This window comes from Candidatus Nomurabacteria bacterium (assembly GCA_023898425.1).
GTDB lineage: Bacteria > Patescibacteriota > Patescibacteriia > 2-12-FULL-60-25 > 2-12-FULL-60-25 > HK-STAS-PATE-2.
Genome location: CP060222.1, coordinates 860,203 through 917,080, shown reverse-complemented (window position 1 = coordinate 917,080; position 56,878 = coordinate 860,203). Strand labels below are relative to the sequence as shown.

The following is a 56,878-nucleotide window of genomic DNA, read 5'->3' as shown; positions in this document are numbered from 1 at the left end:
CAAGGAACAACGATGTTGGTTATTACCGCCAAACGTCGTCGTGGTTCAGAGACGGTAGAGGTAAGGCGTGTGATGTATGAGCGTGCATTAACAGCGACAAGTACACAGCAATAAAAAGAGAGAAAAACGAAAACCCCCAGAGTACACCATACGGTATACACTGGGGGTCAGTTTTTTTGCTCAACGATTAGCAGTTGCTAATCGGAGCGGTGAGGTCACTCGGCGCTGGGAAGCTGAACGTTTTCCAGGTCTTCGAGCCCCTTCTTCTGCCTAGGCGTCGAAGCCTTCTTGGGCTTCTTCGTCGTGGCGGGAGGAGTGGAGGGCGTCTTGCCTTCTTCGCTGTTCTCGAGCATCCGCTTCTGCTTCGCCGTCAGCGGAGCGTCGCTCCGCTTCTCGTTGGCGACCGGCGGAGCGATGTCACCATCGCTCTCCTCGGTCGAGGAGGCATCGGAGGTCTCGTCCTCGTTGCCATCACTGGCGCTGAGGTCGTCGCTCACGTCGTCTGAGCTATCCTCGGGCGACTCGTCTTCGTCGTCGATCACGACGCCCTCGAGGTCCTGAGCCATGGTGTGAGTCAGCTTCGTGCTCTTCACCTTCTCGCGGATCTCGTCCATCTTGAGCTTCGGGTCGGTCGACACCTTCGTGTCTTGGACCTCCACGGGACCGAAGTAGGCCATCTTGGGGTCTACCTCGCCACCGAAGAACATCGGCGCGACGCTGTCGCCGGCGATGTCCACGATCTGCATGAGCAGATCGAGGTTGGCGCCGACGACCAGGAGGATGTAGCTCTTCAGAACCTGATCCTTGCTCGTGATGACGGCCGTGTCACGACGCTCTTCGAACTCAGGCCTGAAGCCCATGATGAGCGCGTCGCGCTCACCACCGTTCTCGAAGGTGCCGTGCGTGTTGACGCGTTGCATGAACGTACCAACGCGGTTTGGTCGCGACGAGACCTGGCCATTGCTGGCCGTGACGCGATCGAAGTTGTGAGCGTCCACCCACACACGGCGGACCGGACGATCCTTGCGACCGGGCTTCGTCAGGTCGTTCATGTTCATCACGAACATGGGGGGCGTGAAGAGCTCGCCCTGGTTGTCGACCATGGTGAGCAACTTCGTGCTGCGCTGGTTGAGGACCTGCCCCTTCATGAACCCCGCAAGAACGGGGTCGAGGCCGTTGCTTTCGATGAGCTCATCGCTCATGTCGAACATCTCTTCCTTCGCCAGCAACAAGCAGGCGAAGATCTGGAGCTGTAGCCGCCGCAAAAGGCGGTTGTTGCGAAGTTCGTACTGAGCTCCGCAGTGGTGGTCCAGGGGAGCGACGATGTCATTCGTCTCCTCCTGACTCACCTCACGACCGGCTGCCGCCGAAAGGATATTGGGATTCCTGGTGATGCTGAAGTTGAGGGACATTTTTTTCTCTTTCTTTTTCTTCCGCTTTGCGGATTTTAAGGAACGTTTTTTCCTCTAAACCCGAGGAGGGTTGCTTCGATATTCCACGAAGCGATATGGAGGTGATGGGACGGGGGAGAGAATTGCTCAGCCGCAGCCGAGGAATAGCCTGTCTTCCCCAACAAGTTGTTGAGGTGCCTCCTCCATATCGCTTAGTGTAATAGGGGGTCTCGGAGGTGTACTAAAGCAGTTCGCAATAGTACACCTCCGAGTAGATTCATCTAGTTGCTCGGCCCAGGGGGCCGAGACGAACGACGCAGCCGAATGGCCATGTCGTACTCGCCGCTCTCTTCGAGCTTTTCAGCGAGACGTGCTGTGTCGATCTTGACCGTTTCTTCGGTCAGATCTTCACAGGTGCGATTGTATGCCACGGTGAACGCGGCGCTAACGTAGCTCATGAGGCCTCCTGTTGCTGCTCTTGATTTCGTATTTCTCGAGCGAATTGTTTTTGAGTCTCCGTACCTCTTCTCGGTAGAGATGAGTGTGGAGCGTGAGATCTTGTTCACTCAGGCATCGAGGATCACATTCCGGTTCAGGAGTGATCCGTTTTTTACCTGAAGTTTACGGAGTTGTTTTGAGACTCGCTCATACTCGTGATCAGCGTTGATCCTGAGTCGTACGAGTTCGGTTACCTCCTCAGTGTCACTAAGCGCCCGCGTTCGACTGCCCTCCAAAGAAATCAGTATCTTTGTCCGTTCTTCAACGGATGCTGACAGATAGCGCGCGGCGAGACCGAGAATCCGATTGCGTAATTTACGTTCATCTTCCGCCTGCTCTTCATCAGCCGCCGGTCGGAGCAACTCCATGAGTTGCTCAGCACCACCCGCGATCGAACGAGGATGATACTCTTTCTTTCCTGCGAGTGCGAGCGCAATACCTCGGATTTTGGAAGAGAGGATCTCTTCCAGTGAGTCTACGCCTAGCACGTCGCACAACTCATGCGTTGGGATCAACCACGTTTCATCGAGCAGAATTTTCGGCTCGTTAATGTGATTGAGAGCATGGCGACGCACCTTGTCGATGCGGTCGATCATGCTTTGGATGATCAGCTGTTGACCAATCATCACACTGAATTCCTCCATGAGAACGATGGCTATTGCGATGGCAATGCTCATGACGACCTTAACTTTCTCAGACCTTACGCCTGTTTTGTTTTCGGGCAAAAATACCCGCGACGCCACCAACCTCCTTGTTGGTAGCTGCGTAGATATTTTTCCCTTCTTCATCCACGAATGAATCATGGACGGATTGAGGGAGCGAAATCAGAGTGACTGTCTTTCGCCTCTACTCAGATTGCTCATCAGTTTGAGCTCACGATCTGGGCAAATTCTTCATGAGTAAGAAGAATCTGCAAGCCACGCCGCTCTGTGCCCGTGAGCTTGTTGCCCTGTGCCTGAACGTAGGCAAGGATGCAGCTGTGCACGTCATCGCTCTTCGTGGCGATGCGACGCAGTTTATTTGCGAGATCCCTCGACTGAGGAAACCCGCTCTCCACGAGACCACCCAGACGGCCAGCGTCATGGATGAGTTCTCGCCCGCGTTTGATATTTGAGTTTATTGTTTCCACGGCTTAACCTTTCTGGGATATCTCCCGTTCTTGCTTACGACGACATGTCATAAACAAGAGGAGGAGTCCGAGAGAGCACGAGAATTCGTGATGTCGGATCCAGTGAGGTGTGCGAGGTCGTGTCGCTAGTTGCGACGACGCCCGCCCAAGGGAGTGAGGATCACTCCCTTGAACGAGCGCTCGATGCCACGCACGCTTTTGCGCGCGGCCTCGACCGCCTCCGGAGTCGTGCGACAGATCGCGCACGCCTCCGTGAAGAGGGGGTGCCGGGCACCCTCGTTCATGTATGAGGCGAGCACGTGGCGCGCCTCGGACCGGGAAATGGAATTTTCCATAATCTCCGGAGCGTGTTTTAAGGTGCGTGATTGCACGTACCGCTCTCGCTTTTTGTACCGAGCAATGTCGGTCAAAAAAGTGAGAGCAGGATTTATCTCCATGTCTTGGTCACAACATTCGTTCTGATCAAGATTGGGAGTCCGACAGAGCACGAGTATTCGTGATGTCGGATCCAGGTTGCTCTACGAAATGTTGTCCATTTCGTCGAGCGCGAGCATCGTCGCGCTGAGCGCTTCGCTCAGGTCATCGAGGTTCAACCGCTTGTCACGCGGGCTGCCAGCGATGCCAGCGTGACCGCCAGCTTCGGGCCCCCACAGCTTCTGCACGATGTCGCGCGCGTTCGTGCCCTTGGGCGCATCCGCGAACGAGATCGTGATCGAGCCGTTGAGGGTGTTGAAGGCGATGACGGCCTTGGCCACCTTTCCGTCGGGGGCGACGTAGAGGTGGTTGGTGAAGCTCGGCGAAACTCGGACGAGGAGATCCTCGTAGTACTCGACGAAGCTCTCGGCGTTGAGCTTGTCGCCCTTCGCCTTGAACTCGTCGCCCGCGACGAGCATCTGCTCATCGTCGGCGAGGATCCTCTCGAGCGCTTCGATGCCCTCGATGACCTTGTCGGTCACGTCGGACACCGAGCCGTCGCGGTTGGCGAACACTCGGTTCTTTTCGCTCCACGCCCAGAAGGCGTTGAGGCGGCGGATGTCCTCGTCGGACGCGCCGCTCACACCGAGCTTGTGCGGACCATTAAGGTCCACGAACTCGGAGAGAATCCAGAAGCTCTCGGCCTCCGGCTTGCGACCGATGACGGCCGCACACCCACCGAGGGTGTCGAGGTCGAAGTGGGACAAACCCACCACCTCGACGCCTTCCGCGCACCCGTTGGGGTACGCGCACGGCGCGCGGTTACCCGCATTGACGCCGTGATGCGCCATGGTGAGCACCGAGCCAGCGACGGTGATGTCGCCGAACTCAGCCTCCACCGTGGCGCTCGCCTTGCCTTCGATGGCAGTGGCGAGGTTGGTGTGGTTAGACGCGAGCACGAAATTGATTTTGGTCATAGTTTCCTTTGAACGGGTGTGAATGTACGAATTTGTACTTGGGGTTCCCGCTCTCGCTTTTTGTACCGAGCGATGTCGGTCAAAAAAGTGAGAGCAGGATTGTAACTCCATGTCTTGGTCACAACATTCGTTCTGATCAAGATTGGGAGTCCGACAGAGCACGAGTATTCGTGATGTCGGATTCAGACTCTCAGTTCATCGCTGTCCCGTTAGAGACATAGATGAACCCTGTTTCATCCACTTGGTACCTCACGTATCCCGTGAAGGGCCCGTTGAGGAAGGTGCACCTCTCGCGGTGGCAGATGCGACCGTTCTTGATCGCCGCGATCTCCTCCTCGTTGGTGTTCGGCACATCGATGAAGTGCATCGCGCCGACGACGGTGAAGAAGAAGGCACAGATCGAAAGGGTGATCTTCTTGGACATCTTTTGCCTTTGGAGCGGACTGTAAGGTGCAAAATCGCACGTCCCGCTCTCATTTCTTTCTCGATCAACTCTTGGCTGGCACGAACGCATTCGTGGAGCAAAAGGATCAGAGATAGAAATGAAAGCAGGATGATGGTGAACGAGAGAAAGACGGTTGAAGAAGAGGCGGGCGAATACCCGAGGGCATTGCCTGCGTGTGGTGGGCTACATGTTAGAGTTGGCAGTCGAAACCACCGAGTCTAATTTTGCCTACCGCTCACAGACGCACCATGTTCGGTTGCCTGTGAGGTTCTTCTCCACCCGTCTTTCTCTGTTGCGATGATCGTTTTAGAGGCGGCGACTCATCGGATAAAGATCCAACGAGAAGTGGCTCAAATCCGCCGAAGCGGTTGAATCCGTAACAGATTGCAGATGAGAGATCCCAGTCGAAACCGGATTCTCACATCGTTCATCTGCTTGCCTCCTCCAAAACGATCAAGACAACAAAAAATGACGTTGATAACGTCACAAGTGAATTGAGCAAAACAATAATCGCTACACCTAGCCCTAATGGCCGGTAAGTTCGTTCATTGCTGTCCAAGCTCTCCACTGTGACTAGCTCTTTAAATGTAAGGCTGTTTCATCCTCGACGTATTACTATACCATGTACCGTATAAACTGTCAAGTTAATGCTTTTCTTTTATAACATTAGCGATTATTTATTATATTTGGCTAATATTAGCGTTATATGTCTAATATATGGGTTGAAAGTGCATCCATACGTCACTGTATTACGATATAAGTATAGCATATTTTTGACAAAAAATCAAGTATATAGGGTTTATTTTTACCATAAAACCCCCTCCACAAAGGTAGAAGGGGCAGGGGTAGGGGGCATCGAGGGAGAAAGTATGCAGAAATTACAAGACCCCGTCCCAAACCATGAAGATCACAGTTTGGGACAGGGTCAGTTTCTCACCAGGAAACGGAGTCGGCTCCGCGACGAAAGTCGCGAAGGCTACGCTTCGGAGTCAGCTCTTCAGCCTCGTCCTCATTCGTGCTCCGCCGTACCCGCCGCCCGCCATTGCGGAGCGTTTTCTCCCTCTTCGCCGCCAAGCGCATGTCTGCGGTAGGCGTGAAGACTTTGAGGGGCGGGACGTCGTCTTCCTCGACACCACGGCAACGCGCGCAGTAGCACGAGTTGGGCTCCATGGCCTCGAGATCCCAACGGAGTTCCGTGAGAAGACGCTTCTCTTCGGGGAGTTCCTCCCACTGCACCCAACAGTCTTCATCATTCTCGTCCATCTCAGACGTGAACGATAGAAGAGTGTAGAGCAGTTTCAAGGGTGGATTGGCACCCTTTTCTGCGAAGAGCTTCTTCGTGATGTCGGTCACGAGTGCGAGCTCGCCCAACATCCGAAGCTTGGGATCGTCCGTGAGTTGATCACGGAGCAAAAGGTTCTTGTATTGAGCCAGGCGCGAAACCTGACCGACCATTTCGCCATCGGCGACGTGGGTAAACACGGTGAGAATATAGCCTATTATCGACATTCTGTCAAGATGATTGTTTACACAACACAAATAGCCCCGCCTCTAAGCCACAGAATGTGGTTAGAGGCGGGGCTTGTAGTAGTGTCAGGCGCTGAAGGCCTGTTCGAGCTGACGTTCGCGCCAGATCTCGCGTTCACGCATCCGCTCCTTATTGCGGAGACGGGGCTTGTAGCCGGAGCGATGACCGTAGTTGCGGCACGACTGGACGTCAAGCTTCTTGCCCGTGCCAGGCACAAAGTTGAAGCAATTGGTGCCACAGCCTTCGCGTGCGCGCCACATCTTCGGATCCAGAGTGGGATCGAGAAGTTCGAGCTGTTCTGCCCATGCTTCGACCTCGAACTCCCAGTCCTTGCGCTCCTCCTCGAGCTTGTCGATGTAGGAGGCGGTCTCCTTGGGGTAGTCTTCGAACTCGTCGAAGGCATCCCTGAAGGTATCTTCGAAATGATCATCGTACTCATGATGATCGTCGAAATCATCGAAGTCGAAGTCCTCGAATAGACTGGGGTTATACCCCGCGTCATCGAGGGGCTCATCCATCGACATGTCGTTCCAGGACTTCTCGTTGCTCGACATTAGACTCCAATCTGGCGACATTCGCCTAAAATGTACCGGTACAAGATAGCTTATTTATAATAATTTGTCAATATTTTAATTGTCATAAACACAGTGTCTAAAAAACGCAAAATCCCCCAACTCAGCAGTGAGTGGGGGATTCAGCAGTGTTGAAAAGTGCTAGGCCATTTGGCTGATGAGCGTCATGCGCTCGTCTTCGCGCTCTTTGCGAGCCGCGCTGTAGCGCTGGCCCTTCTTGCCGTAGCGGCTTTCTTCGACGAAGGACCGCTCAACCCGGGTGTGCTTGTGCTTGCCCGGGATGAAGTAGTGCGCGCTCTTGTACCCGCAGCGACCCGGCTTGCGCGGAAGCATCAGCTTGGCGCGCCACATCTGCGGGGCGTGAGTGGGGTCGAACACGTCGAGGTCGCGTTCTGCCTTTTTCATCTTCATGATGAAGACCGTGGCCTTCTGCTTGCGCAGTTGGCGTTTCAGGGGCTTGATCCAGGTCTTCCATGTCTGGAGTTGGATGTAGATGGTATCCAGTTCCAGCGCGAGACCAAGGTAGCCTCTCTGGTTCGAGAGGATCCGATTGCCCTCGTTGATCAGATCTTTGATCTCACGAGTGATGCGCTCGAGCGCCTTGAGGATGGACTCTTCGTCCATGTATCCAGCCTCGAGCTGATCTTCCAAGCGGATCATTTTCCGCTGAAGTTCGGCCGAATCTCCGTTGAACGCGTTGCGTTCGTTTTCACGGGTCTCCCAGATATCCAGTCGACGGAAGGTGGCGTGATGCCGGATGGTCTGCTTGGGGATCTTCTCGGTCGGGGGCTTGTGCTTCCACACACCGTTCTTCATGATCAATTCCTCCACGGGACCTTCTTTCTGGCAATTCGCCGAAAATGAGAAATGTGCCTGCATAATATATACTAAAACAGTATTATTGTCAACATACGTGTTGTCACTATTCATCCTATAACACGACTCGATCGTTAATAAAGGGTCCTGTAATGACTCTGTGGATAATCGCTTTTATTTCTATAGTGAAAAAGCACAATTTTGACTTTCTACAGCCAAAATTGACAAAAAGGTTCGTTATAACCATTCGCTTGACTTGACGGTTCTTTCTTGTTAATATCCGCACGAAACCACGCGGCTTGACAGGTGTCTGCGCAGACTCCTGTCACGGCTTTCGTGAAAGATTGATCCCCTTTCACTGCAATGCTATACACCAACTTTTAATCGAGAATCCTCCCAACCTTTCCCCGTTGGGAGGCGTTTTGATATTTTGGCTGCTTTCCGGTGTGATTTCACCTAAATCAGAAGATACGGTTTGCTCTATTTTACAGTGACGTCCGTCAGCACTGGCGGCTTTGTCTTTTTTCGACGGCCCCACTGTAGTAAGCAAATTCGTTAAATTTTTCATCGCCCCATGTCACAAGCGATGTCGTTTAAGCGACAAGAGCCAAAGGACCGCGATCGCCGTTATTTTACGGCGGCACGCGATGCCATGGCCTTGCCAGATTTGATTGAGGTGCAAAAAACCTCCTATCGTTGGTTCCTTGAAGAAGGTATCCGCGACTTATTTAAAGAAATCTCACCGATAAAAGATTTTATCGGTCGTGATCTCGAATTGTCCTTCGTTGATTATTATTTCGACGAACCAAAGTTTGACGAGAAAACATCTAAGGAGAAACACGTTAACTACGAGGCTCCTATCCGTGTAAAACTTCGTCTTACAAATAAGCGTTCTAATTTTGAAAAGGAATCCGAGGTATACCTTGGAGATCTTCCTCTCATGACCGATCGCGGTACCTTTATCGTGAACGGTATCGAACGTGTGGTGATCACACAGCTTGTGCGCTCCGCCGGTGTCTTTTTCACCGCTGAGACCATGCATAGCCGTCGTTACTATGGTGCAAAAATTATCCCTTCACGTGGTGCTTGGCTCGAATTTGAGACCGATGCAAACAATGTGCTTTGGGTAAAAATCGATCGTAAACGTAAAGTTGCAGCAACAGCGCTTTTGCGTGCTTTTGGTTTGGGTTCAGATGAGCAGATCCGCGAGGCTCTTCAAGATGTTGATATCCATCCATTAAACAAATACGTTGATTCTACCTTGGCAAAAGACGTTTCTTCTAGCGAAGAAGAAGGGTATATCGAAGTCTACAAACGTATCAGACCTGGTGATCTCGCAACGGCAGAAAATGCAAAACAACTCATTCACTCGATGTTCTTTAACTTCGATCGTTATGATTTGTCTGCAGTAGGTCGTTACAAATTCAACAAGCGCTTTAATGCCAATGCTGAGCATGACTTTGTTGCAAAAGAAGAAAACCGCATTCTTTCAAAAGAAGACGTAATTGCTTTGTTGCGCGAATTGATTCAGCTCAATGTCTCACAAGACGAAGCCGATGATATTGATCACTTGGGTAATCGTCGTGTGCGTGCGGTAGGTGAGCTTGTTCAAAGTCGTTTCCGCATTGGTCTTGCTCGTATGGAGCGTATCGTCAAAGATCGTATGTCCACCATGGACATGAACGATATCAACCCAGCAAAGTTGATTAATGCACGTCCGGTGATTGGTGCGATTCGCGAATTCTTCATGAGTTCACAGCTTTCGCAATTCATGGAGCAAACAAATCCACTTGCGGAACTTGAGCATAAGCGTCGTTTGTCCGCGATGGGTCCTGGTGGTCTTACGCGTGAACGTGCGGGCTTTGATGTTCGTGATGTGCATCGCACTCACTATGGCCGTATTTGTCCGATCGCTTCACCTGAAGGTCCAAACATCGGTCTCGTAGGTCACATGGCGAGTTATTCGCGTATCAACGAATATGGCTTTATCGAAGCGCCATACCGTCTTGTAAAAAACTGGGCAAAAAATGACGGTAAAGATGCTATCGGCGAAGTATTGCGCGTTGACATTAATGACGGCGAAGGCAAAAAAGTGGCAAAAGCAGGGGAAGAAGTCGACAAGAAACTTGCAGAAAAACTCACAAAAGTTTCGATTGATAAATTGCCAGTGGTGCCTACCGTAACAAGTGAAATTATTTACTTGAACGCGTTCACAGAAGAACGCGGTACAACAGCACCTGCAACAACAGCTATCGATAAGAATGGTAAGTTTATGCACGAACGTACGCCTGCGCGTAAAAACGGCGAGCCTACGATTGTTGATGTTCACGAGATTGATTATGTTGATGTTTCATCCAAGCATATTCTTTCAGTTGGTACGTCACTCATTCCGTTTGTTGAACATGATGATGGTCACCGCGCTCTCATGGGTACAAACATGCAACGTCAGGCGGTTCCTTGTATCAAGCCTGATGCTCCAATTGTTGGTACGGGTGTCGAACGACGTGTGGCTATTGATGCAGGTCATGCCATCATCGCTCCTGTCGATGGTTTGATTGTTGGTGTCTCGGGTAACTTGGTTGAATTGCAGGGTGAGGACGGCGCTATTCGTCGTTATGAACTCGCAAAGTTCCAACGCTCTAACCACTCCACGTGTTTAAACTTCCGTCCGACGGTAAACAAAGGACAAAAGATTTATGCTGGTGAAGTTCTCGCTGATGGTACATCCGTACAACATGGTGAGCTCGCTCTTGGTCAAAATCTTCTCGTGACGTTCTTGTCATGGGATGGTTATAACTATGAAGATGCTATTATTTTGTCTGAGCGTCTTGTTCATGAAGATCGTTTTACCTCGATCCACATTGAGCATCACACCTTAGACGTACGTGATACAAAGCTTGGCGAAGAAGTTGTGACGTCTGATATTCCAAACGTTTCAGAAGAAAAATTCCGCCACTTAGACGAGCACGGTATTGTGCGCGTCGGTGCAGAAGTAAAATCCGGTGATATTCTTGTTGGTAAAATCACGCCAAAGGGTGAGACGGATCTATCTGCAGAAGAAAAACTTCTTCGTGCTATTTTTGGTGAGAAGGCACGCGATGTTCGCGATTCTTCTATGTATCTTGAGCACGGCGAAAAAGGCAAAGTGGTTGATGTAAAAGTCTTCTCACGCGATAACGGTGACAAATTGCAGCCAGGTGTTTTACGACAAATCGTTGTCTCGGTTGCAGATCTTCGTAAGATTCAAGTTGGTGATAAGCTCGCAGGTCGTCACGGTAACAAGGGTGTTATCTCTCGTATCGTTAAGGTCGAAGATATGCCTTTCCTTGAGGACGGTACTCCTGTCGACATTATTCTTTCGCCGCTTGGTGTTGTTTCTCGTATGAACTTGGGTCAGGTGCTCGAAACGCATCTTGGTCTAGCAGCAAATGCTCTCGGATATATGGTGGCAACGCCAGTGTTTGACGGTGTTCCAGAAGAAACGATTCGTGAAGAGCTTGTTCGCGCCGGCTTCCCAGAAGACGGTCAAATCCCTCTTTATGATGGTCGTACCGGTGAAAAATATGATCATGATCCAACGGTTGGTATGGTCTATATGTTGAAACTCAACCATATGGTTGAAGACAAGATTCACCAACGTTCTATCGGTCCATACTCATTGATTACGCAACAACCTCTTGGTGGTAAGGCGCAATTTGGTGGTCAGCGCTTTGGTGAAATGGAAGTGTGGGCGCTCGAAGCCTACGGTGCTGCACATACGCTTCAAGAAATTTTGACGATTAAATCTGATGATGTGCCTGGACGTTCAAAAGCCTACGAAGCAATTATCAAAGGTGAGCCAATTAAAAAGGTGAATGTGCCAGAATCCTTTAACGTTCTCGTTCGTGAGTTGAAGGGCTTAGGTCTTGATGTCGAATTGCTTAAAAACGGTGAACGTCTCGAAGACAGCTCGCCAAAACCAGAGCACTTCCGCACACGTCCAACGCCAGCAGCAAATGAAGAAGAAAATTGGGATGCTGCGCCTCCAGCTGAATTCTAACTCACCCTAATCGACCAAAAAAACGTATGGCCTATTTCCACACGGAACATATCAAGTCCACGGACTTTGATTCTATCCGCTTGCGCGTCGCCTCTCCTGAGGTGATTCGCGGCTGGTCTTATGGTGAAGTCACCAAACCGGAGACCATTAACTACCGCACACAAAAACCAGAAAAGAGCGGTCTCTTTGCTGAAGAAATTTTCGGTCCGTCAAAAGACTGGGAGTGTTATTGTGGTAAGTATAAGAAGATTCGTTACAAAGGCATTATTTGTGACAAATGTGGCGTTGAAGTCACGCACTCACTCGTTCGTCGCGAACGTATGGGTCACATTGAGCTTGCAGCGCCTGTTACACATATTTGGTTCTTGCGTTCTGTGCCATCCAAAATCGGTATGGTGCTCGACATGTCCATTCAATCACTCGAAAAAGTGATTTACTTCACTGTATTCATTATCACGGCTGTTGACGAAACTCTTCGTGAGCAAACAGTAGAAATGGTACGCGCCGAGTATAAAGGCAAACGCAAAGGCATCGAATCAGAAGGCGAACGTAATCGCGAACGTCTTCAAAAGCAAGCAACCGAGCAAAGCTGGGATGCTGGAAAATTGAACAAAGAGATGGACAAAGCGCAAGAAGAACAAACGCGCCGTCTCGAAGAACTTGATGCGGACTTTGATATCGCCGATAAAGAGCTCAAAGATCTTAAACCTCTTAAGATTCTTACAGAAACCGAATATCACGAACTTTCGCTAAAGTACGGTCATGTTTTTGAAGCAAAAATCGGTTCAGAAGCTGTTAATGCGCTTTTGAGCTCCATTGATCTTCAGGCAACTGTTGCTAATCTCAGCGAAGCACTTAAAGATGCATCAGAAGCAAAACACGATAAACTTACGCGTCGTTTGAAGCTTTTGAAATCACTCGTACAAAATCAAATTGATCCATCCTGGATGGTCTTAAAGGTCTTACCAGTGATCCCACCAGACCTACGTCCGATGGTGGCTCTCGACGGTGGACGCTTTGCGACCTCAGATCTCAATGATCTTTATCGTCGTGTTATTAATCGCAATAACCGTCTTAAGCGTTTACTCGAATTGAATGCTCCAGAAGTTATCGTGCGTAACGAAAAACGCATGTTACAAGAGTCTGTAGATTCACTCATTGATAATAGTGCACGTTCTGCAAAAGCGGTTACAGCCCCAACAGGTAAAAAGCGTCAGCTTAAATCCCTAGCAGATATTTTGAAGGGTAAGCAAGGTCGCTTCCGTCAAAACTTGCTCGGTAAGCGTATCGATTACTCTGGTCGTTCAGTTATCGTCGTTGGTCCGAATCTCGAATTGCACCAATGTGGTCTTCCTAAGACCATGGCACTCGAGCTCTTCAAGCCATTTATCATTTCTGAATTGATTAATCGTGAACTCGTTCACAATATTCGTTCAGCAAACCGCTACATCGAAGCCGATCACGCAGAAGTTTGGGATATTCTCGAAAAAATTGCCGAAGATGCTGTTGTGCTCTTGAACCGTGCACCAACGCTTCATCGTCTTGGTATTCAAGGCTTCCAGCCAAAGCTTATCGAAGGTAAAGCGATTCAAATCCATCCGATGGTATGTCCTGCCTTTAACGCCGATTTCGATGGTGATCAAATGGCTGTTCATATTCCACTTACCGAAGAAGCGCGTTGGGAGGCAAAGAATCTCATGCTTTCGACCAAGAACCTTCTTAAACCTGCTACCGGTCAGCCTGTAGCAAAACCTGATAAGGATATCGCTTGGGGTACGTACTACATGACAACATCTCTTCCTCCGGTAGACGGAAAGATGAAGATGTTTGGCTCAGTAGAAGAAGCAAAATATCTCTTCAATACCGGTAAACTTTATATTCGCGAAACCATTAAGGTACGCGTAAGACAAGGTGAGCCAATCATCGAAACAAATATCGGTCGCGTTCTCTTAAACGAACTCTTTCCAAAAGAAATTGGTTTTAGAAACGAAGTTATCGGTACAAAGCAATTGAGTGAAATTGTGCATCGCACCATTGAACTTCGTGGCTTCGAGCGTACTGCGCGTTTCTTGGACGAAGTGAAATCGATGGGTTTCTTGTACATCACGAAATCTGGTTTCTCGTACGGTATGGGTGAACTCCCTGCTTTACCAAAGCAAGAAATCTTACAACGCGGTGATGACAAAGTCGAAGAAATCGAAGATCAGTACAAAGAAGGTCTTCTTACGAGAAAAGAACGCTATAACCAAATCATTCGTATTTGGTCAGATGTAAAAGATCAGTTGCAGCGCATGTCAAAAGACTCGCTTGATAAAGAAGGAGCTGTGTTTGCCATGATGGACTCCGGTGCTCGTGGTTCAGCTTCTCAGCTTACCAACGTGGTAGGTATGAAAGGTCTTGTTTCAAACCCAGCTGGTGACATTATCGAGCTTCCTATTCGTTCATCGTTCCGCGAAGGTCTAGATGTGCTTGAGTACTTTATTTCGTCTCACGGTACACGTAAGGGTCTTACGGATACGGCTCTTCGTACGGCAAACGCTGGTTACCTTACCCGTCGTCTCGTTGATGTGGCGCAAGATGTCATTATTAACGCAGAAGAATGTGGTGATACCGAAGGTGTTATTATTACACACGAAGAATGTGAAGAAATCGGTGAGCCAATGCTTACGCGTTTGCTTGGTCGTATCTTGCTTAAGGATCTCAAAGACGCAGACAAAAAAGTCCTCCTCAAAAAAGGCACACTTATTGTCGAGGATCACGTCAAAGAGTTACAAGGCAAAGAAATTCTTGAAGCAAACGTGCGTTCAGTGATGACGTGTAAGCTTAAACGCGGTCTTTGTCAGAACTGTTACGGTTACGATCTTGCTTATAACCAAATGGTAAAACTTGGCACAGCTGTTGGTATCGTTGCTGCTCAATCCATTGGTGAGCCTGGTACTCAGCTTACAATGCGTACGTTCCACTCTGGTGGTGTCGCTGCTGCTGATATTACGCAAGGTCTTCCACGTGTTGAAGAATTGTTCGAAGCACGTATCCCTAAGCGCAAAGCGATCTTGGCTGAAGTCGCAGGTAAGGTACGTATTGTTGAAGGCGAAAAACGCGAGTTACGCACCGCAAAGGGCGATCGCCTCGTTGATAACGCTTCTGCTACACGTACACTTGTTATCGACCATATGGCCGAGACAGAACAGGTTCACGCCTTCCTTAAGCGCGACACGGTAAAAGTAGAAGATGGACAAAGCGTAAAAGAAGGAGCCGTACTTATCGTCAAAGCTGACGGCGAAGAAATCACAGCTCCAAACAAGGGTGTGGTGTCGATCGTTAAAAATAAATTACGTTTTGTTTACCAAGCGATTAATGCTTGGGAGGCAGAAATCCCTTCTGGATACACGCTATACGTAAAAGATGGGCAAGAAGTTGCTATGGGTGATGTGCTTACCGAAGGTCAATTTGATCTTCAAGAGCTCTTTAGACTTCGTAACCAAGATGCGGTCATGCGTTACCTTCTTAAAGAGGTTCTCGCGATCTATGCATCACAAGGTCAGAAACTAAATGCAAAGCATATTGAAGTGATCATCCGTCAAATGTTCTTGCGTGTGCTTGTTAAAGACGCTGGTGACACCGAGCTCCTACCAGGGCAAATTGTTGATCGCTATCGTGTTGAAACCGAGAACAAACGTCTTCTCGAACTTGGCAAAGGCACAACAGCAACGTTCCGCCCATTGTTTATGGGTATTACCAAGGTGGCACTTTCTACCGAGTCCTTCTTGTCAGCTGCATCCTTTATGGAAACAGCTCGCGTGCTGATCGACGCAGCCGTAAATGGTAAAGTCGATCATCTCGAAGGTCTAAAAGAAAATGTGATTATCGGTCGTTTAACACCTGCAGGTACTGGCTTCGGCGCAGATCTTTCTGGTGATGAACCAGAACCGGTTGCTGCTCCTGAAGAGGATATCGCAGACCCAGAAACAAAAGTTGAAAAAGAAAAAGAAGAAATAAAAGAAGAAGCATAATCTTCTTAATAAAAAACACCCCTTTGGGGGTGTTTTTTGTTACTTGCTGAGAATAACCCTCTATGAAATAAAAGTGGTCACGGGAGAGTATCCACGTGACCAGAGGGGGAGTCCCCTTATTTTTTTCAACGTGTCTCACGTGTTACCGTAAGACTTCGATTATGTGCTGGAAGTATCTACATCCTGCTCTTCGGAACGCGCTCTGACGCTTTTGAAATATCGCTAGGCACCACCGACGCAATGCGCCACTGGGCGTAGAAACCATTTCTTTCGACATTGGTCATGTCCAGAGTGCTGGTAAGTTCCGATAAAACCTCCTTTCTCCAAAGATGTGACAAGACTTTAGTCTATCAAAAAATCCTTGCCAAGAGCAGCGCTTCGTTGACCATAAATCATTCATCCACTAGCCTTAACAGTAGTATGCGCATTCTCGGAATAGATCCAGGATTTGACCGAACGGGTTGGGGCGTTATTGATGTGATAAAAAATGAGTTTCGCTGGATTGGTCATGGCTGTATTCAAACCTCATCAAAAGATGATTTTACTCAACGTCTTCAAGAAACGCGTGACGGAGTAAAGCGTATTATCGAAAAAGCAAAACCTGATCTTGTTGTTGTAGAAAAATTGTTTTTTTCGAGCAATGCGAAAACAGCAATCAATGTTGGAATGGGGAGAGGAGTGATTTTGCTTGCGATTGCAGATGCGGGTATTCCAATGATCGAGTTAACACCAAATCAAATCAAACAAGCTGCCGCAGGGTATGGTGGAGCAAAAAAAGATCAGATACAAGAAATGGTAAAACGTATATTAAAATTGGACGATATTCCAAAACCAGATGATGCAGCGGATGCACTTGCTATCGCGATCGCTGGTTCAACAATGAAATCAAGAGAATAGGGAATCAAATTTTTTAGATATAAAAGAAGCCGGCACAAGATGCGCCAGCTTCGTGAAGGTGGTGAAGAGATGATCGGTGCCAAGGTGGCTCAAAAGGGTTACCCCAAAGTAAGCCGCCACGACACCAACCGCGAGAACCGGTAGATACCGGCTGTAGCGAGGCGATGCCTTGCTCTCGCACTCGTCTCGGTAGTCCAGCTTCAGGTTTTTGTACCAGAAGAGGTAGCAACCGAGGCCACCCAGTACCAGCGACACACCCTTGAAGGAGTGGTCGCCCGTTAGCGCATAAGCCGCTAGGCTTACGGCGCTCAGGGTGAGCATCACGGCCAAGCTAGAGATCGCATCGTTGCGCTCCAACTTCACCAAGAACATTGCCAAAGAACGGAGATTCGTTTCTGTTTGCTGTTTCACTTTATCCTCTTGTTTTGGTTTTTTTGTTTGGTTTGAACGATGCGTGGGTCATTTTGGGGACCCACAACCCATACGCCTACTCCGCCGCCAATACGGTCTCCTGCTTATTCAGCAGGGCGCCGAGCTTGGTGCGAAACCCGTAAGCCCCCTTGAGGGTGCGCTCACGGTTGAGCAAGAACGCCTTCGCTTTTTCGAGCTGTTTGCGCTCCGACTCTCGACCGCCGTGGACTCGCGTCCGCTTGTGGCCGGCCTCGTCTTCGAGGGTGTGAACCCTCTTCAGAACGAGGAGGATCTCCTTCCAGAGCGCCTCGTTGTCGTGCCACCTCTGCAGGCGAGCCACGACGGCGGGCTGGTCCAGCTGAGCGGATGCCCAGCGCTGGATCTCTTCGAGCGGGGCATTGTCTGCCATCGCATTCGGGAGAAAGAGACCGTTCTGACGGAGCTCGCGGATAAACCGCTGCCGCTCCTTCTGATAGCGCTTACGCGCCTCGCCGTTACGGCCAAAAGCCGTAAGGACGCTCTTCAGACTCGGGACCTCGGACACGGTAATCTTTTCCATGGAACTCCTTGAGATTCGGGTGGTTGGTGAATCTCGCCAGCTATAGTTAGCATAATACGGTATATATGTCAAGTATCGTGTTTACATAAATATTTACACAAGGATTTCATGGCAGCGAAACGGCAAGTACAAAGGGAGTATGGTATTATATGTTTAATTATGAAAAACCCATTAGAGCGAGGCATGTTAATGGATCGAAAAATCGATGATGAACCAAAAGGATCAGGCGGTAGCGTCATCAAAAGAACAAGAAAAGGAGGAGAATCAGCTGCCACTCAAGGAAGCGTGGTCAAAAGAGCAGGTAAACCAAAAGATCCACAAGCTGCTGAAAAACCAGCAAAGAGAGGCCCAGAAAAAGATGAGCAAATTCCTTCTCGTGAAAAGCAGATGGATATAATGCGCTGGTGGATAGCGAATAGAACGATTCCTTGGAAACAAGATGATACAGGAGGTCGCATCACTATTGATCAAGAAGAAAGAAAATACCATACAAATAAAAAGGTTGGATTTAGTCTCAAAAAAAAGGAAGGGCCAAGGCAACTTGAATTTGCTATATTAGAAGTGTTTTCAGCAGATGGTGCGCTCAATGGACGTTATGATGTGGCGGACGGTAGCGTATTTCCCTACGGCTCCTGCGATATCGACGATACCGTAAATGGCGCAGACGGTTTATTAATCTACACAGTAGAGGATAATGACCGCGAAGGTGCTTTAGTTGGTGTTGATGCAACAACAAATCGTGACGAGTATCTTAGTAAGCTTAAACGTGGTCTAAGGAGAACGGCTGAAGGAGATTTTGCTAAGGCGTATTGGTATGACGTTGGCTCTAAAAAACCTGGAGAATATCTTGATAATCCCAAAGAGGGCAAGGTACCTTTGATTAATACGACAATTTTTATTGATGAAAAGATCATGGATAAATTCGTCAGCGAAGAGACAACAGCAAAAGAAGGTGATGCATTATTAAAACGAATAGGCGCATTAGCAGCACAACAACAAAGTTGGGAGCTAGAGATACATGCACGCATACTTACAAAGACGATTATCTTGGGTCATCACGGTGACCACATGACTGAGAATGTGAAAGGCATGAGTCGTAGTCAATTGTTGATAGAGTTAAAGAGACTTATGATGAACGCAAATTCGCCCCTAAAGGCAGAGGCGGCACGTATCCTATCCATTGCATTGCCTGCAGCATGGGAAAACGCGAACAATAATCCGGTTCAAGAAACGAAAGATGCTACAGCCAAAGAGATTTTGGATACACAGTTTAATATCAAGCAACTACTTGGTTAAAAAATAAACCCGCTCATTATGTTGAGCGGGTCAGGAAGCGTATTTTTCATAATAGCGAGTTAGTTCATTTGGATGATCTTCTTCTATCGATCTAATGAACCACTCTGCATCTAGTGGAATTCTTCTGTGCTTTGCGTTTGCGATGGTAAGGCAAAAAAGGATATCAGGGCACTTGAGATACTTCAGAAGTCCATAGATCATATAGGCTGTGCCGTAGCCATCTGTATCTACAGAAAGCGGGATGCTAATTTGTGCATCCATATCTAGTGTGACGATTTCGCGCACCTTGCGGAGACGCGGATAGGTTTGATTATAGATCCAGGTCAGTTTTTCTACTGTGGCAGAATCTTCTTCTGTCAGGGCGCTTTGCACGATCACCTCAAGGGTTAATGAAGTTACAAGACAGCCCGTATACTACAGGAAATACGGATTTTGTCAATATTTAAATACTTACTTTAGTCGTCACGCCCTGGCTGATACTTTCGATTCATTTTTATTGCACCTTTCTTGCTTTTTTCGTCTAAACGGCGCTCTTTTGCCCCTCTGCTCGGTTTGGTCGCTTTGCGCTCGATTTGCGGTTTAAGGGATTTTTCTACAAGCTCTTGGACTATTTCAATAGCTCGCTCGAGATTTTGCTTTTGTGAGCGTAATTCTTGAACTTTTAATACAAGCTCACCCGCATCATTGATGCGATTTTTTAAGTTCTCCATAAGGAGGTCTTTTTGTTCATCCGTAAGCGCTTGCGATAGCTTTATTGGCCAGCGTAAGAATACTGCACTTGATGTTTTATTTACTTTTTGTCCACCAGGACCCGAAGATCGTACATACTCGACGCGAAATTCATGACGCGGGATAACGGGGGGTTGCCAGCTTTCTACCTCAGCTTTTGGAAGAATAGGAGCTATTGCAAAGGGATTTTCCATAGATAGGATCTAAGTATATCACAGTAGCTTAACCCTTGACGGAAAACTCGATTTTCGCCTGTAAATAAGCTATAATGTCTCTAACCACTAAGGTTGATTACTTGGCTTACTTATGCAGATTTATTGGCACGGACTCTCATGCGTTCGCATCGAAGCGAACTTTGGCGGTAAAGACGCCGTTCTTGTAACGGATCCTTACGCAAATGACAGCGGATTACGTTTTCCGCGTACACTTACTCCAGATATTGTAGCGCTTACTCATCAAGATGAAGCGCGTTTTCCTAATGATGCATTTCAAAATGATCCTTTTACCATCAATACTCCAGGTGAGTATGAAGTAAACGGGTTCTTTGCTTATGCGATGCCCCTTAAGTCAGAAGGGGACGAATATCCTTTTCATCTTATGTATCGTTTTGAGGTTGAAGGGATGTCCATAGGATTTATTGGGCAGCTCAATCGCACATTAAATGATGAAGAGGTAAAAGCTTTAGGAAATATTGATATTTTACTCCTTCCTGTTGGTGGCGGAGATCGTATGAGCGCAAAACAAGCTGTCGATACCATCTCTCGTGTTGAGCCTCGTATGGTTGTGCCACTCGCCTATCATGTAGATGGCCTCAAAGAAGAGCTTGGTACGGCAGATGCTTTCTGCAAAGAACTTGTCTGCGAGCGCAACAATGCCAATAAGCTCAAGATTAGTCGCAAGGATCTCCCATCAGAGGACCTTGTTGTAACCGTCTTAGAACGAGCTTAACCTTAGGTGAACGTGTTTTAATCATGACTATGCCACGCACATTACAGAAGACGCCAAAAAAATCTGTCGTAAAGCGTCGCGCTTCAAAACCAAAAGCGCGTGGCAATGTTTTTGATGCGCTTGAGCCAAAAATACTTACACCCGAAGAAAAGCACGAGCTCATTCGTGCACATGCCTCGGCTCGAGCCAATCAAGATCGTGGACCACACCTAGGTTATGTGATCGCGATCGCCGCCTCAACACTCATGGTAACGACGGGTTGGCTGCTCTCGTTTGGCAGAGGGATATGGTTAACACAACCATCAAATCCAGATACGGCGATAGAAACCATTAGGTACACTGCCGAATCCGTTAAGTCCGACGTTCAGTTGTTTCAACAGCAAGCAAAAGAGCTAAAGAACAACGAGTCACCAACCACTACTCAACAGTAAAAAAACTATGGAAGAAGAAATCAACAACGAGCAACCAGCAGAGTTGCCACACGGTGTCACATCCGCTCCACTTGTGGACGAAGTAAAGACGGCCTTTTTGGACTATGCCATGTCCGTTATTGTTGACCGTGCTTTGCCAGATGTCCGTGATGGCTTAAAACCGGTTCATCGACGCATTCTCTACTCAATGTGGAACTCTGGTTTGCGTTCAAGCGCAAAGTTTCGTAAGTCAGCAACGGTTGTTGGTGACGTGCTTGGTAAGTATCACCCTCATGGTGATTCATCGGTTTACGAAGCAATGGTGCGTATGGTGCAAGAGTTTTCTTTGCGCTATCCACTTGTGCGTGGTCAAGGTAACTTTGGTTCGGTAGATGGTGACTCTGCTGCTGCCTATCGTTATACAGAAGCCAAGCTCTCACCGATTGCCGAAGAAATGCTTTTTGATATCGATAAAAATACCGTTGATTTTCGTCCAAACTACGACGGTTCACATGATGAGCCGCGTGTATTACCGGGCAAACTTCCTAATCTTGTTTTAAACGGTACACTCGGTATTGCTGTAGGTATGGCAACGAATATTCCGCCACATAACCTTACGGAGGTTTGTAACGGTATTATCGCGCTTATCGAAAACGGCGACCTCACCATCGAAGAGCTTGTTGCTATTATCCCTGGTCCTGATTTTCCTACCGGTGGTATTATTTATGACAAAAACGCCATCATGCAGGCCTATGCAACAGGCCGTGGCGGTATCGTCATGCGTGCAAAAACAGAAATTATAGAAGAAAAAGCAGGTAATTTTCAAATTATCGTGAGTGAATTGCCTTACCAAGTAAACAAAGCAAATCTTCTCGAAAAGATGGCTGAGCTTGTGACAGAAAAGCGTATCGAAGGCATTCGTGATCTTCGTGACGAATCCAACAAAGAGGGTATTCGCATGGTGATTGATCTCAAAAAAGATTCCTATCCAAAGAAAGTTCTCAATCAGCTCTTTAAGTTTACACAGCTCCAAGAGGCGTTTCACGTAAACTCACTTTGTTTGATTGATGGTATTCAGCCACGTATTTTGACGCTTAAACACATTCTTGAAGAATACATCTCTCATCGCAAAGAAGTGGTGCGTCGTCGTACGCAATACGATCTTGACCGCGCAAAAGAACGTATTCATATCTTAGAAGGTTTGCGTATTGCGCTTTTGCATATCGATGAAATCATCGCAACGATTAAAAAATCCAAAGACAAGGATGAGGCAAAATCAAATTTGATGTCCAAGTTTAAGCTTTCAGAAATCCAGTCACAAGCGATTCTCGATATGCGTTTGCAACAACTCGCAAACCTTGAGCGTTTAAAAGTTGAACAAGAATGGGAAGAGAAAAAGAAAATTATTGATGAACTTGAATCGATTCTTGCATCCGTAAAAAAGATGTTAAATATCATTAAAGCCGAAGTCGAAGGCTTGCGCGACAAGTTTGGTGACGCACGTCGTACGCTCATCATCCCTGGTCCTGTTGGAGAGTTTTCTATGGAGGATCTTGTGCCACAAGAACAGTGTCTGATCATGCTTACCGACGATGGGTACATCAAGCGATTACCTCCGGATACATTTAAAGCTCAACATCGTGGCGGTAAGGGTATCGTTGGTGTTGCCACAAAAGAAGAAGATGCTGTGCGTACCATGTTTACAACAAATACGCATACCGAAATCATGTTCTTTACGAGTCGTGGTCGCGTCTTCCGTCTTAAAGCCTACGAGTTACCACAAGCAACACGTACATCTAAAGGACAAGCAATTGTAAACTTCTTGCAACTTGCTCCAGGCGAAAAGGTCACCGTCACCTTGCCAATGGATGATATCGATGGTTCAAAACATCTTGTGATGGTCACGCGTCAAGGAACAATTAAAAAATCTGGTATCGAAGAATTCTCCAATGTAAGACGATCCGGTCTTATCGCGATTACACTTCATGAATCAGACGAGCTTGTCTGGGTAAAGCCATCAAGCGGTAAGGATGATATCTCGCTCGTTACTCGCGAAGGTCAAAGTATTCGCTTTAACGAAGACGGTGTTCGCTCAATGGGTCGCACAGCCGCCGGTGTTCGTGGTATCACTCTCAAAGGCAAAGACTATGTTGTGGCAATGGATGTCATTAATCCAAAGCTTGCAGACAAAGGTGAGCTCGCGCTCTTCGTTATTACACAAAACGGTATGGGTAAACGCACCGATGTGAGCGAATATCGCGCACAAGGCCGTGGCGGATCTGGTATTCGTACAGCAAAAGTCAGTGCAAAAACGGGTGGTGTTGTAAACGCTTATATCTCAAGCAAAGAGGATGAACGTGATCTCGTGATGATCTCCAAAAAAGGTATCGTCGTTCGAACGCCGTTCAAGTCCGTGCCTGAGCTTAGCCGTGACACACAAGGTGTCCGTCTCATGCGCTTTAAAGAAGATGGTGATCTCGTAAGCTCGGTAACATTTGTCGAGCACGGAGAAGTCACGACAGACGAAGAATAAAAAAGATAGATCAAACCCCACTCGAGAGAGTGGGGTTTCTTGTAGGGCGGTTGATCAAAAGGAGGGAGAAAAGTGGTGATCAGGACATCGGGGTTCGTAGGCGCCCATATCACCAACAAGCTCATGCGACTTACCGCTGAGAAAATCTTCTAGTTTTTGACGACGATAAGCGAATAATTCGAATGACTCATCCTCACCCTGAGGGTGAAAAGTAAAGTTTGTACGCGTCGCAAGCTTTTTTGAGCATAGTGTGCAAACGGCCTTCATCTTAGTGACATCGTCTGCCATCGCCAGAAGCTGCGGCATGATGCCATAAGGTCTGCCCAAGAAGTCGGTATCAAGACCACCGGCGACGATTTCAACACCTCTTTTCAGAAGGTCTTGAATGGCAGGAAGGATCGATGCATCGAGAAATTGTGCTTCATCGATGGCGACGAAATCAGCTTCTTGTGTCGCCAGAAGCAAATCTTCTGGCGTAGATATCCCAATTGCGGGAATCGGTTCAATAGCGAGGCGTGTTTTGATCGTTGATCCATCTCTCGTATCAAGAGTGGGTTTTACGGCGCATACACGTAGCTTGCGTATCTTGGCCAGCGAGATAGCCTCAATCATTCTTATGGATTTGCCAGAGCCCATAGGGCCGGCGATAACGGAAAGATGCCCACGGCGAAGCTGGCTCATGAGCATGCCTCATGAAAGAGCCCATGCTTGAGGCACAGAGGCCTCACGATGCGGACATTGTTTGGGTGGATGTGTTGAGCAACCATGACAAGCTTCTCAATAAGGAGCGTGCCATCTAGACCACCGATAAGCACATGGTGCCCTTTTTCTCGAATGGCGTTAATGGTATCAAAAGCATCGTCTTGGTTCTTGAAGCACTCGGCAGAGTCAATGATCAGCCATACTTGTTTGCCATGCATATTCTCTTCGAGAAAACTCCAGAGAGGAGCAGACTCACCGTTAAGGCCCATTGCTGGGATGCTCTGATGGTTCGCATTAGGTACGTGAGGATTGTTCATCGGTTTAGCCGTAGCTGTAACCGTGTAATATTCTCTTCCGTTCATGGCATGCGACAGATAGCAGAGTTCGGTTGAGACGCCGGCGCCACGCTTGCCTACGACAACGATAAGACTGCCTATTGGCTGTTCTTTGCTCACAATTACCTTCTTTCTCTCCCTCGTATGTGAAGGAACCTTAAGTAGTCTCTCAAACGAGCAAGAGAGTGACAAGAAATGGTCAATGCTTGCTCCAAACGGGTTTCCCCCTTACCATCAGGGCATATGATCGGATCATTACGTGGAGAAATAATAGAAAAAAGCATCGATTGGATGATTCTTGAGGTAAACGGCGTAGGATATCGTATCCGTATCAGCTCTACGGTTTCTTCTGATCTTTCGGGCAAGCAAAACGCTTTTCTTTATATCCATGACCATGTTCGCGAGGACCAAAGAGACTTATTTGGTTTTTTGCATTTAAGTGACCTTGAGCTTTTTGAGAAGCTATTAAGTATCTCAGGCGTTGGACCAAAGGCGGCTCTCACGATTCTTTCTACCGGCTCTGCTGATCAGGTGCAGACGGCCATTATGGCAGGCAACTTATCCTTTTTAACTTCAGTGCCTGGAGTAGGAACAAAAACAGCGCAAAAAATTATTCTTGAGCTTAAAGGGCAGCTCGTTTCTAAAGAAGATGAATCATCTGCCGATCAAGAAGTTGCGCAAGCGCTTATTGGATTGGGTTACTCAGCCTCTCAAGCAAAAGAGGTGTGCAAGCATATTCCTGATAGCATCACGGATCCATCAGACAAAGTACGCTATGCTCTTAAGCTTCTCGTAAAATAACTATGCCCTGGAAAGAAATCGCTACTGAATCAGAGTGGACGGCGCTTTTACCAAAAGAGCACCAATCGTTTTTGTGGTCTTGGAAGTGGGGAGAGGCTCAAGAATCATTAGGAAAAAAAGTAAAACGCATCGTTTTTATACATGAAGATGGAACAAGGTTATTTGCTGCACAAGCAATACAGCAAGCAACATTTTTTGCACTCAATTATTGGATGCTTCCTTATGGTCCTTTTGAATTAACGAGTGCAACATCAGAACAATGTAAACAGGCAATCACTCAATTACGAGATTATTTTGTCGATGCCACTTTTTTACGTATCGAACCAAGAATGCCCGAAGAAGACTACAAAGAGTTGGGCTTAGTACCTAGACGCTCTTATCAACCGGCAGTCACTAGACTTATAGATCTCACACAAACAGAAGAAGAGTTACTTGCAGGAATGCATAGCAAAACACGCTACAATGCCCGCCTTGCGGAGCGACACGGAGTAAAGGTGCGTGTAGGCAACGCACAAGATATTGATCGCTACATAGAACTAGAAGAAGAAACAGCAAAACGCGATGGCTTTAAGCCACTAAGCTCCAGCTATGTAAAAAAGCTCTTTCAAGAATTAGCGCCAAGTGGGCTTATTCGTTTACGATTAGCAGAAAAAGAAGGGGTATTGCTTGCAGCGTCTATAGAGACTGTAAGTGAAGATACAATCACCTATCTTTTGGAGCTTCGTCTTCTGAGCAACGAGAAGTAATGGCTCCATTTGCGCTTCATCTTGAAGCTATCAAAGCAGCAAAGTCAGAAGGGAAGCATTGGTATGACTTGTGGGGATGTAATCCAGAGAGTGAAGAAGACCTTTTCTATAAACCAAGTTGGAAAGGTATCACACGTTTTAAATCCGGTTGGGGAGGTGAACTTGTACGGTATGCAGGAACCTGGGATTTACCATTGCAAAAAAAGATGTACACCTTGATTCAAAGAATACGTAATATCTAAAAACACCTCCGATAAAACCGGAGGTGTTTTTATAGTTTTTAAATTTAGGCCTTTTTCATTTCGTCAGCTTTCTCTGCTGAGCAGACACCGTCTTTGCAGCAACCACAAGCACGATGAGCTACACCAAATTTACCAGATCCCATCATAGCAATGGCGAGTGTTGCACCAAGAAGGGCAAAATCAATTTCGCCTTTGGAGAAGATAGCAAAGCCTTTAACTCTCCAGAGGGCGATAAACATTACAAAAGCCAATAGATATGCTGCTGGCTTAACAAAGATACCAAGCACAAGAGCAATACCACCCAAAAATTCAGTTAATGCAACGACCCAGGCAAAGAACATTGGAGCCGGAACGCCGATTCCACCAAGCATGCCTGAGAACATCTCAAGTGAAGGCGAGCCAGTTAGCTTGCCATAACCATGCGAAATAAAAATCGCACCAATAACCACGCGAAGAATAAGGAGACCCCATTGGCGACATTTGCCATGGCAGTCTGTCTTACAAAGTAAATTGTTCATCATAGTATACCTATTATAGTGCTTTTGGTGAAAAACACCAAAAAATGTCAAACCCGCAGAGAGTGTCTGCGGGTGAGATCCTAATCGATGAACGATACGCCTTCTAGCTGGTAGCATTTATGTTGGCGCATTCCGTTCGTTGAGATTGGCAAGTTAAAGCTAATCTGGTTTTCAAACTTCAAATCACTCACGCCCAGAGTAAAACGCCCGATGACGTGAATATCTGGCTTAACTCGAATGATACGTATCAGCCATTGTTCCTTTGGCTGTGTGATGAGATATCGCGAAAAGCTGAGATAGACGCCGTCCGTGTCAGTTTTGAAAAAATAGACCCGTTGTACTGGGGAGCTGAGCTCCTTTGAGTAGAGGCAACGGACGGGTGAGTTTTCAGAAGAATGTGCTACGGGGTAGGTTGATTGTGCAAACAAGGTACACCTGTATTTGAGGGACGAGAATGCTACTAAAATATAGGTTTACCGTCAAGGATATTGCAATGTTTCTTGCTATCTGTTAAATTGCGCCCACGATACATTTGGTGCTTATCAATCGATTTGAACAAGTATATCTGGTTAAGGGCTGTTAGCTCAGTTGGCTAGAGCACCTGCTTTGCAAGCAGGGGGTCGTCGGTTCGAATCCGACACGGTCCACCACCAAAAAACGTCCTAAAACAGGACGTTTTTTGTTTTTTGTGCTAAGGTTAGGTAAGTAATTCATTTAAATACAATAATTTACCACATACCTATGAACTATTTTACCTCATGGAGTGAAGCGCTTACCGCATCCGGGCAAGGGATGATGAGCCAATTTATCTCCTATACACCAAAAATTATTGGCGCACTACTCGCATTACTTATTGGTCTTTTTATTGCTTCTCTTGTGGCAAGAGCCGTGCGAGCGGTATTGAGATACACAAAGATTGATAATGCTTTAGAAAAGATCGGCGTTAAAAAGAGTTAGAATCTTATGGTTTAGGGTTTTCGTTCTCTGGTCTTGTTTCTTGGGTAGTAAAATGGTTCTTGAACATCGTTGTCTTTATTGCCGTTGTAGATGTGCTTGAGCTTACGCAAGTAACCAACTTCTTGCAGCAAATCGCGCTCTATATCCCTAATGTCATTGTGGCTATTATCATCCCAGCCGTGTAGGCTTGATTGTAGGTAAGTTTGTACAAGACCTTGTAAAAAAAGGCGTCGAAGCATCTAAAGTCGCTTCAGGCTTTGCAGGTTTTCTCTCTGGTCTCGCTAAGTGGTCGATTGTCATCTTTACCTTGATGGCGGCTTTAGTGCAGCTCGGTATCGCTACGAGCTTGATCCAAATCGTATTGTCCGGCATTGTGGTGATGTTCTCCCTCGCAGGAGGTATTGCCTTTGGTCTCGGTGGTAAACACAAGGCAGAAAAACTTTTAGAGAGTATTGATCAAAATCTCTAAGATAGAACATTAGATAAAAATACCCTGGCTTTTGCCAGGGTATTTTTTTTATATGGACAATCAGGCTGATGGACGCTAACGTCTAAAAAGTACCTTAGAAAGGAGTTGGTATGACCTCGAACTTTCTTGCCAAAGGCACCCTGTATACAGGCACAAGAAGCTATTTTGATAGCGAAGTAGATGGAGGATATCCAAGACTCCTAGAAGCGGTTCAGCGGTAGACACAGATCTTCACGCCTTTATGTCGCAGCGATTCTTGGATAGCGCCATGTATGACGTGATGTGGGTGCCTATGCTCCTACCTATTGAAGCCAGTGTTTCAAAAAAACCGGTTAAGACGTATCTCAAACATCGTACCGAATGGCAGGCGAATCGTGATCTGACGGGTGCCTATCGCGCCCTTCTTAAACTCGCTTCACCAGAAACGGCATTAAAAGCTGTGCCGAAGCTGATGGTGCAGATGTTTAACTTCGGTCATCCTGTGACAAAGAAGTCCTCACGGGATATCACGTAGTCTCCTTTAGTGGGATTCCTGATGTATTAGAGCATTGGCTTCTAAATGCGTTTAATATCTATGGTCATAAGGTCGTTGATATGGCGGGCGGTATTGTTACGGACTTTCGTGCTGATCCGCCCCATGCTGAAGACAGGGTTCATAATGTACCCATCTCAACCATTACCGTTCATCTCACCTATGAACAAAAAATAATCTGAACGATAAACGCGCTCGAAGCTATCGAGCGCGTTTGATATTCAATCGATTTTTTTACGAACGAACTATTCTTTACTAAATGTTTTTATAACAGAGTCTAATAGATTGATATAGTCACCTTCTTCAAATAAGGCGCAATCATTTGCGCCAACTGGAACAACTGTTTTTCCGTGGCAAGCTTCTCGTTCAAAATTTGATCCATTGGCAAAATGTTTTACAAAAGTGATGACGGTGATACTTCGACCGTTCTCGAAAGCATAATTATCCGCATAGTAAACTTGTCCTGCGCCTGGGTCAGCCGTTCTTGTTACACAGAACTCGGTATTATCGATCTTTATCTTTGTGCGAGAGCCATCTCGTTCACTAGATCCATCTAAATAACAACCATCCAAGACCTTTGCATCGTTGGTGGCAAAATTATCAATGGACCATTCTGGAGTAAGGCGTCCTTTTGTTGGATATTGAAAAGTAAAACCTGACTTACTCGAATAAGAATCCCAAGTGTCATCGATCACAACAGTATTTTCTGTAGGTGAAGGAGTCGCTGTTGTTGCTGTTGAGGATGTTGTTTGTGTCGCCGCTGTTGTTTCTGGAGGGGTCTTAATGGGCGCTGTTGTATTGCAGCCAATACCAAATAAGGCAACCGCAGAAAGCGAAAGCAAGAGCTTTGTAAATGAATAACGTTTCATACTATAGATAGCGTAGTACGCTTGGCGCATTCTGGCAACGAAAAGCCCCATCAAGCAGATGGGGCAATAGTTTTAGGCGATCAGACGTTGTTGACGCTGATGGTGATGAAATACCCTAGAAGGAGGCGTTAACCTTACCGGAAAGGAAAAGGGCCGAATCTGCCGAAGGCTTGTGTTCTGTGGTCGCAAGAACAGGAGATGCCGGAGAGGGCCAAAACTTGATCGCCTCGCCTTGAATGGCGTTACGATAAAGGATGATGTCGCCTTGTCTATGCGCTTTGCTCAGAAGGTCATCAATAGACGTTCGAGAATGCGTATCAGAATACAGAAGATATAACGTCTCTCTTCCAAATGGAAAAAGTCGTTGATCTTGGGGGTTCGTCATGAAGCTGCGTCACGCGAAGCGCTTGAAGCAGATCTTGTGTCGTCTTCAGTTGTGACGGTAGATCTTGAGAGCGACACGCTATCTCGTATCGCTCTTTGGCAGAGCGATAGGGAGTGCTTTTGCTACGCTTAAAGATGATAGGCTCATACCGTCTATTTTGGCTATGGTTTCTCTCAATCGATGAAAGACGGATAGATAGTCTACGTTATCGGTAAACGTCGAAAAGGCTTACTTCGGTGAGCTCGTGGTTTAGGTTCGATAGCCGTTCCAAGATTGGACTGGGTGTATCTCCACAAAACTCATACGTGAGCAAAGTGATTGCAGCGAGCTCAGAAAGAATGCTTGGTGAATGCCAGCCCAGTTCAGAAAAACATTCGGGTATTTGCACCGAGATAATCTTACGTACACGCTCTCTTGAGAGCTGGTGTATTGAGCCTGCGTCTTTGTAGGTTTTTTCCAATAAAAAGATATTCGAGGCAGAGATCGGCTTCCATAAAACCAAGTTGGCTGACAAGAAATGACAGATAGTCTTCAAAAGGCCTTTTGCATTTGCATGTAGCTCATGGATGAGCGCTCTTGAAGAAGGGCTTAGAGACGTATGTGATGACAGATATTCATACTCATTGTGCCGCTCTGTCTGAAGGGACATGATCGGTATTTCCATCTCAGCGATGAGGTCGGCAAGACCTTTTATTGAGATGATGCCATGCTTATTTACAAATAATGGGTTTTTTCTACGAACACCCTCCTGATGGATATCAGTGATGGAGGGTATGTCCCCAATGATTGTGTAGCTGCGCATCGATGGATTTGCATGCTAGATAGAGAGCATTTCTTTCGAATGGTTGTCTGTAGAGACGAAACTCTTCATCCGTACGATTTCTCTGTAACTCATTTCTCATCCACAAACGCAGGTATGTAAGAAATGTCGTATTCTTTTTTGGATTAAAACGGTTCATTGCTTTTTTCATCGCAAAATAGACGAGGAAAGGAGTTCTTCGTGCTGCATACTGATGATGCGGCTTTATGATTCTCAGTAATGCCCCAGGTAAATGCGTCGAGATAACAAGCTCTTCGAGATCTCGTTTGCGACTGGCGTCATCGCGAGGATTGATATTCTATGATGGCTTCTACGGTTTCTTGTTGAGTGAGCCCGCCAATCCGCCGCCGATCTTTTAGCAACTGAATAGGTTCGTTTGCATTCCGTTCATTTCTCATGAGTCCTCTTAGGGTGTGAAAAGAGCAAATAACGAAGATCTAAGCAAAAAACACCCTCTTCGTCAAAGAAGAGAGTGTTTTAAGGGTTATTTTGCTGGACTTAGTGGCGGCTTGCCTTTGAGCACAGCGATGATGTTTTCTGCAGCCATTTTTGACATGGCGGATCGTGCTTCTATTGTAGCGCTAGCCGTGTGCGGCGTTAAGTACAACGTTCTTAAAAGACTTAAGTTCTAGCTTATCCGTGAGATCACAATCTATGGCAGGCTCACATTCAAAGACATCGAGTCCAGCACCACCAATGCGACCAGTGCGCAATGCGCGTAACAGCGCCTTCTCTCGAACAACCGGGCCTCTTGAGGTATTGATAAGAAGAGCCGTTTTTTCATCTGCGAAAACTCAGCTGTATCAATAAGGTGCTTTGTCGAGGGGAGTAGAGGCACGTGCAATGAAATGGCGTCAGACGTTTGAAGAAGTTTTTTCTTTAGAAAGATATTTTGCGCCAAATTGTTTTTCAAAATCTTTGTCACGCTTCATGTCAGTATAGACAACCTTCATACCAAAGCCTTGTACCGCATGCTCGGCAACAAGCTTACCAATACGACCAAGTCCAATAAGACCAAGTGTGTCTTACCGCGTAGGTCATAGCCCATAAAATGATTAGGGACCAGCCTTTGGTATTTTTCTGCGCGAGCATAGGCATCCGCCTCAATCATGCGATGAGCGAGCACGATGAGCAATCCGATTGTATGCTCAGCAACGGACTCGGCTGCTTCTTCTACAGGAGTATTCGTAATAATAATCCCTCGCTTCTTGCCTCTTTTAGATCAACATTATCAAATCCGATCGCGTAATTCGCCACGATTTTTAATTGAGGGCCTGCCGCATCAAAAAAAAATTCTTTATCAATACGGTCTGTGAGAATGGGGAGTACGGCATCAACGCCTTTAATGCGTTTAAGGAGTTCTTTGCGAGGAATAATCTCATCTCTCTCATAGATATCTACCGTAACATTCTTTTTGCTTTTTAAGAAGTGAGAGCGCTGGTTCTGGTATAGGCCGCGCAATGAAAACTTTTTGCATAGGAGTGGTAGGGTTATCGATGAGCGAACGAAAGAAAGGGTTTTTAGGTTTTTGTGACATGTTGAGCGGCTATTTTAACGGCGGGTAGCAATGCATTAACCACCAAGAGTAAGAGCACCTGTTTTGGAACAATACCTAGCTCACGAAAGAACTTATCGCCAACAAAGAGCGCGAGCGTATTGTTCATATAAAGCATACAAAGTGCGATCGTAACGCGCTCTGACGGCTGTCGCCAGGTAGCGATATAATATCCACCCCACGTGAGCGCTCCAAGAAGCGCCATCGCAAAAAGCATGATACCACCATCGGTGAGAGTAAACGTAATACCTTCGCCAGCAGAATCCGCGACAATACCCGTGATAAGAAAGCCAAAAGCAATGACCGAGATATTACGCCAAAGGGCATCACGCTTTTTATTTGTTTTGGCACCGCTTTTGAACAAGAACCCCAAGGGCAAACGGGGCAACAATAGTAAGAAAGAGAGAGATAAACATGCGTGCCGTATCAATTTCTACCGTAGTACCAATAGCTACCTTGCTTACAAACGGAATAGTGAGCGGCGCAAGTAATGAGGTGAATGGTTGTAATAACAAGAGCGAGGCGATGTTTTACCTCCAAAAAATTCTCTGCCATGAGCGCAATAGTGGTACCCGTAGGCATCGCGCCTAAAATAAGCAGTGCCACTGACCATTCTGTGGGTAAAAAAGAGGCTGAAAAAAACAACGCAAACGGCATCACAATGAGCATGTAGATGCTTGCAAATAACGTCATGCGCCAATCTTTGGCGTATAGCCCACCACCTCATCTAGCGAAAGTCTTAAGCTAGAAAAAAGAAGACTAATATCAGTAATTGCGTAGAGTACGCATTGATAAAGTTTAGCTGCGAGGGGAGAGTAATGCCCAAGATAACTCCGAGAAGAATAACGAGTACCTGATTCTCGGTAAGTAAGCGCTTTATTTTTGCAGAGAACATACGTGGTAGTGTAACTGTTTATTGGTATTTTGTCTCTGAATCTATAATTAGCCGGTTAACTTGACGATCGTACGATATAACGTATTATTACCTACTCATTGTCTGCAGCTGTCCTACTATCCGGGAGGTGTTAGCAATGAAGAAAAAGTTCTCTAACCTGTGCGTTACGACACGAAGTGAAAGGTGTTTGATTGGTGTCGTTTGCTTATCACTGCTTTGCGCGCTGATAGGCTCACCTATTCTTTGTGGAATTTCAATCGCTAAAAAAATCAGCCCTCTTGAGATAGTGATAGTATTCGGGTCACCGTCACCACCGCTCTCACGCTTTTTCATATAACGGCCATCGCTTTGTTGTATAGCATTGAGCGAGGCAAACAAGCTCTTTGTTCATATTCTACTGGCTCTCAATGTATCCTTCACCGGATTGAGCTTATTCTGACGCCCTCGGCTTAACTAAGCTGGGGGTGATTTCATATCTATTGACAATTTTCTTGGCGAGGCAGACCATATGGCGCTGTACGGAGGTTCTCCATGCACCTTTTAGACACACCAAAACAACGCAGTGTTCGCAACGCTTTGCTGTGTTACCTTTGGCGCATTGCACAATGTTGACATCCGCCCTGTTCATGCACTGGTATTTACTTCAACCAAGTGAAAATAACGATGTTATTATTGTCATTCAGCGATGCTGGTAACAACTCACATTACGATCCAGTTGCTTCAACAAGCTTCTCGTTGGCTGCATCCAAGCAGCCTTGCAAATATCGCCCGCACTCCTAAAAATGCGACATCACTTTCTTAAACCCCGCTATCTTCGGGGTTTTAAGTTGCCCTCGATAGATATAACGTTCTACCATCTAGCTACTATGAAGTATCTGTATCGTTGGCTCTATACGAGTGTCTTTTTGTTGATGTTAGCGTTGCCACAATGGGTAGGCGCTCAAACCCTTCGCCCAGAACAAATCACACGTTTTGATGTTGTTGCTACAATCAATAAAGATCGTCGTATCACCGTAGAAGAAACGATCGAATATGATTTTGGTTCACAATTTAGACATGGGATCTATCGTTATATCCCAACGGGCTATGATCGTAATGGCGGAAGATATTATCTATTGTTAGACCTCGTAAGCGTTACCCAAGATGGTAATAAAGCTATCTACACAAAAACAAAAAATCCAAATGAAACAAATCTAAAAATCGGTGAAGGTGATAAGACGATAACGGGTAAGCATACCTATGTTATTCGATATAACGTCAATCGTGCGCTTAACGACTTTCCGGACGAAGATGTTGTTGAATGGTATTGGAATGTGACAGGTAACGGTTGGAATGTACCCATCCTTTCATCATCGCTTACCATGCGTGGTCCGGTTGAAGCAGGTAGATTCTACTTGTTTTACCGGTGTCTATGGATCAACACAAAAAGCCTGTTCGATAACGAAAACAGGTGATGTTTATGAGACGCGATTAACGAAACCTCTCTCTGCTCGCGAAGGGTTAACGGTGGCATTTCGATTTCCACTAGAGTCAGTATTACCGGTAAGTACAAGTGATAAAATTCTATTTTGGATGGTTGATAATGCTTGGGCTGCAACGCCGTTTGTTGTTTTCTTTGTGATGTATGGCATCTGGTGGTTTAAAGGACGAGATCCAAAAGGCCGAGGAACAATCATTGCTCAATACGAAGAACCATATAAATTAAACGTATTACAAATGTCAGGGTTGCTAGATGAATCTGTTACCTCTCGCGCAGTAACGGCAGCGCTATTAGATTTAGCGCGTAGAGGATATATGCACGTTGAATACGAAGGTGAGAAAAACAAAAAAATGTTTTTGGTCAAAGATCGAAAGGCAGATAGTGGTATGAATGATGCAGAACGAACGCTTTTTGACGGGGTTTTTTCCGAAGGCGATCGAGTGGACACAGACAAACGTGTTGACGATCTCTATATTGCTGTTTCGAAAGCTCGTGAGTTAACGGTTAAACAATTAGTAAATGATGGCTATTACGATAAGCGTCCAGGCATCGTAAGAGGGTTATGGTATACCGCTGCATTTGCTGTACCCGTTATTATGATGATGACACTCACAGCTTTTCTTGGTTCTCTCATGATAGTGAGCTCGATTATAAGCGGTATCATTATGATGTTTTTTGCGCATTATATGCCGCGCGTGACGCGTAAAGGTGCTATTGTTCGAGAAGAAATCAAAGGCTTTAAAACTTTTCTCTCCGTAACAGAAGAAAAGCGCTTAGCATTTACTGATGCGCCTGAAAAAAAACCAGAACAGTTTGCACGTTTTTTGCCAGCGGCTGTCTTGTTTGGAGTAGAAAAGAAATGGGCGAACCAATTTAAAGACATGCAAGTGCCTTCGCCTGAGTATGTACAAGGGTACAATAATTTTAACGTAGGTTCTTTTGTAAATACGGTTCATGCCATGGAGTCTGACATGTCGAGCTCCTATGCAGCGCCTTCGTCATCAGGATCCGGTGGTTCTGGCTTTTCGGGAGGCGGCTCCGGCGGCGGTGGAGGTGGAGGAGGCGGAGGGAGTTGGTAGCAAATCCACCTTGTGTTCCTCCTTTATTTAAAGGAGGAAATCATTCAACGCTAAAATACATTTACTGCAATCATTTAACACTGTTTCATTGGTAAATCGTATGGTTTGTAAATTGTACGAAGCTAACACTTCGTCTCTCGACCGATCATAGTCACATTGAAGCTGATGAATGTCGCCATCAATTTCAATAACGAGCTTCAATTCTGCATAATAAAAATCTACAATAAACTGAAGTAATGGTTTTTGCCGATTCCAGCGATAGTGACCAAGCTTACTCTTGGGTAATACGACATTCCAAAAGTGTTTCTCAGCCTTGGTAGGAACTTTTCTCATTTCTTGTGAACGCTTTCTAAGTGCTTTGTTATAGGGTAAGTAGCGCATGATATACCCCGTTCCACAATATTCGCTACTTCGTCAAACAGTAAAAGGATCCAACGGGGTACCTACCCTCCCTAAAGGAGCGGCTTGAGTTAGACCTCCCTCTTCTTTAAATAAAGAAGAGGGAATGAGGGAGATGATTCGCGCGATGGATGAAAGTAGACAAAACAAGCAAAATAATCTAGTATTCGCCCGCTAGGTAAGACAGATGACTGCCCTAACGTTTACGTTGGGGAGGAAAGTCCGAGCACCGATCTCATCGCAAGGTGAGTGAAGGCGGAAGCGGCTAATGACCGCCCGGATATAGCTTCGAGAGCAATCGAGGAGTAAACCGAGGGAAAGTGCCACAGAGACAATACTAGTCCACGTAAGTGGATGAAAGGTGAAAAGTGAAGTCGGGTGGTTTTTCGCAAGAATTGCTGCCAGCCTTCTCGGCCATTGGTAACAGTGGTTCGCGGCAAACCCTTCCTGGTGCAAGAACAAATTCTGAGGTCGTAAGACCAAAGTATGGTCGTTCGCTTGAGGTGATGGGCAACCAGCATCCCAGAGAGATAGTCATCCCCCGTTATTGGCAAGAGTATCGGGTGACAGAACTCGGCTTATCGTCTTATCTCGCACATAAAAAACACCTCGATAGTCTCGAGGTGTTTTTTATGTGCGCCATGGGACTTTTACACGACGTTTCATGAGCGACTCAGCTCCATACCACATGCCGGCAAATCCTATACAAATAGCGATGAGACGAAATAGCCATCCGATAAATGGAATGTAAAAGAATAGCCATAAAAGCGGAATCCCAATGCCGGGCGATAAAAGTAGCATGCGCCTTTTACTCGGCTGAAAATGTTGTGCGAGTACATGACCTAATAATCCACCAGCCAAGAGTTGTGCCGAATAAACAAAAGCTAACCAGATCGCAAGTAATGCAAAGCCAATAGGAATACCAATAATAGTAAAGATACATAAGAGCGCCAAAACAGGGATACCCATTGCGAGCCATGCCCCCAAAGCAAGGTATAACGTTTTTGACGATGATTTGCTCATAAGCATCTTCGATCCGTTTCGGAAAAATAGCGCTAAGAATAAAAGCGAAAGTAAGTGCAGATGCGATTGAAATAAGATATCTCTGGAAGAGTCTGTAGAGGTAGTCTTGTTTTGATAACGCCGTTTTAAAACCAAAGAGAGGTTTTAATTGTATAAACCGTTCTTGATCAGGAAAAAGTTGTGAAACAACTTTTTGGACCAGACGTACCACTCAGAGTGTAGTCTAGCGCCGGTATTTATATTTAGCGTAGAGCTAATGATCGTTGCTCTTTGCTGTACATCCGCTGAAACCGTTGTGTTAAGTGCAATAAGGCGAATATCGCCCGTCACTGGTGCGTTGATAGAGATCGTTTTTGCAGCGCAAAGCACATCTCCATAAACGGGTGCATCAATGGTTACGTTCAGTCCCATACAAAAAACATCACCTTGCACGGGCTGTTCGATAACAATGCTTTCGTCCATAAGAAACTGACTCTCATGAGAATAGCTATTCAATAACGTTTTATCTTCAGGAAAAAACGTCGTGGCCGATACTTGGAGCGGCAAGAGGGCAAGAAAAAGCCCCAAGATCCATTTCATGCTTAGAGTATAGCTGTTTTTCCTTTTCTTTAGTATAACTGCTTTATGAAGCGTTGGTTGGTGGGTATGATTGTCGCCCTGTTATTAGGATGGGGTTTTTGGCGTATTGGTACCATTGAGCCGCTCCCTCAAGAGTTGCAAAGTTATACAGAAATTGATCATGGGGATGCGCTCACTGCTTGGATAGACCCAACAAACCAAACGCAGCAGTCAAGCGAAGTGCGAGCAGCGTTAATAACTTGGACAAAAGGTGAAGCATCTTTTATTGCATGGTTACGAGCACCGTCACGATGGTTGCATCAACGTCTAAATAAAAATAATGAGACGGTAGAGTTGCAGCGCATCGTCACTCGCTTATTAGAGATGCGTCAATTGGCGGATGATAATAAATCTGGCACAGCCTCAAAAGCATTTCTCGATGAAGAATACCGCTGGAAGGAGCGCATAGAAAAAGACGCTCGATATAAAGATACACTTCGCAAAGGACTGTATCTTGGATATTGGATTTTTGCGGATATTGATGACCGTCATGGATCGTATCGCATTAAACAACAACTTGAAGATTGGCGCCTTACTCTGTCACGTGATGAGACTGAAAGCTTAGCGCTGCGCTTATTATCACTTCATTCACGAATGAATGAATCAAGACAAGCACTAGAACAAAAACGTTACGAAGAAGCGGCACTCGCGGCATCCGTAAGTCTTCAGGGGCTCAATAATGTTGCAAATGATATGGATCAATTACGTCCACGTTGGACGGAGAGTCAAGCGAGTGTTTTTGGTGAGATTTGGTCAAAACTACGATCTCAAACGCTAACTTTGCAAGAGATTATAACCTTGGCTAGCCGTGATATAGAGGATAACTCAATCGTAGGCGTTTCGATGACCACGTCTACTGTAGACGGTACTCTTACCGTGTCATCCACCACGTCTACGCTACCTACCGTGGTGACATCGACTGCGCCAACAGCGCCAACATCAACAACAACCACCATTACGCGTATCAGCGTTATTCCAAGTTCTACAGGCTTATCATTTGGTCAAACAATTTCACTGCGAGCGTACGCTATTCGTGACGATGGTGAACGCAGTGATATTACAACGCAATGTCGTTTTAGTTCTGCGCCAGAAGGATTTGGCCAAATCGACAAACAATTCTTCAGTGCTTTAGCAAATGCTGGTTCGGCTGTTATCACTGCAAAATGTCAGCTAGAAAATCAGACATATACAGGTTCGGTTACTGTTGAGGTGCGCTTTTGACAAAAAACGTTCTACGCCTGACCATAGGAGCATGAAACAACGTTTATTGTCGCTTGCCGGCATGCTTATTGTCTGTGCGCTCTGTGTGATTTCTGTTGATGCGCTTGGACTTTTCCACACAGCATCCTCAAGATTAACAGACGCTATTTTTCTTCACCGAGAACCAGATAGTCGTCTACTCGTTGTTGCTATTGATGACGCCTCCTTATCTCGTATTGGTCGTTGGCCTTGGGATAGATCCGTTCATGCCGAACTTGTTCGTAGACTTTCAAATGCAGGAGCAAGAGTCATTGCTTTGGATATTAATTTTCCTGAGAACTCAACCCCAGAAAGTGATGCAGAACTTGCTCGTGCGATTCAACAAGCGGGCAATGTTGTTTTGCCTATAGAATTATCAAACGTTGTTATTCAAGATGGTCAGTATGTCCAAGAAGGGCAATCTGTTAAACCGATCTCAAGTATACTCGGTGTAGCATCAGCATCAGGTTTTACAAATCTCCCTTTGGACTCTGATAATGTCGCACGTCGTTTACCCGTATCCGTAAATGAAAAAGACGGCTCACAAATCTATGGCTTTGCTGCAGAAGCCTTACGTATTGCACGGCTTGTACCGGCGCTAAATGAGATCCCAACAGATCGTTCAAAACGGTTCATTATCAATTACCCAGGACAACCCGGTGTATTACCGAGACTATCAGCTGCCGATATTCTTCAGGGCTCAGCAGACTTAAGTGTTGTAAAAGACAAGATTGTTTTTGTCGGCGCAACAGCGAGAGATTTGCATGATGAACAACTCGTCCCAACATCAGGAGGTATTCCTATGAGCGGTGTAGAGATTCATGCTTCTATTGCAGATACATTACTTACGAGACTTTGGCTGAAAGATGCGTCATTTATCGCAAATGCGTTAAGTTTATTGATGGGCATTCTTCTTATTGGTTTTTCTGCCTTTTTATTACGCCCTCGTTATAGCGTGATCGCACTTATTGTCATTATTTTCGGGTATATTACCGCGGGATTTTTATTATTCGATAAAGGAATTTTACTTGGCCTCTTTTGGCCGGTCGTTGCTGTGATCGCCGCTTATATGGGCGCATCTGTCTATCGTTTCGTTGCATCCGAGCAAGACAAAACCGAAATCAAACAAATTTTTGGACGATATGTATCGCCAAGTGTCGTTGAATCGTTAATGAAGGACCCATCAAAAATCCGTCTTGGGGGAGAGCGTCGACGCATGACCGTATTATTTTCTGATCTACGCGGATTTACCACGCTTTCTGAAGGGCTCAGTCCAGAGCAACTCGTCGAAGTATTAAATATGTATCTCGATGAGATGACGAAAATTGTTTTTGCCGAAGGGGGAGTACTTGATAAATATATTGGTGACGCGGTCATGGCTTTTTGGAATGCACCAATGGATCAAACCGATCATGCGCTTCGAGCTGTTCGATGTGCTTTAGCGATGAAAAAGCGTTTGCATGAAATGAACGAACAAAAACTTTTTCCAAATGGCGTTCAATTACGTGTTGGTATTGGGATGAATACCGGAGAGATGGTGGTTGGCAATATCGGCTCGTCACTACGTCATGATTATACCGTCATCGGAGACAGCGTAAATCTTGCTTCACGTACCGAAAGCTTATGTAAAGATTATGGATCAGAAATCATCGTCACAAAGAATACCTTAGATGAATTACAGGGCGAATATCTCCAACGCGAATTAGACCAGGTTGCTGTGAAGGGCAAAACCGAACCGGTAAAAATTCATGAAATCGTAGAAAAGATGGATCAAGCAACCGACCTTGAAAAAGAACGCGTTGTTCGTTACTCAGATGCATTGACAATGTACTACCAAAGCCAATTCTCAGAGGCTAAGAGGCTCTTTAACGAGTACTTAGAGCTTTATCCGTCCGATTTGCCAGCTAAGCTCTTTTTCGAGCGCTGTAGCGAATATGAAGCGAATCCTCCGGGAGAGGGTTGGGACGGTACATTTGTGAGAAAGACGAAGTAGAATATATTGACAAAATCCCCCAAAAACGTTGAGGTAGCTCTGTTCAATCTTGAACCATAGGAGGTGAGCTGTGTACCTTCCCATTACAAAACAACGTGATCGAATCATGCAGACCATCCTCGACAATTCAGTAACGATCATTGTCGCTGAAACGGGGAGTGGTAAGTCGACTCAGGTGCCGCGGTATCTGCTCGATTATGGCTTTCGGGTCGTAGTGGCTCAGCCACGTCGCTTAGCAGCCTTTTCAGTCGCTGAATTCGTGGCTGCTGAATACGGCGAGTCACTGGGTGAAACAATTGGCGTGCGCACGCGTGATGACAAACTTTCTAGCGCAAAAACGCGTCTTTTGTTCGCTACCGACGGACTCGTTGTGATGCGCGAACTCATGGGGCACAATTCTCATTTTGATGTACTCGTCATCGACGAAGTGCATGAATGGAACACTCATATTGAAGCGCTGATCGCTCTGGCGCATCGAGCTATCATCGAAGGTCATCAGATCAAGATCGTTATCATGAGCGCGACGCTCGATGCTGCGCGGCTCTCAGAATACTTTGATGATGCACCTGTTGTGACGGTGACGGGGCGTAATCACTTGGTGAAGAAGATCAAAAAAGGCGCTTCTATCGCTCATGACGCTAATGCTTTGCTCAAACAAGGTAAAAACGTTTTGGTCTTTGTACCTGGAAAGCGCGAAATCCAACAGTTGATGGAGGAGCTTAATAGCGAGCACCGCATAGATGCCGTTATTCTACCCCTGCATGCCGAGCTTGACGCACGTAAACAACAGCGCTGCTTCAAGCACTATGATCGACCTAAGTGCATCATTGCTACTTCAGTCGCGCAAACGTCGATTACGATCGACGATATCGATGCGGTTATTGATTCGGGTCTGGAGAACCGAGCTTACGTCGAAGGTGGTGTCACCGGCCTCTATGAAGCGGTAATTTCGCTTGCAGATGCCGAGCAGCGTCGAGGACGAGCCGGGCGTACCAAGCTTGGCTACTACATCGATCATGCTCCTGAAGGCGATCGACACGAGTATCCTATCCCTGCAATCATGTGCACCAAGCTCGAGCAAATCGCGTTGAAGCTTGCTATGGTTGGTCACCGTATGTATGACATCATCTTTTTTCACCAGCCTCCTGAGTATTTGGTAAGGGACGCCGAAAGAACGCTACAGGCGCTCGGATGCCTAAGCCCATCAGGCAAGGTAACGAAAAAAGGCGGACGCATCGCTCTGCTCCCAATTTCGGTCGAAGCGGGCTGTATGCTGCTCGAAGCTGAGCGTCTCGGTGTCGTGGACGAAATCATCCCCATTATCTCAGTCTTTGAAGCGGGAGGTATTACCGAAGGCGACGGACGCAGAGGTTTTGGCGAATGGCGCGAGCTCTGCAGTGACGAGCAAGATTCAGATCTTATCGCTCAATCTAAGGTCTTTATGGCCATACGCTCTATGCCGTTATATCTGCGTGAGCGTTATGCTCTTAGGTCAAAGGCGGTAGAGCGTGCCGAAGGCGTCTACAAGAGTCTTATGTGCAATCTTTCGACAAAGGTCAGTCTTGATGCCCCGTATGGCGGCAGAGAAGCGATTATTGCCTCGATCAGAGCGGGGTTACTAAATACGTTCAGCCGTACAGATAAGAAGCGCATCTATTATTCATCAAAAGGTGAAAAGCGTATCTTGCAAAAATCGAGCATCATCGCTCATCATTCTCGTATTGTCGGAGTTCCTTGGAACCTGTGTCCCGAGTACGACGGCAAAGTAAAATTGTTCATTCTGTTTGCCACGAAGGCAGCCTAAAACAAACCCCGTACCAACCTGGTACGGGGTATTTGTTTTTTATCGCCCTAATCCAACTTTCTTTTTTACGCGTTCAAGTTTCGCTTTTGCAATCATGCGAGCCTTGTTAGCACCCTCATCAAGAATAGCATTTAACTCAGCAGGATTTTCGCGTAGTTCATTAATGCGTTTTGTAATGGGTGCAAGCACGGTAACAACGCTCTCAGCGACAGCTTTCTTAAAATCTCCATAGCCCTTTCCGGCAAATTCTTGCTCGATCTCGGCCATAGATTTATCCGTCATGTGGTGATAGATCGTCATGAGATTGGCGATGGCTGGTTTTGTTTCTGGGTCGTATTTTACGATGCCGTCATTATCGGTTACGGCCTTCATGATTTTTTTGGTGATCGTTTCAGCGTCATCATCAAGAAGAATAGTACCAATTTTTGATTCATCGCTCTTGCTCATTTTCTTTAAAGGATCTTGCAAGCTCATGATGCGCGCACCTTGTTCTTGAACAAGCGCTTTTGGCAAAATGAAGGTTTGCTCATAGAACTCGTCTTCTTCGTAGGTTGAGTTAAAGCGTTGAGCGATATCACGGGTGAGCTCTACATGCTGTACCTGATCTTCACCAACAGGAACAACCGTTGTGTCATAGAGCAAAATATCTGCCGCCATTAAAACCGGATAGGTAAATAGACCTACGCCAGCACCTTCGGCGCCTTCTTTTTGAGATTTGTCTTTAAATTGAGTCATGCGTGAAAGCTCACCCATACGCGTAGAACAACCAAGGATCCAAGCGAGCTCTGCATGTTCAGCGACTTCGCTCTGGATAAAGATAATCGTTTTTTCAGGATCAAGACCAACAGCAATATAAGCCGCAGCAACGTCTAAAGTGAGCTTACGTAGTGTTTTAGGATCTTGCGGTACGGTAATCGCATGAGAATCCACAATACAAAAGATAGACGGGTATTGATGCTGCAAGGTCATCCATTGCTTAAACGCACCAATATAATTACCCAAGGTTGGGATAGAAGTCGGTTTTACTCCCGAAAATAGCATCTCTTTCATGTGGCGAGATTAGCTCACCAATGATAAAAAGTAAATAAAAAATCCCCCGAAGGGGATCTTTTTATACCTCGATGAGCACGGGGATCACCATCGGACGTAATTGGGTTTTTACGTAGAGGAATTCACCCATTTCGTCACGAAGCTTATCTTTGAGATAGGTCATGTCGAGTGGACCGGTGCTTTTTTCAGATGTTGTTTTTACAATCGCCGCAGCTTTTGCACGGCTCTGAGCAACAAGTTCTTGTTGTTCTTTCATGTAGGTAAAGCCACGAGAGATGATATCTGGCATCGCTTCGAGATTGCCGGTACGGCCATCAATAACAGCTACCAAGATCACGACACCATCACCAGCAAGATGCTGACGATCACGCAAGACAATTTGATTTGTATTACCAACACCGAGACCATCAACAAAGATGTAGTTGGTATCGATTTTTTTATTGGTAAGCATTCCGTTGCCTTTATGATCAAATTCCATCACCTGACCATTGTCAGCGATAAAGATATTATTTGGGTTAAAGCCATTTGCGATAGCGACTTTTGCATGATCAACCAAGAATGAGTAATGCCCTTCGATAGGGATCAAGTACTTTGGTTTAATCATCGCATGCATTTCTACAAGATCATCTTGTTGAGCATGGCCACCAGCGTGAACGTCCATCATCTTATAGTGAACAACCTCAGCGCCTTCGCGGCAAAGAGTATCTTTCACACGTTGTACGGAGCGTTCGTTGCCAGGAATGATCGACGAAGAAAAAACCACCGTATCACCTGCAACAAGATTAATGTTTTGGTGCTCGTGGTTTGCGATACGCATAAGCGCTGCGCGTTCTTCGCCTTGTGCACCTGTACAGACAACCGCTGTTTTTTCGCGAGGATATTTATCGATATCACGAGCATCAATAAGCGTGCTCTTACCGATGTCCATATAGCCAAGTTGTTGGGCAATCATGACATTGGACTTCATGGAGAAGCCTTCGATAGCGACTTTACGGCCACTACGTTCACAGGCTTTAATAATCTGTTGAACACGAGCAATCATTGAGGCAAAGGTACCGATAATAATACGGCCTTTCGCGTTTTTAATAATCTCGTCGATATTGTTTTGAATCTCGATCTCGGGCATTTGACGACCTGGCTTAGAAGCATTGGTCGAGTCACACATGAGCGCAAGAACATTGCGATCACCAAGAGCTTTAATTTTTTCTGTGTCTTGCTTGGACTGTGCACCAGGACCTTCTTCGAGTTTAAAGTCACCCGTGTGGACGATGATACCAGCTGGGGTATTTACGATAACACCGAGGGATGATGGTACGGAGTGCGCAACACCAAAAAACTCGACTTTAAAAGCTCCAAGTTGAAGCACGTCATCAGAGGTGACAGAAAAAAGATTTAAGCGAGGCTTATCTTTATGATCTTCTTGTCGTTTTGCGATAATGCCGCACGTAAGATCGGTTGCAAAAACCGGTGGGTTACCGAGCATTGGGACAATGTGTGGCACACCACCGATATGATCATAGTGACCATGGGTGATAATAACACCACGAACATTCTTCTCTCTGCCTTTTAGCGAAGAAAGATTTGGAATGATGTAATCAACACCAGGCATGTCGTCATCAGGAAACTGAAGACCAAGATCGATAATAATAATGTCATCACCATACTCAAGAAGCGTACAGTTACGACCAATCTCTTCGTTACCACCAACAACGGTGACTTTTAAGCGAGTACCCTCAGCATGAAGCGCGTCAGTATCACTACCGGTTTTACGTTGAGGATTGTGCTTATACGCACCCATGCGTGGTAGCGGTTGAATCATGCTCAAAGGTCCGCGACGGCGGTTAGCGCGTTTGACTTCGTTTTTATCGCTTGTGCCGCGACCTTTATAGCCTTCTTCTTTTGCGAAGCCTGATTTAAGGCTATCGCGGGTATTATAATTTGCGCCAGTCCTTGGTTTAAAAGGAGGGCGTGGACCACGTGGCGTTTGCGGACGTGGGGTTGGGTTTGACGGCGCCGCAGCGCTTGAACCCGATGTATTGTTTGGTTCCATAAAATGGTAAATATTCAGAATCGGTCAGCCAGCAAAAAAGAAAAGAGCTTATTGTTCTATTTACTTGTTCGAGGTTGTCACGACTTTCGTCCCCCATTGAGTGAGTTCAATGAGAGACGAAAAGCGTTCAACGAGGACAAGCTATCACAGAAACAACAGGTCCCGTCAAGTGGATAAGACAAATATTACGCTAATATTAGCAAAATAATGAGGTGTGCTTACTTGACAAATAATACAATTTCAATAGTATGCCCAGTACGCATCCAATTGTGGACCGCGTTGTCACAAGGGTTTAACGTGAACAAAGAGACTTCAACAGCACAAGCGTTAAAAATGTTCGTAGCATAAAGGGATCATAGATCTTCTCAAGAAATATGATCTTAACGATGAATATGAAGCGCTTGTGAAAAGAGTGTCTAACGATCCATCGCAAAAAGAGATTTTAGAGGCGCTAACAGACCTAAAAAAGGCTCTGTATAGCGTAAAGTTAAGCACTCTCGAAAAGAGAGATCAGCTCATTGAAAAAATTGATCTTTACGTCTTGAGCCAAAAGAGTGCTGCTTGACGCATGTATCATATTATGAGATAGTCGGCCCTCTCACGGCTTGTGAGACGATTTCGCCTTTGGCAGGTTGGAGGAACCGTGGACATATCTGAAGTGAGCCTGGGTACCATGCAGGGTCACATATCCAAGCAACAAAGCCTGGAAAAAGATCTCAAGAAAGTAAAGGCCGTTCTCAGAAGGATTTTACAAGATGATCCAGTGAAATTCGATGCAGTTATGGAAGATTGCTTGAAAAAGCAGAGTATCGAGCAACAGATTGTATTGGTCTGTGATGAAGGATTCGTCTTTGCACGACTCCGAAAGTCCGTACTTTGCTCTTGGACTGCATAAGCACATCATCGATTGTGCGATGGAGCTAAGGCTGCTCACTGAAACAGAAGCGCGTCTTCGTGTTCTGAACGTATGCGCTAAATGGGTGAGAACACAGATCAAGAAGGAAGAGTTGGCAAAGCGTATCGCAGACATGCTTTACATCGCGGCTTCACCAGATATTGAGCCTATGGCGATTGCTGTGAAGGCGGTAGAGCTACTCCTTCAGCAAAATATGTGCCGTTCCTTATGAGAATGCGTAAGTATTATCAGGACGCACGCGGCGAATAGTCCGCACCTTCTTTCTTAAAATCCGATGTGTTTGAGTGACCTCGTCATTCACACATCGGATCTTTGTTCAAAAACCACCGTATTAAGCGGTGGTTTTATAGGCATTATTTCCAAGTCCAATGGGTTTTGATGAACCATTGATTGATCGATTGAAAACGATCTGACGGACGAGAGATTTTTTCATTTGTCACGCCTTTAATGTCACTCGATATTGCATAAGCATACGAAGGTCGTAGCAAGAAGTAGGCGGCAAATTTACTCTGAAGCTTATCGGAAAAATGTTGTTGAGCTATAGCAATAGCTTCGGTGCTCGTTGCCTGATCGATGGCGATCAATGCAGCGTCGATATCGCGATCTGCTAGGTTGGCAAAATTATATCCGGCTCCGTTGCTGCTGTGCTGCTCCAAAATGGCTTCATGTCTTGGTTAGGTGAAATCTGAATATTTGTAACGTAGACTTGGTGATTTCGGTTGGCGACAATCTCACGGACATCGCTGACATTGATTTCAACTTTGGCACCAGCAAGAGACCAGAAACGCTGTAGGGCCTCAGCAACTTTTTGCAGGTCTGGCTGTTCTGGAACATTAATTCGAAGCGTAAGCTCTTGAGGTGTCGACGAAGCGTTTGTATCTTTTGTTTTAAGTGTACGTATCGAAGCGCCTTCGGTGAGAATCCATCCTGCATCATTGAGCATCTGACGCGCTTTATCAAGGTCAGGGTTTGTGTTGAAGATGCGCTATTTATAAAGGATAAGGGCCATTTACAAGCATTGAAGGCGCTTGAAGAAGACCAAGGATCTCAGAAGGTTGAATCGCTTTCATGAGAGCTTCACGAATTTTTGCATCCTGCAAAAGACTATCTTTGTATTAAAGAAGACAACCGTTTCTTGCGGGAGCTCGAGTTGAGCTGTGTGAATCTTGGATGTATTGAGTGATTTAACATCACCCCATGGTACAAAAGCTAAACCGTTTACTTGTTGTTGTTTTAACGCATCGATGGCTGTTTTTCGATCAGGGTAAAAACGAAAACGGATATGCTCAATCGCTGGCTTGATCCCGTAAAACGCATCAAAGCGCTCAAGATCATAATGAAGAACAGCCCCTTTGCTATCGCGAGTAAATGCCGTTACGCGATAGGGTCCACTACCGATAGGTCGTATATTAAGATCAGCTAATTGTGCATTTGCATCTTGAATATCATTCCAAAGATGCTCTGGCAAAATGCCGAAGGTGAGATCTAAAAGAAATGTTGGACGAGCTTCGGGTAGCTGAAATTGCACCGTAAAGTCATCTACACGCACGGTTTGCACATCCTTTAAGAGAGCGCTTACAGGTGAACGCCAAGCAGTGTTTTTTGCGGCGGCAACGGTAAAGATCACATCGTCAGCATCTACGGTTTCGCCGTCATGAAAACGCGCGTCTTTACGTAAGACGACTTGTAATGTTTTGCCGTCATCTAACCACTGGTAGCTTTCGGCAAGCTCAGGCATTGGTTGTAATTCAGGACCAACACGAAAGAGGCTAGAGAAAATAAGTGATGATAGATCACGATCAACGTCATTTGCTGGCGCAAATAGTGGATTCACGAGCTTTGGTGATCCAACAAGTGCTTCGACATAGGTGCCACCAACGCTTGGGCTAGTGACGGTATTATGACGAATAATCTCCGTTATAAGAGCTCCAAGAGAAAGGATAGCGAGTAAAAAGGCGATCCAGAATAGTCTTTTCTCTTTGTCGCTTAGTACTTTATTAACAAATCGTAACTGCTTAAGTCCTTTTGTGGACTTGGTTTTTGTTACGGCAAGAACAAGCGCATGGTCATCATGTGCATGGGATGCAATCTCTGCGGTGGAGCTATCAGTCTTTTGCCAAAAAAAGACCTGCTGCCACGCGCGTTTCAATCGATCGAAGAACGTCATAGGCATAAGGTCAATTGTAAGCGAAAAACCCTTCAAAACGAAGGGCGGTCAAATTAAGCGAGAACGAGGTTGAGAATGGCAACACCGAAGAACAATACCGCTACACCGATAGTGCTATAGAAAATGACCTTCTCAAGACCACGTTTTGTACGAAAAACACTCGAATCACCGCCAAAAGCAGCACCAAGGCCAGAGCCTCTTTGCTGAAGAAGAATCAAGATCGTCAAGACGATCGAGAGGGTGATCATGACAATAGCGAGAATAGTTTGTCTCATATCGGCGCTCACGTTAACGCAAGACAGGTATTACGTCAACGTGATATAATGGAGTTAATATGGCTGAGCTCCCTTTAAAATCTAAGCCCCGTCTCAGTCTACCTAAAACGATAGGATGGCTTTTTCTTTTATTATTGGTCGTTGGTGTGCTTGCATTTACACGTCAGGTTTTTGATTTTTATTCGGGTATACGCAATGGAGATATTGATCCTGTCTTTGACCGGACCTTTGGTTCGAGTGTCAGTAATCGCGCCGTATCACCAAATGTGAGCAAGTCAGACTTATTACGCTTGCAATCTGATGACGCTCCTTCGGTTGGTTCTATGGATGCTCCAGTGGTAATTGTTGAATTTTTAGATTATGGCTGCCCGTTTTGTAAGCAATCTTTCGAGCATGTGCGCCAGCTTGTTACCGATAAACCAGACGAAGTGCGTTTGATCGTGAGAGATTTTCCAATCGAATACCTACATCCAGGCGCAACGAAAGCTGCGATGGCTGCGCGTTGCGTACAACAAATTGATAAAGACAAGTTTTGGAGTTATCACGATAAGCTTTTTCTCAATCAATTGTTTAGCGATAAAGATTTAACTCGTTATGCTCAAGAGGCTGGTGTTGCACCACTACTCTTTGAAGAATGCCTTACATCAGGTCGTACACGTACTGCCGTAGAAACAGATATCGCCCTCGGATTGCAATCAGGTGTACAAGGGACGCCTACCTTTTTCTTAAACGGTCATCGCGTACAAGGCTCACTTGATCGTGAGGCTTTTGATTCGATCATCAAATGGTTAGAAAAACAAAACACTCTACCAAAAACAAAACTATGAACGCTCTTTTTCGCCGTATAGCGGCAACTCTTTCACTGCTCGCGCTTTTTTCTAGCGTGCCATTATCTTTTGTGCACGCGCAGCAGACAAAAAACATTGTCATCATCGGTGATAGTCAAGGAGATGGATTTAAGGCTCCGATGAAAACATACTTAGAATCACAAGGGTTCCGTGTAATTAAAACGATAACACATAGTGGCGAAGAAACGCGTTCTTTCTTGGGTGCAGGCGGCCATTTATCTCGGGATGGGTTTAACAGTATTTCTGAGCCTGTATATGGAGTTGTTGTTTTTCTTGGTGGTAATGACTGTGGGTGTGCAAGTGCTAATGGCAATGTTTGTCAGGCAAATGACTGTGGAGATAATCTTCAAACAAGTTTGGCTTCTTTTGTGAATACAATAAAGCAAAAGACGAATAATATCGTTTGGATTGGCACTATGTGGTCTAATGGTCAGCCAAGTACGAATGGCTCGATCACGCTTAATACGCATAGAGCAACTTCTCAAATCCAACAAAGCACTTTACCTAGTTTAGGAGTGAAGTGGTATCAAGGCTTAAACAAAGGAATCGATTATCCACTTGATCGTTACCAGGCACACTTTGTTGACGGCGGATACGCAGCTTTAACCCAGTGCATAGGGCCTTTAATTAAGGGCGCTTTAGATGGAGGCAACCCAGCTGATAGAGAATGCCGTTACGGAATTACTTCTCCTACTGAAAATGATAATACAAATACAGGTAGCACAGCGCCTGTCACAGATACCCTTGGTCGTACACAAGAAGACGTTAATCGTTCAATTGCTGCACGTTGTGAGGATACAAACCCTGTATTTCCGGTCACGCTTGGTATTTCTATCGGAGGCGTTTCTCAAGTAAACGGTCTCACCGAATATATTAACGTTGTTTATCGTTACCTCACTTCGATTGTCTTAGTGGTCGCTATCGTGATGGTTACGTATGGTGGTTTTCGTTACCTCGTATCCGCTACACCGCTTGGTGTTAGTGATGGCAAAGACATTATTAAAAACGGTATTGTTGGGATGGTTTAGTATTGGGTGCGTATGTCATTTTAAATACTATTAATCCAGCGACAACGGTATTGCAGTTCACAAGTCCTCCAGATGACATTATATGTCGGGAATTCACTGCGAACTTTGGCTATAGCGGTAGTAACTCTCGTCGTAACGCTGTATCAAATTGTTCAACGGATACCGATTGTAGCAGTGGTCAAAAATGCCTTGAGACTCGTTTTGTTCGATCGACGGAACAACGTGCCTCATTTTGGAGTAGTTCATTGTTCGGTAGTGATGGCGAACCGACAGGGCTTGCTTCTGGTCAAACGATCAAAGAGTGTTCAGATGGAACATTTTTAGCGCCTTGTGGTACTGATGATGATTGCAAAGGTGAATCTGGCCTAGTCTGTGAGTCAAATAGCTGGAAACTTTGTATTAAGACAACAAATAATCCAGTTGGTTCACCTTGTACAAGTAACGATCAGTGCGTGACGCCAAGCGGTGGCAGCGCTGATTGTGTTTCTGGCTATCGAAATGCTGGCACTGTTATCGAAGATTTGCTTACGCCAAACTCAGACCATGATTTTGCCTTATGCCGAGGATCGGTTGAAAAACTTCAAGTTCCAAGACTGGTAGAGGTCAATTGGGTTGTGCCTGAAGATGCTAAGTGCACTATCCAGCCAGAATGCGAAGATCCGAGCACTGAGCCTGATAGTATTTGCAATGGGCCAAGGGGGGTACGACAAAAATTTGTCTTACTGCGGAAACGGAGGTATCGTCTGTTTCACTTCCGTCATCGCCTTGTTTTAGATCGGGGAATAGCATCTACCCAAGACAATGCGCCACTGATAGTAATAAATGCGTATTTTGTAAAGGCGGTCGCATTACTGAGCTTAACGCCATCTCTGACCCTGAAGCAAAATATATCGGCGCATGCCTAACCCCCAGCAGCAGGTTCTTGAATTTAAATTTGATCGTAGGGAACACTTGTACTGGTGGTGCGCCGTGACCCTTGATAAGAAAGGTCATAAGTGCTAGCCTCGCGCCAACATGCCAAAGGCCAAAGCACACAAACAACATGTCCTTTCGGTACGAGGAGCACGCGTTCATAATTTAAAAACGTCTCACTCGATTTACCGAAAAACGCCTTCATCGTGATGACCGGACTTTCAGGCTCTGGTAAATCATCACTCGCTTTCGATACGATTCATGCAGAGGGTCAGCGTCGTTATATGGAGAGTATGTCTTCGTATGCGCGTCAGTTTATGGAGATGCAGGACAAGCCAGATCTCGATGCAATCGAAGGCTTGTCTCCAACCATCGCCATTGATCAAAAACAACATCTAATAATCCACGCTCTACTGTAGGTACAACCACGGAGATGTATGATTTTTTACGCGTGCTTTTTGCGCGTGCCGGACGACCGCATTGTCCAAAATGTGATGCACTTGTAAGTGAACAATCTCCACAAGCGATGGCAGAAGATTTGATGAAGCGTGTAAAGAAACATCCGATCACAGTACTCGCGCCAGTTATTCGCGAAAAAAAAGGTGAGCATAAAGTGGTTTTGCAATCGCTCAAGCAACGAGGTTTTCAAGAAGTGCGTTTTGACGGAACCTTGGTTGATATCGCTGAGCTTAGTAAAACAAAAATAGATAAGACAAAAGAGCACACCATCGAGGTGATCACCGGGCGATTTGATAAAAGTTCGTCGCTTGTCATTGATGTAGCGCTTTTAGCGGTAAAGCAGGCGGTTGAATTAGCGAACGGTACCCTCATCTTTCTGAATGAAGAAAATGGTGATGAGCAATTACTCTCATGTTCACTTTTTTGTTCAGTGTGTGAATTATCGCTGCCGCCAATTGAGCCAAGATTATTTTCGTTTAATTCACCTCACGGTGCTTGCCCTGCTTGTACAGGTCTAGGGACGAAGCTTGTTTTAGAGCCTGAACTTGTTATCCCAAATAAAAAACTTACCATCGCGCAAGGTGCTATTAAGCCTTGGGCACGTATGGCGGGTAATCAAAGTACTCAGCTCAAACTTATAGAAGAGGTGGGTAAAAAATACGGATTCAGCATCAATGATGCTATCCAGACGTTTTCCGCAAAGGCAATAAAAGTGCTTTTTTATGGAACGGGCGAAGAACATTTTGAAGTAGGAGAAAAAGAATTTGTTTTTGAGGGTGTGCTCGCAATGCTCGAAACAAAGCATCGCGAAACCGATTCTGAATATTTACAAAAAGAGTTAGAGACCTATATGCGCGTGCTTACGTGTCCTGATTGTAAAGGCGCACGCTTATGTCGCACAGCGCTTTCGGTGTCGCTCATGAATAAGCGCATTGCAGATTTGGTTACGATGCCACTTGATGAGCTTCAAACGTTTTTTGAACTCTTTGTCAAAAACGAAAAAAAGATCGACTTATTACCGCATGAGCGCGCCGTCATGAAGCAAGTTTCAACCGAAGTCACAAAACGACTCAAGCATTTACTTGATGTTGGTTTGGATTATCTAACGCTCGATCGTTCGTCCATGTCTCTATCAGGCGGGGAGTCTCAACGCGTAAGACTTGCGGCACAACTAGGGAGCGAACTATCTGGAGTGATTTATATTTTAGATGAGCCGTCTATTGGGTTGCATCCTCGTGATAATGATAAACTGATAGGCACGATTAAACGTTTACGTGATCTCGGAAATACCGTGATTGTCGTAGAGCATGACGAAGAAGTCATGAAAGCCGCTGATTGGATTGTTGATATTGGTCCTGGAGCAGGCGAGTACGGTGGACATATCATCGCAGAAGGTACTTTGGCTCAGATAAAAAAAGCAAAAGACTCAAAAACAGGTCAATATCTTGCAGGTAAGCATGGGATTGAAGCGCCAGCGAAACGCCGAAAGGGCAATGGAAAGCATCTCACGATCAAGGGAGCTTCGGCTTACCATCTTAAAAATGTTGATTGTCAGATTCCGCTAGGTAAGCTCGTTTGTATCTCTGGTGTTTCTGGGTCTGGTAAGTCGACATTGATTCTCGATATTCTTGGCCGTGCCTTATCGAGTCACTTCTATAATACAAAAGATCCCATCGCAGAGCATAAGCGTATTGATGGGATGGAGTATATCGACAAAGTCGTAACGGTTGACCAATCACCTATAGGACGCACACCTCGCTCAAACCCAGCGACATATACGGGTGTCTTTACGGCTATTCGTGATTTGTTTACCGAGATGCCCGAAGCAAAGGCTAGAGGTTTTGATGCGGGTAAGTTTTCTTTTAATGTAAAAGGTGGTGGACGTTGTGAGGCTTGTTCAGGTGACGGGAGTATTCAAATCTCCATGCAATTTATGCCGGATGTGTATGTTGAATGTCATGAATGTCATGGTCAACGCTATAATGCCGAAGCACTCGAGGTGCGTTATCGCGGCAAAACCATCGCGGATATTTTGCATATGACCGTAGAAGAGGCGAAGCGCTTCTTTCTCGATCAACCGGCTATTTATGACAAGATTGCCGTACTTGAAGAGGTTGGCTTGGGTTATGTACGTCTTGGGCAATCAGCCACGACCCTCTCTGGGGGCGAGGCACAGCGTGTAAAGCTCTCAACGGAGCTCTCACGGCGTTCTACGGGTAAAACCCTCTATATCCTAGACGAGCCAACAACAGGCCTTCATTTCGAGGATATGCAGCGTCTTTTGCAGGTTTTACAGGCATTGGTGGACAAAGGTAATACCGTGCTCGTTATTGAGCATAATACCGATATCATGAAGGCGGCAGATTGGATGATCGATATGGGCCCAGACGGAGGTCTACGCGGAGGCCAGATTATGGCCCAAGGGACCCCCGAAGAGGTCGCAAAGTCCAAAACAAGCAAAACAGCCCCATATTTACGCCAAGTCTTACGCAGGACTTGACCTCTTTCGTCAAATTCGCTAGTCTTCTCGCAATCATATGGCTGAAACCCTTATCCTTCCTGCAGAGATCCATACCTCTCAAATTGAGACAGGTATGACGATTCGCGTGCACCAGAAGATCAAAGACGTCACAAAAGCTGGCGCAGAACGTGAGCGTATCCAGGTCTACGAAGGCCTTGTTATTGCTGTTGGTGGCTCTGGTCACAAAACAATGACCGTTCGCAAAATTGCTGAACGTGTTGGCGTTGAAAAGATCTTCCCACTCAACCTCCCTTCTATCTCAAAGATTGAGCTCGTACGTAAGGCAAGAGTCACGAAAAACGACATCTCTTTTGTACGTCACAACAAGAAGCGTTTGAAAGATGTAAAAGACATCAAGCTCAAACCAGCAAAAGCGTAATATCAAAAAACCCTCGGTCTTAACACCGAGGGTTTTTTTGTTTGCTTAGAATCCTAGATCTTTATCAATAGTTGTGACTTGAGCACGTAATCCTTCGGGGCTTACATCGAGCTCATGGGCAATTGGTTCACCCATACGATAATTAACGAAGAAGGCTTCTGAGATATCATCAACATGAGTATTCCAATTTTCACCAAACCATTGTCGTGCAACCTGCTCAGATGTTACCCAGCGCAAGACACCGCCTTTTGTTGGTAGGTATGTCTTAACATCGGTTTGAAACTTAACGAGCTTTGAACCAGGACGATAGGTGACATTACCTCCAATAGGGATAAGTGACATTTGTTCGAGAGTGATGGTCTGCACATCCGAAAAACTTGGATACCAACTAAAGAAGACTTTTTCGTTAGCAAATACGTAACGTTTACCATTTGAAGCATAGTAGTAAACGGCGGTATCACTCAAAGTATTTACGTTATTATCATCAGGGATTTTGATGAGCGATCCTACGGATAACGCGAGATTTAAACCGTCTTTAAAAATAATGGTGACTGGCTTGTTAAAAACGGTGCCGTTATAGCTAGGGGTAAAACAGACGTGCCGTTTTTTAGTGACTTTACCGTAAAACTAGCGCGACCGCTTAGTGATGTCGTTGTTTCTTCGGGAGAAATATCATCAATTGGTCCACGTGAAGATGTTAACGATACAACAGCGCCTTCTACAGAGCCAAAATTTGTATTTTTTAAGTTGATTGAGATGCGAGCACTGTCTATGCCATCAGCTTTTACCTCAAGTTTATCAGCGCCAGAAGTCGAAAGGTTTGGATCAACTGGAATGGTTGCTGCTTGTACCGATAACGGGAGTACAAAAGCCGTGAGCCATGCAAGAGTCATTCGTTTCATCATATGATTGACAGTATACCCGTAGGGTCAAAAAACAGCCATGCATTTGCATGGCTGTTTACTTACGTAACAATATGATGAATAAACGCGTCTACTTGTCCCGCTACTTGTCTTGGTGTTGTTTGATCGGTTGCGATAACGAGATCTGCTAAAGGTAGGAGCTCTTTTTCTTCTTTCAAATGGGAGAGCCGATCTCGAATCTCTTTTGGATCAGTGCCACGTTTTATGAGACGATTCTTAATGGTTTCACGCTTTGCTGTAAGCATGATGAGCATCGCCTCAGGATAGATTTCTAACACGGATTT

Annotated in this window: 61 protein-coding genes, 1 tRNA gene, 1 other RNA gene and 2 pseudogenes (2 of these 65 running past the window's edge); 28 read left to right on the top strand and 37 right to left on the bottom strand. The window is 45.9% G+C overall.

Going from position 1 to position 56,878, the window contains the following annotated elements; translation table 11 throughout:
- Positions 1 to 114 carry the end of a helix-turn-helix domain-containing protein gene (locus H6759_05105; protein ID USN52363.1) on the top strand. 588 nt of this gene lie to the left of the window's left edge, so the window shows 114 of its 702 coding nt (coding positions 589–702); its start codon lies beyond the left edge, outside the window; its stop codon occupies positions 112 to 114.
- Positions 115 to 215: 101 nt separating this feature from the next.
- On the opposite strand, the gene H6759_05100 is transcribed toward H6759_05105, so the two are convergent.
- Positions 216 to 1,412 (bottom strand): hypothetical protein, encoded by a 1,197-nt coding sequence (locus H6759_05100; protein USN52362.1) that lies wholly within the window; start codon positions 1,410 to 1,412, stop codon positions 216 to 218.
- 545 nt (positions 1,413 to 1,957) lie between these two features.
- Complete coding sequence (locus tag H6759_05095) at positions 1,958 to 2,533, bottom strand: hypothetical protein (protein ID USN52361.1); 576 nt, start codon at positions 2,531 to 2,533, stop codon at positions 1,958 to 1,960.
- 251 nt (positions 2,534 to 2,784) lie between these two features.
- On the opposite strand from H6759_05095, the gene H6759_05090 reads away from it, so the two are divergent.
- A complete protein-coding gene (locus H6759_05090; GenBank protein USN52360.1) occupies positions 2,785 to 3,003 on the top strand; it encodes a hypothetical protein in 219 nt (72 codons plus the stop codon).
- A 140-nt stretch (positions 3,004 to 3,143) separates the two neighbouring features.
- Here H6759_05090 and H6759_05085 read toward each other — a convergent pair whose 3' ends face one another.
- From H6759_05085 to H6759_05055, 7 genes are all read right to left on the bottom strand, one after another.
- A complete protein-coding gene (locus H6759_05085) occupies positions 3,144 to 3,353 on the bottom strand; it encodes a hypothetical protein (GenBank protein ID USN52359.1) in 210 nt (69 codons plus the stop codon).
- Between the two features lie 183 nt (positions 3,354 to 3,536).
- Positions 3,537 to 4,409 (bottom strand): hypothetical protein, encoded by an 873-nt coding sequence (locus tag H6759_05080; GenBank protein USN52358.1) that lies wholly within the window; start codon positions 4,407 to 4,409, stop codon positions 3,537 to 3,539.
- 190 nt (positions 4,410 to 4,599) lie between these two features.
- A complete protein-coding gene (locus H6759_05075; GenBank protein ID USN52357.1) occupies positions 4,600 to 4,833 on the bottom strand; it encodes a hypothetical protein in 234 nt (77 codons plus the stop codon).
- A gap of 954 nt (positions 4,834 to 5,787) precedes the next feature.
- A complete protein-coding gene (locus tag H6759_05070; protein ID USN52356.1) occupies positions 5,788 to 6,363 on the bottom strand; it encodes a hypothetical protein in 576 nt (191 codons plus the stop codon).
- Between the two features lie 84 nt (positions 6,364 to 6,447).
- Positions 6,448 to 6,936 carry a hypothetical protein gene (locus tag H6759_05065; protein USN52355.1) on the bottom strand — a complete coding sequence of 163 codons (489 nt, stop codon included), beginning with the start codon at positions 6,934 to 6,936 and terminating at the stop codon, positions 6,448 to 6,450.
- A gap of 159 nt (positions 6,937 to 7,095) precedes the next feature.
- Positions 7,096 to 7,785, bottom strand: a complete 690-nt coding sequence (locus H6759_05060) for a hypothetical protein (protein USN52354.1) — start codon at positions 7,783 to 7,785, stop codon at positions 7,096 to 7,098.
- A 340-nt stretch (positions 7,786 to 8,125) separates the two neighbouring features.
- Entirely contained in the window at positions 8,126 to 8,338 is a 213-nt protein-coding gene (locus H6759_05055) for a hypothetical protein (GenBank protein USN52353.1), read from the bottom strand.
- Between the two features lie 84 nt (positions 8,339 to 8,422).
- Here H6759_05055 and H6759_05050 point away from each other — a divergent pair, with 84 nt between their 5' ends.
- The 3 genes from H6759_05050 to ruvC all read left to right on the top strand — a co-directional run bounded on the left by H6759_05050 (position 8,423) and on the right by ruvC (position 16,719).
- Positions 8,423 to 11,809 (top strand): DNA-directed RNA polymerase subunit beta, encoded by a 3,387-nt coding sequence (locus H6759_05050; protein USN53046.1) that lies wholly within the window; start codon positions 8,423 to 8,425, stop codon positions 11,807 to 11,809.
- A gap of 26 nt (positions 11,810 to 11,835) precedes the next feature.
- Positions 11,836 to 15,822: a DNA-directed RNA polymerase subunit beta' gene (rpoC, locus tag H6759_05045; GenBank protein USN52352.1), complete on the top strand. Its 3,987-nt coding sequence runs from the start codon at positions 11,836 to 11,838 to the stop codon at positions 15,820 to 15,822.
- 420 nt (positions 15,823 to 16,242) lie between these two features.
- On the top strand, positions 16,243 to 16,719 hold the full coding sequence (gene ruvC / locus H6759_05040) for a crossover junction endodeoxyribonuclease RuvC (protein ID USN52351.1): 477 nt from the start codon (positions 16,243 to 16,245) through the stop codon (positions 16,717 to 16,719).
- Here the strand turns inward: ruvC and H6759_05035 are convergent.
- Both H6759_05035 and H6759_05030 read right to left on the bottom strand, forming a co-directional pair.
- Positions 16,708 to 17,130, bottom strand: coding sequence for a hypothetical protein (locus tag H6759_05035; protein ID USN52350.1), 423 nt, complete (start codon positions 17,128 to 17,130; stop codon positions 16,708 to 16,710). The genes ruvC and H6759_05035 overlap by 12 nt on opposite strands.
- Before the next feature lie 76 nt (positions 17,131 to 17,206).
- Positions 17,207 to 17,689 carry a hypothetical protein gene (locus H6759_05030; GenBank protein ID USN52349.1) on the bottom strand — a complete coding sequence of 161 codons (483 nt, stop codon included), beginning with the start codon at positions 17,687 to 17,689 and terminating at the stop codon, positions 17,207 to 17,209.
- A gap of 159 nt (positions 17,690 to 17,848) precedes the next feature.
- Here H6759_05030 and H6759_05025 point away from each other — a divergent pair, with 159 nt between their 5' ends.
- Positions 17,849 to 18,985: a hypothetical protein gene (locus tag H6759_05025; protein USN52348.1), complete on the top strand. Its 1,137-nt coding sequence runs from the start codon at positions 17,849 to 17,851 to the stop codon at positions 18,983 to 18,985.
- 30 nt (positions 18,986 to 19,015) lie between these two features.
- Here H6759_05025 and H6759_05020 read toward each other — a convergent pair whose 3' ends face one another.
- The gene (locus H6759_05020; protein ID USN52347.1) at positions 19,016 to 19,357 is read right to left on the bottom strand and encodes a hypothetical protein; all 342 of its coding nucleotides are present in this window, start codon (positions 19,355 to 19,357) and stop codon (positions 19,016 to 19,018) included.
- An 83-nt stretch (positions 19,358 to 19,440) separates the two neighbouring features.
- Positions 19,441 to 19,908, bottom strand: coding sequence for an aminoacyl-tRNA hydrolase (gene arfB, locus H6759_05015; protein ID USN52346.1), 468 nt, complete (start codon positions 19,906 to 19,908; stop codon positions 19,441 to 19,443).
- A 112-nt stretch (positions 19,909 to 20,020) separates the two neighbouring features.
- On the opposite strand from arfB, the gene H6759_05010 reads away from it, so the two are divergent.
- Genes H6759_05010 through gyrA form a run of 3 tightly spaced genes read left to right on the top strand, consistent with a single transcriptional unit; the run spans position 20,021 to position 23,605 of the window.
- Entirely contained in the window at positions 20,021 to 20,662 is a 642-nt protein-coding gene (locus tag H6759_05010) for an MBL fold metallo-hydrolase (GenBank protein ID USN52345.1), read from the top strand.
- 29 nt (positions 20,663 to 20,691) lie between these two features.
- A complete protein-coding gene (locus tag H6759_05005; protein ID USN52344.1) occupies positions 20,692 to 21,093 on the top strand; it encodes a hypothetical protein in 402 nt (133 codons plus the stop codon).
- A gap of 7 nt (positions 21,094 to 21,100) precedes the next feature.
- A complete protein-coding gene (gene gyrA, locus H6759_05000; protein ID USN52343.1) occupies positions 21,101 to 23,605 on the top strand; it encodes a DNA gyrase subunit A in 2,505 nt (834 codons plus the stop codon).
- Positions 23,606 to 23,659: 54 nt separating this feature from the next.
- On the opposite strand, the gene H6759_04995 is transcribed toward gyrA, so the two are convergent.
- Positions 23,660 to 24,286 (bottom strand): hypothetical protein, encoded by a 627-nt coding sequence (locus H6759_04995; protein USN52342.1) that lies wholly within the window; start codon positions 24,284 to 24,286, stop codon positions 23,660 to 23,662.
- A complete protein-coding gene (locus H6759_04990) occupies positions 24,283 to 24,762 on the bottom strand; it encodes a hypothetical protein (GenBank protein USN52341.1) in 480 nt (159 codons plus the stop codon). The genes H6759_04995 and H6759_04990 overlap by 4 nt, the downstream gene beginning before the upstream one ends.
- Before the next feature lie 123 nt (positions 24,763 to 24,885).
- On the opposite strand from H6759_04990, the gene ruvA reads away from it, so the two are divergent.
- The 3 genes from ruvA to H6759_04975 are packed head-to-tail and all read left to right on the top strand — an operon-like array spanning position 24,886 to position 26,431.
- On the top strand, positions 24,886 to 25,443 hold the full coding sequence (gene ruvA, locus H6759_04985) for a Holliday junction branch migration protein RuvA (GenBank protein ID USN52340.1): 558 nt from the start codon (positions 24,886 to 24,888) through the stop codon (positions 25,441 to 25,443).
- Positions 25,444 to 25,445: 2 nt separating this feature from the next.
- Positions 25,446 to 26,189 (top strand): peptidoglycan bridge formation glycyltransferase FemA/FemB family protein, encoded by a 744-nt coding sequence (locus H6759_04980; protein USN52339.1) that lies wholly within the window; start codon positions 25,446 to 25,448, stop codon positions 26,187 to 26,189.
- Entirely contained in the window at positions 26,189 to 26,431 is a 243-nt protein-coding gene (locus tag H6759_04975) for a peptidoglycan bridge formation glycyltransferase FemA/FemB family protein (GenBank protein ID USN52338.1), read from the top strand. Before H6759_04980 ends, H6759_04975 begins: the two co-directional genes overlap by 1 nt.
- A 44-nt stretch (positions 26,432 to 26,475) precedes the next feature.
- On the opposite strand, the gene H6759_04970 is transcribed toward H6759_04975, so the two are convergent.
- Positions 26,476 to 26,952: a DoxX family protein gene (locus H6759_04970; protein USN52337.1), complete on the bottom strand. Its 477-nt coding sequence runs from the start codon at positions 26,950 to 26,952 to the stop codon at positions 26,476 to 26,478.
- A gap of 570 nt (positions 26,953 to 27,522) precedes the next feature.
- Here H6759_04970 and H6759_04965 point away from each other — a divergent pair.
- The 4 genes from H6759_04965 (at position 27,523) to H6759_04950 (ending at position 28,889) form a co-directional block, all read left to right on the top strand.
- Positions 27,523 to 27,599, top strand: a tRNA-Ala gene (locus H6759_04965).
- Positions 27,600 to 27,690: 91 nt separating this feature from the next.
- Positions 27,691 to 27,906, top strand: a complete 216-nt coding sequence (locus H6759_04960; protein USN52336.1) for a hypothetical protein — start codon at positions 27,691 to 27,693, stop codon at positions 27,904 to 27,906.
- A gap of 187 nt (positions 27,907 to 28,093) precedes the next feature.
- Positions 28,094 to 28,375, top strand: coding sequence for a hypothetical protein (locus tag H6759_04955; GenBank protein ID USN52335.1), 282 nt, complete (start codon positions 28,094 to 28,096; stop codon positions 28,373 to 28,375).
- A 241-nt stretch (positions 28,376 to 28,616) separates the two neighbouring features.
- A complete protein-coding gene (locus H6759_04950) occupies positions 28,617 to 28,889 on the top strand; it encodes a hypothetical protein (protein USN52334.1) in 273 nt (90 codons plus the stop codon).
- A 263-nt stretch (positions 28,890 to 29,152) separates the two neighbouring features.
- On the opposite strand, the gene H6759_04945 is transcribed toward H6759_04950, so the two are convergent.
- The 9 genes and pseudogenes from H6759_04945 to H6759_04905 all read right to left on the bottom strand — a co-directional run bounded on the left by H6759_04945 (position 29,153) and on the right by H6759_04905 (position 33,764).
- Positions 29,153 to 29,776 (bottom strand): hypothetical protein, encoded by a 624-nt coding sequence (locus tag H6759_04945; protein ID USN52333.1) that lies wholly within the window; start codon positions 29,774 to 29,776, stop codon positions 29,153 to 29,155.
- A gap of 115 nt (positions 29,777 to 29,891) precedes the next feature.
- Complete coding sequence (locus tag H6759_04940; GenBank protein ID USN52332.1) at positions 29,892 to 30,161, bottom strand: hypothetical protein; 270 nt, start codon at positions 30,159 to 30,161, stop codon at positions 29,892 to 29,894.
- A 205-nt stretch (positions 30,162 to 30,366) separates the two neighbouring features.
- Positions 30,367 to 30,963: a hypothetical protein gene (locus H6759_04935; protein USN52331.1), complete on the bottom strand. Its 597-nt coding sequence runs from the start codon at positions 30,961 to 30,963 to the stop codon at positions 30,367 to 30,369.
- Positions 30,964 to 31,465: 502 nt separating this feature from the next.
- Positions 31,466 to 32,458 (bottom strand): annotated as a pseudogene (locus H6759_04930) (D-glycerate dehydrogenase).
- Positions 32,459 to 32,501: 43 nt separating this feature from the next.
- Entirely contained in the window at positions 32,502 to 32,915 is a 414-nt protein-coding gene (locus H6759_04925; GenBank protein USN53050.1) for a hypothetical protein, read from the bottom strand.
- Positions 32,872 to 33,051, bottom strand: a complete 180-nt coding sequence (locus H6759_04920) for a hypothetical protein (GenBank protein ID USN52330.1) — start codon at positions 33,049 to 33,051, stop codon at positions 32,872 to 32,874. Before H6759_04920 ends, H6759_04925 begins: the two co-directional genes overlap by 44 nt.
- Positions 32,963 to 33,229, bottom strand: a complete 267-nt coding sequence (locus tag H6759_04915; GenBank protein ID USN53049.1) for a hypothetical protein — start codon at positions 33,227 to 33,229, stop codon at positions 32,963 to 32,965. Before H6759_04915 ends, H6759_04920 begins: the two co-directional genes overlap by 89 nt.
- A 46-nt stretch (positions 33,230 to 33,275) precedes the next feature.
- Positions 33,276 to 33,431: a hypothetical protein gene (locus H6759_04910; GenBank protein USN52329.1), complete on the bottom strand. Its 156-nt coding sequence runs from the start codon at positions 33,429 to 33,431 to the stop codon at positions 33,276 to 33,278.
- Between the two features lie 87 nt (positions 33,432 to 33,518).
- On the bottom strand, positions 33,519 to 33,764 hold the full coding sequence (locus H6759_04905) for a hypothetical protein (protein ID USN52328.1): 246 nt from the start codon (positions 33,762 to 33,764) through the stop codon (positions 33,519 to 33,521).
- A gap of 533 nt (positions 33,765 to 34,297) precedes the next feature.
- Here H6759_04905 and H6759_04900 point away from each other — a divergent pair.
- Positions 34,298 to 34,885 (top strand): DUF2207 domain-containing protein, encoded by a 588-nt coding sequence (locus H6759_04900; protein USN52327.1) that lies wholly within the window; start codon positions 34,298 to 34,300, stop codon positions 34,883 to 34,885.
- Positions 34,806 to 35,990 (top strand): DUF2207 domain-containing protein, encoded by a 1,185-nt coding sequence (locus H6759_04895; GenBank protein ID USN52326.1) that lies wholly within the window; start codon positions 34,806 to 34,808, stop codon positions 35,988 to 35,990. Before H6759_04900 ends, H6759_04895 begins: the two co-directional genes overlap by 80 nt.
- A 27-nt stretch (positions 35,991 to 36,017) precedes the next feature.
- Here H6759_04895 and H6759_04890 read toward each other — a convergent pair whose 3' ends face one another.
- A complete protein-coding gene (locus tag H6759_04890) occupies positions 36,018 to 36,371 on the bottom strand; it encodes a DUF559 domain-containing protein (protein ID USN52325.1) in 354 nt (117 codons plus the stop codon).
- Between the two features lie 193 nt (positions 36,372 to 36,564).
- On the opposite strand from H6759_04890, the gene rnpB reads away from it, so the two are divergent.
- Positions 36,565 to 36,986, top strand: an RNA gene (gene rnpB / locus H6759_04885) — RNase P RNA component class A.
- A 33-nt stretch (positions 36,987 to 37,019) separates the two neighbouring features.
- On the opposite strand, the gene H6759_04880 is transcribed toward rnpB, so the two are convergent.
- Together H6759_04880 and H6759_04875 are read right to left on the bottom strand one after the other, a co-directional pair.
- Positions 37,020 to 37,412: a hypothetical protein gene (locus H6759_04880; GenBank protein ID USN52324.1), complete on the bottom strand. Its 393-nt coding sequence runs from the start codon at positions 37,410 to 37,412 to the stop codon at positions 37,020 to 37,022.
- A 144-nt stretch (positions 37,413 to 37,556) separates the two neighbouring features.
- Entirely contained in the window at positions 37,557 to 37,991 is a 435-nt protein-coding gene (locus H6759_04875) for a hypothetical protein (protein USN52323.1), read from the bottom strand.
- 45 nt (positions 37,992 to 38,036) lie between these two features.
- On the opposite strand from H6759_04875, the gene H6759_04870 reads away from it, so the two are divergent.
- The 3 genes from H6759_04870 to H6759_04860 all read left to right on the top strand — a co-directional run bounded on the left by H6759_04870 (position 38,037) and on the right by H6759_04860 (position 43,066).
- On the top strand, positions 38,037 to 39,251 hold the full coding sequence (locus H6759_04870) for a hypothetical protein (GenBank protein USN52322.1): 1,215 nt from the start codon (positions 38,037 to 38,039) through the stop codon (positions 39,249 to 39,251).
- Positions 39,252 to 39,282: 31 nt separating this feature from the next.
- Complete coding sequence (locus tag H6759_04865) at positions 39,283 to 41,262, top strand: adenylate/guanylate cyclase domain-containing protein (protein ID USN52321.1); 1,980 nt, start codon at positions 39,283 to 39,285, stop codon at positions 41,260 to 41,262.
- Positions 41,263 to 41,332: 70 nt separating this feature from the next.
- Positions 41,333 to 43,066, top strand: a complete 1,734-nt coding sequence (locus H6759_04860) for an ATP-dependent RNA helicase (GenBank protein ID USN52320.1) — start codon at positions 41,333 to 41,335, stop codon at positions 43,064 to 43,066.
- 39 nt (positions 43,067 to 43,105) lie between these two features.
- Here H6759_04860 and trpS read toward each other — a convergent pair whose 3' ends face one another.
- Together trpS and H6759_04850 are read right to left on the bottom strand one after the other, a co-directional pair.
- The gene (gene trpS, locus H6759_04855) at positions 43,106 to 44,116 is read right to left on the bottom strand and encodes a tryptophan--tRNA ligase (protein USN52319.1); all 1,011 of its coding nucleotides are present in this window, start codon (positions 44,114 to 44,116) and stop codon (positions 43,106 to 43,108) included.
- Positions 44,117 to 44,177: 61 nt separating this feature from the next.
- Positions 44,178 to 46,166 (bottom strand): ribonuclease J, encoded by a 1,989-nt coding sequence (locus H6759_04850; GenBank protein ID USN52318.1) that lies wholly within the window; start codon positions 46,164 to 46,166, stop codon positions 44,178 to 44,180.
- Positions 46,167 to 47,002: 836 nt separating this feature from the next.
- On the opposite strand from H6759_04850, the gene H6759_04845 reads away from it, so the two are divergent.
- A complete protein-coding gene (locus H6759_04845) occupies positions 47,003 to 47,293 on the top strand; it encodes a hypothetical protein (protein USN52317.1) in 291 nt (96 codons plus the stop codon).
- Between the two features lie 142 nt (positions 47,294 to 47,435).
- Here H6759_04845 and H6759_04840 read toward each other — a convergent pair whose 3' ends face one another.
- From H6759_04840 to secG, 4 genes are all read right to left on the bottom strand, one after another.
- Entirely contained in the window at positions 47,436 to 47,666 is a 231-nt protein-coding gene (locus H6759_04840; protein ID USN52316.1) for a hypothetical protein, read from the bottom strand.
- A gap of 23 nt (positions 47,667 to 47,689) precedes the next feature.
- Entirely contained in the window at positions 47,690 to 48,025 is a 336-nt protein-coding gene (locus H6759_04835) for a hypothetical protein (GenBank protein USN52315.1), read from the bottom strand.
- A gap of 123 nt (positions 48,026 to 48,148) precedes the next feature.
- On the bottom strand, positions 48,149 to 49,249 hold the full coding sequence (locus H6759_04830; protein USN52314.1) for a hypothetical protein: 1,101 nt from the start codon (positions 49,247 to 49,249) through the stop codon (positions 48,149 to 48,151).
- A gap of 53 nt (positions 49,250 to 49,302) precedes the next feature.
- Positions 49,303 to 49,524, bottom strand: a complete 222-nt coding sequence (secG, locus tag H6759_04825) for a preprotein translocase subunit SecG (protein USN52313.1) — start codon at positions 49,522 to 49,524, stop codon at positions 49,303 to 49,305.
- Between the two features lie 59 nt (positions 49,525 to 49,583).
- On the opposite strand from secG, the gene H6759_04820 reads away from it, so the two are divergent.
- From H6759_04820 to H6759_04800, 5 genes and pseudogenes are all read left to right on the top strand, one after another.
- Complete coding sequence (locus H6759_04820; protein ID USN52312.1) at positions 49,584 to 50,351, top strand: DsbA family protein; 768 nt, start codon at positions 49,584 to 49,586, stop codon at positions 50,349 to 50,351.
- A complete protein-coding gene (locus H6759_04815; protein USN52311.1) occupies positions 50,348 to 51,400 on the top strand; it encodes an SGNH/GDSL hydrolase family protein in 1,053 nt (350 codons plus the stop codon). The genes H6759_04820 and H6759_04815 overlap by 4 nt, the downstream gene beginning before the upstream one ends.
- Before the next feature lie 2 nt (positions 51,401 to 51,402).
- Positions 51,403 to 52,305, top strand: coding sequence for a hypothetical protein (locus H6759_04810; GenBank protein USN52310.1), 903 nt, complete (start codon positions 51,403 to 51,405; stop codon positions 52,303 to 52,305).
- A 109-nt stretch (positions 52,306 to 52,414) separates the two neighbouring features.
- Positions 52,415 to 55,271: pseudogene (gene uvrA / locus H6759_04805) on the top strand (excinuclease ABC subunit UvrA).
- 37 nt (positions 55,272 to 55,308) lie between these two features.
- Complete coding sequence (locus tag H6759_04800) at positions 55,309 to 55,671, top strand: 50S ribosomal protein L19 (protein USN52309.1); 363 nt, start codon at positions 55,309 to 55,311, stop codon at positions 55,669 to 55,671.
- 45 nt (positions 55,672 to 55,716) lie between these two features.
- Here the strand turns inward: H6759_04800 and H6759_04795 are convergent, their stop codons facing one another.
- The 3 genes in view from H6759_04795 to H6759_04785 are tightly spaced (at most 59 nt apart) and all read right to left on the bottom strand, a layout consistent with a single transcriptional unit that may run on beyond the window.
- Positions 55,717 to 56,136, bottom strand: coding sequence for a hypothetical protein (locus tag H6759_04795; GenBank protein ID USN52308.1), 420 nt, complete (start codon positions 56,134 to 56,136; stop codon positions 55,717 to 55,719).
- Between the two features lie 59 nt (positions 56,137 to 56,195).
- Positions 56,196 to 56,576: an Ig-like domain-containing protein gene (locus tag H6759_04790; protein ID USN52307.1), complete on the bottom strand. Its 381-nt coding sequence runs from the start codon at positions 56,574 to 56,576 to the stop codon at positions 56,196 to 56,198.
- Positions 56,577 to 56,635: 59 nt separating this feature from the next.
- On the bottom strand, positions 56,636 to 56,878 hold the final stretch of the coding sequence (locus H6759_04785; GenBank protein ID USN52306.1) for a guanylate kinase. 321 nt of this gene lie beyond the right edge of the window; the window shows 243 of its 564 coding nt (coding positions 322–564); its start codon lies beyond the right edge, outside the window — the gene reads right to left on this strand; the stop codon is at positions 56,636 to 56,638.

Coding starts and splice junctions, on each gene's coding strand:
- H6759_05100 (USN52362.1), bottom strand. CDS start 1,412: ATGTCCCTCAACTTCAGCATCACCAGGAATCCCAATATCCTTTCGGCG.
- H6759_05095 (USN52361.1), bottom strand. CDS start 2,533: ATGGAGGAATTCAGTGTGATGATTGGTCAACAGCTGATCATCCAAAGC.
- H6759_05090 (USN52360.1), top strand. CDS start 2,785: ATGAGTAAGAAGAATCTGCAAGCCACGCCGCTCTGTGCCCGTGAGCTT.
- H6759_05085 (USN52359.1), bottom strand. CDS start 3,353: ATGGAAAATTCCATTTCCCGGTCCGAGGCGCGCCACGTGCTCGCCTCA.
- H6759_05080 (USN52358.1), bottom strand. CDS start 4,409: ATGACCAAAATCAATTTCGTGCTCGCGTCTAACCACACCAACCTCGCC.
- H6759_05075 (USN52357.1), bottom strand. CDS start 4,833: ATGTCCAAGAAGATCACCCTTTCGATCTGTGCCTTCTTCTTCACCGTC.
- H6759_05070 (USN52356.1), bottom strand. CDS start 6,363: ATGTCGATAATAGGCTATATTCTCACCGTGTTTACCCACGTCGCCGAT.
- H6759_05065 (USN52355.1), bottom strand. CDS start 6,936: ATGTCGAGCAACGAGAAGTCCTGGAACGACATGTCGATGGATGAGCCC.
- H6759_05055 (USN52353.1), bottom strand. CDS start 8,338: ATGAAAAATTTAACGAATTTGCTTACTACAGTGGGGCCGTCGAAAAAA.
- H6759_05050 (USN53046.1), top strand. CDS start 8,423: ATGGCCTTGCCAGATTTGATTGAGGTGCAAAAAACCTCCTATCGTTGG.
- rpoC (USN52352.1), top strand. CDS start 11,836: ATGGCCTATTTCCACACGGAACATATCAAGTCCACGGACTTTGATTCT.
- ruvC (USN52351.1), top strand. CDS start 16,243: ATGCGCATTCTCGGAATAGATCCAGGATTTGACCGAACGGGTTGGGGC.
- H6759_05030 (USN52349.1), bottom strand. CDS start 17,689: ATGGAAAAGATTACCGTGTCCGAGGTCCCGAGTCTGAAGAGCGTCCTT.
- H6759_05025 (USN52348.1), top strand. CDS start 17,849: ATGAAAAACCCATTAGAGCGAGGCATGTTAATGGATCGAAAAATCGAT.
- arfB (USN52346.1), bottom strand. CDS start 19,908: ATGGAAAATCCCTTTGCAATAGCTCCTATTCTTCCAAAAGCTGAGGTA.
- H6759_05010 (USN52345.1), top strand. CDS start 20,021: ATGCAGATTTATTGGCACGGACTCTCATGCGTTCGCATCGAAGCGAAC.
- H6759_05005 (USN52344.1), top strand. CDS start 20,692: ATGCCACGCACATTACAGAAGACGCCAAAAAAATCTGTCGTAAAGCGT.
- gyrA (USN52343.1), top strand. CDS start 21,101: ATGGAAGAAGAAATCAACAACGAGCAACCAGCAGAGTTGCCACACGGT.
- H6759_04995 (USN52342.1), bottom strand. CDS start 24,286: ATGAGCCAGCTTCGCCGTGGGCATCTTTCCGTTATCGCCGGCCCTATG.
- ruvA (USN52340.1), top strand. CDS start 24,886: ATGATCGGATCATTACGTGGAGAAATAATAGAAAAAAGCATCGATTGG.
- H6759_04980 (USN52339.1), top strand. CDS start 25,446: ATGCCCTGGAAAGAAATCGCTACTGAATCAGAGTGGACGGCGCTTTTA.
- H6759_04975 (USN52338.1), top strand. CDS start 26,189: ATGGCTCCATTTGCGCTTCATCTTGAAGCTATCAAAGCAGCAAAGTCA.
- H6759_04970 (USN52337.1), bottom strand. CDS start 26,952: ATGATGAACAATTTACTTTGTAAGACAGACTGCCATGGCAAATGTCGC.
- H6759_04960 (USN52336.1), top strand. CDS start 27,691: ATGAACTATTTTACCTCATGGAGTGAAGCGCTTACCGCATCCGGGCAA.
- H6759_04950 (USN52334.1), top strand. CDS start 28,617: ATGTCGCAGCGATTCTTGGATAGCGCCATGTATGACGTGATGTGGGTG.
- H6759_04945 (USN52333.1), bottom strand. CDS start 29,776: ATGAAACGTTATTCATTTACAAAGCTCTTGCTTTCGCTTTCTGCGGTT.
- H6759_04940 (USN52332.1), bottom strand. CDS start 30,161: ATGACGAACCCCCAAGATCAACGACTTTTTCCATTTGGAAGAGAGACG.
- H6759_04935 (USN52331.1), bottom strand. CDS start 30,963: ATGCGCAGCTACACAATCATTGGGGACATACCCTCCATCACTGATATC.
- H6759_04915 (USN53049.1), bottom strand. CDS start 33,229: ATGACGTTATTTGCAAGCATCTACATGCTCATTGTGATGCCGTTTGCG.
- H6759_04910 (USN52329.1), bottom strand. CDS start 33,431: ATGTTCTCTGCAAAAATAAAGCGCTTACTTACCGAGAATCAGGTACTC.
- H6759_04905 (USN52328.1), bottom strand. CDS start 33,764: ATGAAAAAGCGTGAGAGCGGTGGTGACGGTGACCCGAATACTATCACT.
- H6759_04900 (USN52327.1), top strand. CDS start 34,298: ATGAAGTATCTGTATCGTTGGCTCTATACGAGTGTCTTTTTGTTGATG.
- H6759_04890 (USN52325.1), bottom strand. CDS start 36,371: ATGCGCTACTTACCCTATAACAAAGCACTTAGAAAGCGTTCACAAGAA.
- H6759_04880 (USN52324.1), bottom strand. CDS start 37,412: ATGAGCAAATCATCGTCAAAAACGTTATACCTTGCTTTGGGGGCATGG.
- H6759_04875 (USN52323.1), bottom strand. CDS start 37,991: ATGAAATGGATCTTGGGGCTTTTTCTTGCCCTCTTGCCGCTCCAAGTA.
- H6759_04870 (USN52322.1), top strand. CDS start 38,037: ATGAAGCGTTGGTTGGTGGGTATGATTGTCGCCCTGTTATTAGGATGG.
- H6759_04865 (USN52321.1), top strand. CDS start 39,283: ATGAAACAACGTTTATTGTCGCTTGCCGGCATGCTTATTGTCTGTGCG.
- trpS (USN52319.1), bottom strand. CDS start 44,116: ATGAAAGAGATGCTATTTTCGGGAGTAAAACCGACTTCTATCCCAACC.
- H6759_04850 (USN52318.1), bottom strand. CDS start 46,166: ATGGAACCAAACAATACATCGGGTTCAAGCGCTGCGGCGCCGTCAAAC.
- H6759_04845 (USN52317.1), top strand. CDS start 47,003: ATGAAGGATTCGTCTTTGCACGACTCCGAAAGTCCGTACTTTGCTCTT.
- H6759_04835 (USN52315.1), bottom strand. CDS start 48,025: ATGCTCAATGATGCAGGATGGATTCTCACCGAAGGCGCTTCGATACGT.
- H6759_04830 (USN52314.1), bottom strand. CDS start 49,249: ATGACGTTCTTCGATCGATTGAAACGCGCGTGGCAGCAGGTCTTTTTT.
- secG (USN52313.1), bottom strand. CDS start 49,524: ATGAGACAAACTATTCTCGCTATTGTCATGATCACCCTCTCGATCGTC.
- H6759_04820 (USN52312.1), top strand. CDS start 49,584: ATGGCTGAGCTCCCTTTAAAATCTAAGCCCCGTCTCAGTCTACCTAAA.
- H6759_04815 (USN52311.1), top strand. CDS start 50,348: ATGAACGCTCTTTTTCGCCGTATAGCGGCAACTCTTTCACTGCTCGCG.
- H6759_04800 (USN52309.1), top strand. CDS start 55,309: ATGGCTGAAACCCTTATCCTTCCTGCAGAGATCCATACCTCTCAAATT.
- H6759_04790 (USN52307.1), bottom strand. CDS start 56,576: ATGATGAAACGAATGACTCTTGCATGGCTCACGGCTTTTGTACTCCCG.